Annotated in this window: 48 protein-coding genes, 3 pseudogenes, 1 riboswitch and 1 other annotated feature; of the genes and pseudogenes, 9 read left to right on the top strand and 42 right to left on the bottom strand. The window is 34.2% G+C overall.

All coding sequences use genetic code 11. The features are described from left to right. Both ACX5JI_RS25445 and ACX5JI_RS25440 read right to left on the bottom strand, forming a co-directional pair. A partial coding sequence (locus ACX5JI_RS25445; RefSeq protein ID WP_459503758.1) for an IS4 family transposase occupies positions 1 to 1,347 on the bottom strand: 1,347 nt, incomplete at its 3' end. A gap of 122 nt (positions 1,348 to 1,469) precedes the next feature. Next, positions 1,470 to 1,943, bottom strand: coding sequence for a MarR family winged helix-turn-helix transcriptional regulator (locus ACX5JI_RS25440; protein ID WP_207996754.1), 474 nt, complete (start codon positions 1,941 to 1,943; stop codon positions 1,470 to 1,472). Between the two features lie 152 nt (positions 1,944 to 2,095). On the opposite strand from ACX5JI_RS25440, the gene ACX5JI_RS25435 reads away from it, so the two are divergent. The 3 genes from ACX5JI_RS25435 to ACX5JI_RS25425 all read left to right on the top strand — a co-directional run bounded on the left by ACX5JI_RS25435 (position 2,096) and on the right by ACX5JI_RS25425 (position 4,108). Beyond that, positions 2,096 to 2,680 (top strand): DUF3238 domain-containing protein, encoded by a 585-nt coding sequence (locus ACX5JI_RS25435; RefSeq protein ID WP_459503757.1) that lies wholly within the window; start codon positions 2,096 to 2,098, stop codon positions 2,678 to 2,680. 149 nt (positions 2,681 to 2,829) lie between these two features. Continuing rightward, positions 2,830 to 3,414: a DUF3238 domain-containing protein gene (locus ACX5JI_RS25430; protein WP_459503756.1), complete on the top strand. Its 585-nt coding sequence runs from the start codon at positions 2,830 to 2,832 to the stop codon at positions 3,412 to 3,414. 67 nt (positions 3,415 to 3,481) lie between these two features. Beyond that, complete coding sequence (locus ACX5JI_RS25425) at positions 3,482 to 4,108, top strand: FMN-dependent NADH-azoreductase (protein ID WP_459503755.1); 627 nt, start codon at positions 3,482 to 3,484, stop codon at positions 4,106 to 4,108. 205 nt (positions 4,109 to 4,313) lie between these two features. Here the strand turns inward: ACX5JI_RS25425 and ACX5JI_RS25420 are convergent, their stop codons facing one another. Beyond that, entirely contained in the window at positions 4,314 to 4,517 is a 204-nt protein-coding gene (locus tag ACX5JI_RS25420) for a hypothetical protein (protein ID WP_459503754.1), read from the bottom strand. A gap of 448 nt (positions 4,518 to 4,965) precedes the next feature. After that, a complete protein-coding gene (locus ACX5JI_RS25415) occupies positions 4,966 to 6,171 on the bottom strand; it encodes an MFS transporter (RefSeq protein WP_459503753.1) in 1,206 nt (401 codons plus the stop codon). A 572-nt stretch (positions 6,172 to 6,743) separates the two neighbouring features. Between ACX5JI_RS25415 and ACX5JI_RS25410 the strand changes: the two genes are divergently transcribed. After that, on the top strand, positions 6,744 to 7,454 hold the full coding sequence (locus ACX5JI_RS25410) for a hypothetical protein (RefSeq protein ID WP_459503752.1): 711 nt from the start codon (positions 6,744 to 6,746) through the stop codon (positions 7,452 to 7,454). A 34-nt stretch (positions 7,455 to 7,488) separates the two neighbouring features. On the opposite strand, the gene ACX5JI_RS25405 is transcribed toward ACX5JI_RS25410, so the two are convergent. The 11 genes and pseudogenes from ACX5JI_RS25405 to ACX5JI_RS25355 form a co-directional block, all read right to left on the bottom strand. Then, positions 7,489 to 7,995 carry a DUF3189 family protein gene (locus ACX5JI_RS25405; RefSeq protein ID WP_459503751.1) on the bottom strand — a complete coding sequence of 169 codons (507 nt, stop codon included), beginning with the start codon at positions 7,993 to 7,995 and terminating at the stop codon, positions 7,489 to 7,491. Between the two features lie 155 nt (positions 7,996 to 8,150). After that, positions 8,151 to 8,792, bottom strand: a complete 642-nt coding sequence (locus ACX5JI_RS25400) for a type 1 glutamine amidotransferase family protein (RefSeq protein ID WP_459503750.1) — start codon at positions 8,790 to 8,792, stop codon at positions 8,151 to 8,153. 323 nt (positions 8,793 to 9,115) lie between these two features. Further along, positions 9,116 to 9,298 (bottom strand): annotated as a pseudogene (locus tag ACX5JI_RS25395) (polysaccharide deacetylase family protein); the annotation flags it as partial. After that, positions 9,293 to 9,607 (bottom strand): annotated as a pseudogene (locus ACX5JI_RS25390) (IS3 family transposase); the annotation flags it as partial. The pseudogenes ACX5JI_RS25390 and ACX5JI_RS25395, both read right to left, overlap by 6 nt. A gap of 203 nt (positions 9,608 to 9,810) precedes the next feature. Beyond that, positions 9,811 to 10,887, bottom strand: coding sequence for a YkvI family membrane protein (locus ACX5JI_RS25385; protein ID WP_459503749.1), 1,077 nt, complete (start codon positions 10,885 to 10,887; stop codon positions 9,811 to 9,813). A gap of 84 nt (positions 10,888 to 10,971) precedes the next feature. Then, positions 10,972 to 12,078 carry an o-succinylbenzoate synthase gene (gene menC / locus ACX5JI_RS25380; RefSeq protein ID WP_459503748.1) on the bottom strand — a complete coding sequence of 369 codons (1,107 nt, stop codon included), beginning with the start codon at positions 12,076 to 12,078 and terminating at the stop codon, positions 10,972 to 10,974. A gap of 53 nt (positions 12,079 to 12,131) precedes the next feature. Further along, positions 12,132 to 12,938: a GNAT family N-acetyltransferase gene (locus tag ACX5JI_RS25375; protein WP_459503759.1), complete on the bottom strand. Its 807-nt coding sequence runs from the start codon at positions 12,936 to 12,938 to the stop codon at positions 12,132 to 12,134. Between the two features lie 41 nt (positions 12,939 to 12,979). Beyond that, positions 12,980 to 14,119, bottom strand: a complete 1,140-nt coding sequence (locus ACX5JI_RS25370) for a M20 peptidase aminoacylase family protein (protein ID WP_459503747.1) — start codon at positions 14,117 to 14,119, stop codon at positions 12,980 to 12,982. 17 nt (positions 14,120 to 14,136) lie between these two features. Continuing rightward, positions 14,137 to 14,979 carry a MurR/RpiR family transcriptional regulator gene (locus ACX5JI_RS25365; protein WP_459503746.1) on the bottom strand — a complete coding sequence of 281 codons (843 nt, stop codon included), beginning with the start codon at positions 14,977 to 14,979 and terminating at the stop codon, positions 14,137 to 14,139. A gap of 328 nt (positions 14,980 to 15,307) precedes the next feature. Continuing rightward, positions 15,308 to 15,679: pseudogene (locus ACX5JI_RS25360) on the bottom strand (N-acetylmuramoyl-L-alanine amidase family protein); the annotation flags it as partial. Between the two features lie 421 nt (positions 15,680 to 16,100). Beyond that, positions 16,101 to 16,754, bottom strand: a complete 654-nt coding sequence (locus tag ACX5JI_RS25355) for a YdeI/OmpD-associated family protein (protein WP_459503745.1) — start codon at positions 16,752 to 16,754, stop codon at positions 16,101 to 16,103. A gap of 433 nt (positions 16,755 to 17,187) precedes the next feature. Between ACX5JI_RS25355 and ACX5JI_RS25350 the strand changes: the two genes are divergently transcribed. Then, positions 17,188 to 17,721, top strand: a complete 534-nt coding sequence (locus tag ACX5JI_RS25350; protein ID WP_459503744.1) for a GNAT family N-acetyltransferase — start codon at positions 17,188 to 17,190, stop codon at positions 17,719 to 17,721. A gap of 83 nt (positions 17,722 to 17,804) precedes the next feature. Here the strand turns inward: ACX5JI_RS25350 and ACX5JI_RS25345 are convergent, their stop codons facing one another. The 10 genes from ACX5JI_RS25345 to ACX5JI_RS25300 all read right to left on the bottom strand — a co-directional run bounded on the left by ACX5JI_RS25345 (position 17,805) and on the right by ACX5JI_RS25300 (position 30,019). Next, on the bottom strand, positions 17,805 to 18,506 hold the full coding sequence (locus tag ACX5JI_RS25345) for a YrrS family protein (protein ID WP_459503743.1): 702 nt from the start codon (positions 18,504 to 18,506) through the stop codon (positions 17,805 to 17,807). Between the two features lie 355 nt (positions 18,507 to 18,861). Next, complete coding sequence (locus ACX5JI_RS25340; protein ID WP_459503742.1) at positions 18,862 to 19,335, bottom strand: 8-oxo-dGTP diphosphatase; 474 nt, start codon at positions 19,333 to 19,335, stop codon at positions 18,862 to 18,864. Between the two features lie 431 nt (positions 19,336 to 19,766). Continuing rightward, entirely contained in the window at positions 19,767 to 21,197 is a 1,431-nt protein-coding gene (locus ACX5JI_RS25335) for an IS4 family transposase (RefSeq protein WP_459503741.1), read from the bottom strand. A gap of 140 nt (positions 21,198 to 21,337) precedes the next feature. Beyond that, positions 21,338 to 22,993: a multicopper oxidase family protein gene (locus ACX5JI_RS25330; protein WP_088060675.1), complete on the bottom strand. Its 1,656-nt coding sequence runs from the start codon at positions 22,991 to 22,993 to the stop codon at positions 21,338 to 21,340. A gap of 338 nt (positions 22,994 to 23,331) precedes the next feature. Continuing rightward, complete coding sequence (locus ACX5JI_RS25325) at positions 23,332 to 23,781, bottom strand: NUDIX hydrolase (RefSeq protein WP_459503740.1); 450 nt, start codon at positions 23,779 to 23,781, stop codon at positions 23,332 to 23,334. A 679-nt stretch (positions 23,782 to 24,460) separates the two neighbouring features. Continuing rightward, a complete protein-coding gene (locus ACX5JI_RS25320) occupies positions 24,461 to 25,717 on the bottom strand; it encodes an MFS transporter (protein WP_459503739.1) in 1,257 nt (418 codons plus the stop codon). Positions 25,718 to 25,797: 80 nt separating this feature from the next. After that, positions 25,798 to 26,054: a binding site (T-box leader), on the bottom strand. 65 nt (positions 26,055 to 26,119) lie between these two features. Beyond that, on the bottom strand, positions 26,120 to 26,941 hold the full coding sequence (locus ACX5JI_RS25315) for an SDR family NAD(P)-dependent oxidoreductase (RefSeq protein ID WP_459503738.1): 822 nt from the start codon (positions 26,939 to 26,941) through the stop codon (positions 26,120 to 26,122). An 80-nt stretch (positions 26,942 to 27,021) separates the two neighbouring features. After that, positions 27,022 to 27,708 (bottom strand): SGNH/GDSL hydrolase family protein, encoded by a 687-nt coding sequence (locus tag ACX5JI_RS25310; protein WP_459503737.1) that lies wholly within the window; start codon positions 27,706 to 27,708, stop codon positions 27,022 to 27,024. 55 nt (positions 27,709 to 27,763) lie between these two features. Further along, complete coding sequence (locus ACX5JI_RS25305) at positions 27,764 to 28,360, bottom strand: TetR/AcrR family transcriptional regulator (RefSeq protein ID WP_459503736.1); 597 nt, start codon at positions 28,358 to 28,360, stop codon at positions 27,764 to 27,766. Between the two features lie 303 nt (positions 28,361 to 28,663). Then, positions 28,664 to 30,019, bottom strand: coding sequence for a TrkH family potassium uptake protein (locus ACX5JI_RS25300; protein WP_459503735.1), 1,356 nt, complete (start codon positions 30,017 to 30,019; stop codon positions 28,664 to 28,666). 378 nt (positions 30,020 to 30,397) lie between these two features. On the opposite strand from ACX5JI_RS25300, the gene ACX5JI_RS25295 reads away from it, so the two are divergent. Beyond that, positions 30,398 to 30,835, top strand: a complete 438-nt coding sequence (locus ACX5JI_RS25295; RefSeq protein WP_459503734.1) for a cell wall hydrolase — start codon at positions 30,398 to 30,400, stop codon at positions 30,833 to 30,835. Positions 30,836 to 31,037: 202 nt separating this feature from the next. Here ACX5JI_RS25295 and speD read toward each other — a convergent pair whose 3' ends face one another. Together speD and ACX5JI_RS25285 are read right to left on the bottom strand one after the other, a co-directional pair. Further along, a complete protein-coding gene (speD, locus tag ACX5JI_RS25290; RefSeq protein ID WP_459503733.1) occupies positions 31,038 to 31,883 on the bottom strand; it encodes an adenosylmethionine decarboxylase in 846 nt (281 codons plus the stop codon). 322 nt (positions 31,884 to 32,205) lie between these two features. Beyond that, positions 32,206 to 32,331 (bottom strand): hypothetical protein, encoded by a 126-nt coding sequence (locus tag ACX5JI_RS25285; protein WP_459503732.1) that lies wholly within the window; start codon positions 32,329 to 32,331, stop codon positions 32,206 to 32,208. 137 nt (positions 32,332 to 32,468) lie between these two features. On the opposite strand from ACX5JI_RS25285, the gene ACX5JI_RS25280 reads away from it, so the two are divergent. Next, a complete protein-coding gene (locus ACX5JI_RS25280; RefSeq protein ID WP_459503731.1) occupies positions 32,469 to 32,792 on the top strand; it encodes a hypothetical protein in 324 nt (107 codons plus the stop codon). Between the two features lie 200 nt (positions 32,793 to 32,992). On the opposite strand, the gene ACX5JI_RS25275 is transcribed toward ACX5JI_RS25280, so the two are convergent. The 3 genes from ACX5JI_RS25275 to ACX5JI_RS25265 all read right to left on the bottom strand — a co-directional run bounded on the left by ACX5JI_RS25275 (position 32,993) and on the right by ACX5JI_RS25265 (position 35,648). Then, a complete protein-coding gene (locus ACX5JI_RS25275; RefSeq protein WP_459503730.1) occupies positions 32,993 to 34,264 on the bottom strand; it encodes an MFS transporter in 1,272 nt (423 codons plus the stop codon). A gap of 3 nt (positions 34,265 to 34,267) precedes the next feature. Beyond that, on the bottom strand, positions 34,268 to 34,876 hold the full coding sequence (locus tag ACX5JI_RS25270) for a PadR family transcriptional regulator (RefSeq protein WP_459503729.1): 609 nt from the start codon (positions 34,874 to 34,876) through the stop codon (positions 34,268 to 34,270). A 253-nt stretch (positions 34,877 to 35,129) separates the two neighbouring features. Then, the gene (locus ACX5JI_RS25265; protein ID WP_459503728.1) at positions 35,130 to 35,648 is read right to left on the bottom strand and encodes a GrpB family protein; all 519 of its coding nucleotides are present in this window, start codon (positions 35,646 to 35,648) and stop codon (positions 35,130 to 35,132) included. A gap of 187 nt (positions 35,649 to 35,835) precedes the next feature. On the opposite strand from ACX5JI_RS25265, the gene ACX5JI_RS25260 reads away from it, so the two are divergent. Further along, positions 35,836 to 37,092, top strand: a complete 1,257-nt coding sequence (locus ACX5JI_RS25260) for a sensor histidine kinase (protein WP_459503727.1) — start codon at positions 35,836 to 35,838, stop codon at positions 37,090 to 37,092. Between the two features lie 156 nt (positions 37,093 to 37,248). Here ACX5JI_RS25260 and ACX5JI_RS25255 read toward each other — a convergent pair whose 3' ends face one another. The 4 genes from ACX5JI_RS25255 to ACX5JI_RS25240 form a co-directional block, all read right to left on the bottom strand. Continuing rightward, the gene (locus ACX5JI_RS25255; RefSeq protein WP_000120182.1) at positions 37,249 to 37,356 is read right to left on the bottom strand and encodes a YjcZ family sporulation protein; all 108 of its coding nucleotides are present in this window, start codon (positions 37,354 to 37,356) and stop codon (positions 37,249 to 37,251) included. A 164-nt stretch (positions 37,357 to 37,520) separates the two neighbouring features. Then, positions 37,521 to 38,348 carry an energy-coupling factor transporter transmembrane component T family protein gene (locus ACX5JI_RS25250; protein WP_459503726.1) on the bottom strand — a complete coding sequence of 276 codons (828 nt, stop codon included), beginning with the start codon at positions 38,346 to 38,348 and terminating at the stop codon, positions 37,521 to 37,523. Beyond that, complete coding sequence (locus tag ACX5JI_RS25245; RefSeq protein WP_459503724.1) at positions 38,341 to 40,041, bottom strand: ABC transporter ATP-binding protein; 1,701 nt, start codon at positions 40,039 to 40,041, stop codon at positions 38,341 to 38,343. The genes ACX5JI_RS25250 and ACX5JI_RS25245 overlap by 8 nt, the downstream gene beginning before the upstream one ends. 10 nt (positions 40,042 to 40,051) lie before the next feature. Beyond that, entirely contained in the window at positions 40,052 to 40,600 is a 549-nt protein-coding gene (locus ACX5JI_RS25240) for an ECF-type riboflavin transporter substrate-binding protein (protein ID WP_459503722.1), read from the bottom strand. A gap of 138 nt (positions 40,601 to 40,738) precedes the next feature. Continuing rightward, positions 40,739 to 40,854, bottom strand: a riboswitch (SAM riboswitch). Between the two features lie 158 nt (positions 40,855 to 41,012). On the opposite strand from ACX5JI_RS25240, the gene ACX5JI_RS25235 reads away from it, so the two are divergent. Further along, on the top strand, positions 41,013 to 41,693 hold the full coding sequence (locus tag ACX5JI_RS25235; protein ID WP_459503721.1) for an aspartate/glutamate racemase family protein: 681 nt from the start codon (positions 41,013 to 41,015) through the stop codon (positions 41,691 to 41,693). 105 nt (positions 41,694 to 41,798) lie between these two features. Here the strand turns inward: ACX5JI_RS25235 and ACX5JI_RS25230 are convergent, their stop codons facing one another. The 8 genes from ACX5JI_RS25230 to ACX5JI_RS25195 all read right to left on the bottom strand — a co-directional run bounded on the left by ACX5JI_RS25230 (position 41,799) and on the right by ACX5JI_RS25195 (position 50,605). Further along, the gene (locus ACX5JI_RS25230) at positions 41,799 to 43,580 is read right to left on the bottom strand and encodes a PAS domain-containing sensor histidine kinase (RefSeq protein WP_459503720.1); all 1,782 of its coding nucleotides are present in this window, start codon (positions 43,578 to 43,580) and stop codon (positions 41,799 to 41,801) included. 329 nt (positions 43,581 to 43,909) lie between these two features. After that, positions 43,910 to 44,770, bottom strand: coding sequence for a Cof-type HAD-IIB family hydrolase (locus ACX5JI_RS25225; RefSeq protein ID WP_459503718.1), 861 nt, complete (start codon positions 44,768 to 44,770; stop codon positions 43,910 to 43,912). Positions 44,771 to 45,146: 376 nt separating this feature from the next. Further along, positions 45,147 to 45,302 carry a DUF1540 domain-containing protein gene (locus tag ACX5JI_RS25220; protein WP_459503716.1) on the bottom strand — a complete coding sequence of 52 codons (156 nt, stop codon included), beginning with the start codon at positions 45,300 to 45,302 and terminating at the stop codon, positions 45,147 to 45,149. Positions 45,303 to 45,467: 165 nt separating this feature from the next. Beyond that, positions 45,468 to 46,739, bottom strand: coding sequence for an MFS transporter (locus tag ACX5JI_RS25215; RefSeq protein WP_459503715.1), 1,272 nt, complete (start codon positions 46,737 to 46,739; stop codon positions 45,468 to 45,470). Between the two features lie 276 nt (positions 46,740 to 47,015). Further along, on the bottom strand, positions 47,016 to 48,251 hold the full coding sequence (locus ACX5JI_RS25210) for a cytochrome P450 family protein (RefSeq protein ID WP_459503713.1): 1,236 nt from the start codon (positions 48,249 to 48,251) through the stop codon (positions 47,016 to 47,018). Between the two features lie 172 nt (positions 48,252 to 48,423). Then, the gene (locus tag ACX5JI_RS25205) at positions 48,424 to 48,840 is read right to left on the bottom strand and encodes a hypothetical protein (RefSeq protein WP_459503712.1); all 417 of its coding nucleotides are present in this window, start codon (positions 48,838 to 48,840) and stop codon (positions 48,424 to 48,426) included. Positions 48,841 to 49,102: 262 nt separating this feature from the next. Continuing rightward, a complete protein-coding gene (locus ACX5JI_RS25200) occupies positions 49,103 to 50,116 on the bottom strand; it encodes a DUF1835 domain-containing protein (protein ID WP_459503711.1) in 1,014 nt (337 codons plus the stop codon). A gap of 72 nt (positions 50,117 to 50,188) precedes the next feature. Beyond that, positions 50,189 to 50,605 carry a DUF3995 domain-containing protein gene (locus ACX5JI_RS25195; protein WP_459503710.1) on the bottom strand — a complete coding sequence of 139 codons (417 nt, stop codon included), beginning with the start codon at positions 50,603 to 50,605 and terminating at the stop codon, positions 50,189 to 50,191. Positions 50,606 to 51,062: the final 457 nt, after the last annotated feature.

Here is a 51,062-nt window from a genome sequence, read left to right as displayed (position 1 = left end):
CACTTCTACTATATAAAAAATAGTAGTGCGAACCAATGCCTTGGTCTGCACTACTAATCTTAGTATGTTTTGTATAGCTTGGAAAAGAAGAAGAAAATAATCTTTAATCATATATATGGCCTTATATTCACTCAGTTCTCGTTTCTTTTTCATAAGAAGTAATTGCCGCATTTGAAACATGGTAGAAGAACAGAGTAGAATGGCAATCAGTTGCCCATACAGATGGCATTCCAATCGTTCTCGTTTTATCTTTTTACAATGATGAATATGAAAGAATGATTTCCACGTTTTAAATAAAATCTCGATTTGCCAACGTAAAGAATACCAATCATGTACTTGTCCCATCGGGACAATATCCGTAGGGGTGTTTGTCATATATACATTGATACCGCTAAGTCGTTTACTACGAGCAGAATACTTCATTCCTTTCTTTTTTTCTCTTACAGTTTGATCTTGTAATCGTTTTTGTTGTTGTTCTTTTGTTAGTCGATGAACAATCACACGAGTTGGGACTTTATCAGTCATTCCTATATAAGCGTTGGATATTTCACATGTTTGTCCTGCTTGAAGAGAGTTCATTACAACATCCATATCTATCTGGATATACTCTGTACCTTTCTTGATTCTGCCATCTTGAAAATAATCAGGGTTAGGATTTTTTTGATAAATACGTGTATTCGATTTGATACGTGAGATATAATAAGCCTTTTTATCTTGTATATGTTGAAGATCTTTCAAATGAAAATAACCTAAATCTCGGATACATAAATCATTCGCTGTTACAGTTGGGACACACAGGGAACCGTAGGTTCGATCATGTTGTTTACCTGGACCTGTATGGATATGAAGGAACTGTCCACTTAATAAATCATACTCAAGCTGAATCTTTACTCCCGCTGTATGGCTGCATCCTCCTGCACCTGGATAAACGAATGAAAAGGGATCTGGAAGTTGAAATGCAGTTGAATCTAAAATACGAATACGCTTGAAAACAGAAGTATATGGAGAAGAAATCGGCATAGATGAGGTCAATTTTTGGTTTAGTAGTTCAGCTAATAGGTGTTGTAAAAATTGAACGGCCGCTTTATTAAATCGTTGATTCAGTCCCTCAGGGCTGATGAGCACTTCTGTTGATGCTTCTAAGCAGCTAGATAATTGAGTTAAAGAAGTCGTAGCGACATTTTGGCTCATCCATACACATAAAGCGATTAAATCTTTTGCTTGGTACTTACTAGTTCGTTGTACAAAACCAACATCTCTAGCAAGATCTCGTAAGATATTTGGAGATAAAAAGCTTTGAATCTCTTGAGCAAATAGTTGTAATTCATCAGATACAGAAATAGACATACAAAAACGCCATCCTTTCCTATGATTCTACAGAAAGAATAGCGTATTTTTTCATTTTATGGGGGATTATATACTTTTTAAGTTAACGGGCGTACGGTTAGTTCACCTTTTAAAATTAATATTTACCAAACAGGTCTTAACCTGGATGATAAATTACCTTCATTTGCTTCATAAACTAATTTTGTTAAATCCTCTTTGAGCATTTGCATTCGTTCAGTACCTATGTTTGTAATCCAACGCTGTTCAATCTCAGCTAGTATCTTCTCTTTTGCTTTTACAACTAACCAACCTCGTTCAGTCAAAATAATAATTTTCCCTCTCTTATCAGTAGGATGAGCTTTGCGCATTACATAACCACTTTTCTCAAGATAATCCACCATTTTACTCACAGCTTGCTTCGTAATTCCTAAATATTCGGCTAGTTCTATACCTGTTGCTCCATTAGGAGTGATACATTTAAACATAAAACCATGTACAGGTCTAATATCTCCAAATCCCAATTCATTTAATTTTTCATGTAATTCATTAATGGATGTACTAAAAGATAATGATAAAAGCGATGTAAGATCTAATTCACTAAATACTTGATGCTTCATACATAAAACCTCCTCAAATGAAGTCAACTTGGTTGACTACAATTAAATCCTATTGTACTATACGGTATATAGTCAATCAAATTGACTATATTTTGATTTTAAAAGGAATAGAACTTACCGAAACAAAAATTAATAAATTATGGAGGTTTCTCATGGCTAATATCGTTAAAATTAGAGGAAGTGTATTTGCACCTTATGCTTGGTTGGAACCTATTGAAGATCCTGCAACAGGAAAGATATTAGAATACACTGGTGATGCACGTGAATTTACACCTTATGCTGTAAACACTATGCGGTCAAGGTTAGAGCAAGAAGTGATTATTGATTTTTATAAAAAAGAAATTTTTTCACATGCAAATGCTTGTATCGTAACTGTGAAAATTACAAATCCAGATGGTTCTATCGAGTATAAAAAAGGGAGAACAAGCACAGAAAATATTGTATGCACTAATGTTGTGTGGGGTACTGATGAAGTTTCTTTTGTGATGAGAGCAAGTGCCAGCAATCCTTTAAATACAGCAGCACCTGCGGCTGATTATATATTAACAATACGTGTTAATAAAAGTGGTGTTGCGTATATTGAAGGTTCCCATGATGGGTTCCCTTGCTATGAATTTTATAAGCAAACAGATTTTGGTCCATTTGAATTAATATATACACATGATTTCAGAAAAACTGGAGACACTCCAGCAGCACTAGCTGGAGAAATGGAATACAGTTTTAAAATAATAATCTAGATATAAATATGAATCAGAAGAATGTCACTATTTAAACCAAAAGCAGAAAATATTAAAGAAAAAACAATTGAATATGCGAAAGAAATTGCGATTTGTTTTGCTCAAGGTTTTTCTGTATTACCCAAAATAAAATTACAGAGGTGTGTCTCATGACTAGTATCGTTAAAATTAGAGCAAGCGTATTTATTCCAATGTCTTGGACTGAACCTAAGAAGGACATTCAAACGGGTAATGTGATCCAATTTGAAGGTGACTCACGTGAATTTACACCTTATGCTGTAAACGCTATGCGTTCCAGAATTGAACAAGAAGTAGTTGTAGATTTTTACAAAAAAGAAATTTTCACATATGCGAATACTGGCATAACAACAGAAAGAGTCACAACTCCAGATGGTTCTGTTAATAAAAGAACAGGAAAAGCAAGTACAGAAAATATTTTGTGCACGAAGATTGTATGGAGTTCTGATGACGTCAAGTTTCAAATGAGTGCTAGTGCTAGCAACCCATTAAATGTATATGCACCTCCCGTTGACTACCTATTAACTGTACATGTTAAAAAAGATGGTACTGTTGATATTGAAGGTGAACATGATGGATTCCCTTGCTATGAATTTTATAAACAAACAGATTTTGGTCCGTTTGAACAAATTCATACACATGATTTTAGAGAAACTGGTGATACAGCTGAAGCTCTAGGTGGAGAAATGGAGTATAGTTTTAAAAAAATATTGTAAAGGCAATATAACGCCGTTTTGAGTGAATATATAACAACGCAAGAGTGAGTAACAGGAGGAAAAGAGAATGACAACAGTTTTATTTGTAAAAGCAAACAATCGTCCAGCAGATCAGGCAGTTAGTGTGAAATTATATGAGGCTTTTTTAGCAAGCTATAAAGAATCACATCCAAATGATACAGTGGTAGAGCTTGATTTATACAATGAAGAATTGCCATATGTAGGAGTAGATATGATTAATGGTACATTTAAGGCTAGTAGAGGACTTGATTTAACAGCAGAAGAAGCAAAAGCAGTAGCTGTTGCTGATAAATATTTAGATCAATTCCTTGCAGCTGATAAAGTTGTTTTTGGTTTCCCATTATGGAATTTAACAATCCCAGCTGTATTACACACATATATTGATTACTTAAACCGCGCGGGAAAAACATTTAAATATACGTCAGAAGGTCCAGTAGGTCTTATTGGAAATAAGAAAATTGCATTATTAAACGCAAGTGGCGGTGTATATTCTGAAGGACCAAAAGCCCCAATGGAAATGGCTGTTAAATATGTAGCAAGTATGATGGGCTTCTTCGGTGTAAAAGATATAGAAAAAATAGTAATTGAAGGTCACTACCAATTCCCAGATAAAGCAGAAGAAATTATTGCTACTGGGCTTGAAAAGGCTGTTAAAGTAGCAAGTACGTTCTAATTAATATAAAATTTGTTACTCTATACAACAGTACCAACACTTTTATAGTGGTGGTACTGCTTTTTTAGTCGCTTATCTCGCTACTCTTTTACATTTTATCCATATAGGGGTATTGCCCATCGCCATCAACTTAAAAAAACAGATCAACCCCAAAACGAAAAAATGCGCTGGATGGTTATAAATAATTGTAGTGAGATAAAAATTTTCATTTAGGGGGGCACTTCATAACTTTAGCTTGATGGCGATGTGGCTGTACCCCATTCATAAGTAATGGTGTATCTATGTTTTTTTCACCATAACCGTTACTATATAAAATATCTCCACTTGTGTTTTCTATAAGTAGAACACATTCATGTATTTGTTTTGATCTTGTTGTTTTTCTGAAAAATTCATCGATTTTCCTTTCCATACGTATCCTTCCACCATCGTATTTTTCACGTTGCTTTTATTTTTTTAATATCTTTTGTTATTTCTCATCGTTAACAAGTTTTATTCCAAGAAATGAATTAATATTCCTTATTTAATAAAGTGTAATTATAATTAGCGTAGGATCTTAAGATAAATCTTCGTTTCAAAATTAAGTATGGCTCAATGTAACTCTATTCTTCTATCAGTGTCAAAAAAAAGACAACTTAAGGAGAAAACTGTTTAGGTTGTCTTTTTTGAGCATGTAGTTTCCTACACTTAGGTTAATCTTTTTTATAAACTGATGAAATTGCATACTGTAAACGATCTGGATAATTTGTAAACATCTCATTTAATATCGTATTCAATCAATTTTTGCATATGTTTATACAATAAATGACCATGCTGTTAAGGATGTTCAATCCTTAACAGCATGGTCTATTCGTTATAATTTACGATTCAATATTTTTAGGTTCTTCTTTTACACCTTTAATAGGTAAGCAAGAACCTATTAGTGCAATGATAGCACATCCAATAAACATAAATGGTAAGCCATATACAGCAAGTAAAGATAACGTACCAAAAATAATTAAATCCAGTGCAGAATCAAGTACTGATAACAATGAAATTGTTGTTGCGCGTACATGTGATGGAATGATGTCATTACTCAGCTGTGAATAAATTGGATATCTGATCGCTCTTACAAATCGTAATATAATAAATGCTCCTAACACAATCCATAATGTATTTCCAAAGCATGCTGCTAGTAGTAATCCAATGACAGCTAATGCGCCTAAAAAATTCAATAAAAATATACGAGAGAATTTTCCGGTTAACCATCCTATAGAAATGGATGCAAAATAGCCACCTATTGCAGCAATTGCATATAATATACCAATTGCAAATACGGGAACACCTGCATTTTTCAAAAGTAGTTGATCATAGTTGTCAAAAACGGCACTCGCCGGAATAAATACAAGTGATATATTTAAGAACATGATGAGTAATTGTGGTTCTTTTCGAATAACTTGTATTCCTTCAATCACTTGTGAATACGATGATTCATTATATTCAAATCCTGCCGCCGGATTTTTTACGAATAGAAGTAAAATTAATTCTACGAAATGGAACAGCAAACCAAGTGTAATTAAAATGAGAAATTGCTCTTCTTTTAAATCTTTTACAAAATAAGATCCGAAAATCACAGCAATTAACATTGAAATAAAACTAGCGGATTGTATTTTTCCCATCGCTTTATCCATCAAATGTTGTTCATTTGTTTCTTTTAAAGATTCATATATTAAAGCTTCATCAGCACCAGAGAAGAACGTGACTGATAAACCATTCAATAAGCTATATAAACAAAAGAGCCATATGTTATCAGCGAAGAACAATATAGAAATACTTGTTATCTTTATGCAAGCGCCTGTTATAAAAGAGAATTTTAAGCCGAAGCGATCTGCAAACACGCCTGCCGGTACTTCTCCAATTAAAACCGCTCCACTCCAGCACATTAATACGATGAGAATATTGGAAGGAGTGAGGCCTCTTTCTACATAAAACAACGTCATAACTGCTTGTAAAAAACTAATTGTTCCAAAAAAATGAACCCAAAATAAAATAGAAATATTGTGATGGGCAATTGTATGCTTTTTCAAATTTTCTCCTACTTTCCGTAATTGGTGATTTGTTTTGTAACCGGAAGCAGGAGTGTTACGTTAGCCTAAACGCTATTCACTCCTCTTCCTTTATTTGAGAATGTTTTTAAAGTTTTTAACATATGAATTCCTCCTTACATGTAATTAAATATATCGTAACAAAAATTCTCACTATTCACAAAAGTATTTCATAAACTAGATAAGATTGTCGAAATGGAAAAAGTGGTATATAATAAGCAGTAACATTACTAGTAATTATTTTAGGTATTCCTAGAATAAAGGAGCGATACATATGAAAATTACTATTTATTTCGGAAGTCATGAAGATCAAGATGTACGTACAATGGATTGTCATTTAGATGTAGACGATGCAGAAGAACTTGTCTCTGTTTCATAATATAAATTTGCAAATAAGTTGGGGTGAAACCTCTTCCCTATCGCATGTAAGACACCTTTTAAAAGGTGTCTTTTTTATTGTTTTTTGGTGAAAATACCTTTACTTTATAGCGATTAAATAGTAAAATATAAATATACGAACAAACGTTCTTTTTATTTCAATCGTACTTGAAGGGATGATTTTTACAATGGCTCAAAACAAGCGCAGAGGAAGAAAAAAGCATACACCGACTATCTCAAATACAGGCTTTATCGGTTCTGTGTTTATTGATACATTGGAACTACAAAAAAAATCCTACTATTTCGCCCGTAAGAAATTACAAATTGTCCATCATGTTTTAGATGGTTTAGGAGGTGCAACAAGTGCATTATTTAAGGAGCATAATATTTCTGCACACATGTCTTGTGTATATTTACATAAACAACAGAAAATCGGTTTTGTTCTTTCAACAAAGCCTTTTGAACAAGCTGATGGTATCGCTTATTTTAAAAATTACTTAATTGAAAAGAATTTTTATGATGCTCAAGAGGAAGAATTCCAAGAAGTATTTAATACTGGGTTTATCGGGGTTGTATTTGCTGATTTATCTAGTATTGATCGTTTTAATTTTGAGTTCGAAATGAGCATGCTATCAAAATTAATGAAAGATATGATCATTCCTGTTAAGGAGCTATTTTTACGACATAATATTCCTGCTTATATCTCCACTTCTCATTTAGAGGAACAAAATAAATTAGGATTTGTCTTATCTGTAAAACCTTATGATGAACGTGCAGAAGCAGATTTATATTTTGAAACATATTTAAAGGAACGCGGCTTATATATTGGAGACGAAGAAGAAGAAATCGATAAAATTGTGATTCGCAAAAAAGTCGAATTTATATAGAAAAAATGCAGGATTGTAATATATCCTGCATTTTTTATTTAAAAGTCTCATTTTCTAAAATAATAACGTAATCATTTGTCATTCGCCCAGCCTCTTTTGTATAGCTAACAAGTCGTTGTATATTATCACAGCAAAGCTTTGCTCCCCATACAAGTAATGGAACACCAATAAAATCAATATGTAACCTTCTTGAAAACAATCCTCCTAACGTCATAGGAAGCGGAACTGTTGGCGATGTATTTGAAAAAATGATTTTTTCATTGTTTTGATAATGCTGCTGAAGAATTTCCCCTAAATTTTTCATCGCAGGAACAGCTATCTTGCATGTCCCATGCCCTACTGTATAAACTGGGTTTCCTCCCTCGTCTCGCCCATGAAAAATGATTTTTCCCATATCAGAAGTTTTAAGTTTATTGAAATAGTCCACATTTAAAATTTCTTCCTTTGTTAGTCTACGATCGGTAGGTAATTTATTTAAATGATACGCTGCTGCAAGTGAAGTTGTATGTGTTCCACCAAAATCTGTGTAAATGAAAATCATACTATCATCCTTATCATAAACATTTCATAGTTACTAGTATTACCAGCGCATCATTTACTAAACGAACTAAGAGGCAGATTGTTAAAAATGGCTAACTTACTTTACGGGACCAGTCTGTCCAAAATGAAGTGAAATGTATTCATCAACTTTTGGAATTAAGTGTCAGATCTTTTTATCGAATTCATTAACTCGAAAAAGTATTCCGGTTGATGAGTCTTATTTAGGCTATACCATGCATGTAATGTATCTGGTGCAAATACATCTAATTTTTTCAATACTTCCATCGCAAATTCTAGAGGTGCTACTCCTGATGCAGTGACCAAATTTTCACCAGATACTACAGGTCTCATCTCATAAAATTGTTCTCCTTTATAATTAGGACAAACCATTTTCATATACTCTAAGCTATTGCTTGTATGCTTTCTAGAATCTAAGTATCCCATATTCGCGAGACCCTCAGTTGCACCACAAATCGCCGCAACAATCGTGCCAATCTTTAAAGCTTGTCCAACTTTTTTTAAGAGAGGTTGATGAATATCTTCGCTCCAAGTATTCCCTCCAGGTAAAATTACAAGATCTTTACTTTCAAGTGTACATTCATCAAGGGAGATATCTGGTTGTATACTCAGTCCTCCCATCGTAGTAATCCTTCCTTTAGTAGCCCCTACTGTAACTACTTTTAAAGGTGCTATATCTTTTTTAAAATATCTTCCTGAGTTTAGTTCTGCGATTAAATATCCATATTCCCAGTCTGACATTGTATGAAATACATAAAGGTAAACTTTTTTTGTTTGCATCTAATAACACTCCGATCACAATTGATATAGTCTATACAGTTCTTCAATAGGTCCTATCGAACTAAACACCCGTTAGTTCAATAAGAGTGCACTTATGTAACGGGTATCCAAATTTCTATTTCATATTCATTTTTACAATTTCGGGCATTCCTTTTTTATTCTATATTCTTCCCTACCAATAAGAACTTGTGTTCCTTTTTGATTTTACACCAAAATTAACCAAATAAACAAGGTAATTATTAAACTAAAAGATGTTTCACCTAAATGGGATCAGTGCATCTTTTGGTGAAACGGGCGGTGATCGATCGTTGAATTCACACCAATGTTGCTTTTATATCTTGCTCCATTAATACTTCTAAAAATTGACCTGTTAATGTGCTGGGTCCATCATCAAATGTTAAATAAGCCACTTTCTCTACCGGTTTTCCATCAGGTCTTTTTTGCCTTATCTCTGATGTTTCATTTTTCTTTTCTTGTTGTTGTGTGTTAACTTGTTCGACGATAATTGCGCTTAAATAGGCTTTTTTTCCGTTCCCATATTTAAACTCTGTTACATTTGTACACCATTTTTCATTTGGCTTTTCCGATGTAAATGCCCGATTTAATACGTTCTCTGTCACATGATGCGATGGTGATTTACGATAAGGCTTTCGCTTTCGCCGGATAACGGACTTCAACCCACTCACCTGCATCAAACGATAAATACGCTTCTCGTTAACTACCGCTTGATTACTTTCTTTTCGCTGACGATTGATTGCCAATGCTATACGACGATAGCCGTAAATACCGTCTACTGGAATGTAAAAAAAGCGGATACCATATCTTAATTAGACATAGTATCCGCTTTTTTTTATAGTCCGTTTAAAATACTTGTTGCTTGATTTGGTTCCATTGCTACACAGACCCCGTTATTAAGACGAATAAAGGAAAGCATAATAATTCATTTTTTTGACATGCGATATTTATAGCTTATTACGCATGAAACATTGCATATTCCTCATTTTGTAAAAACTAACATTTAAGCGTCTATTTTAGTAATAGCATTCTTCACCTGCTGTTTTCGTCTAAGCCAAGTAAATATGATAGAAGCTATGAGAATAAATCCAAGATAGCCCGTTATAGGATATACAGTTCCTACTAATTTAGTAAATCCGATAAAACTAGCACTAAATGCTGCAATTCCAAATAGAACAACAAACATTTTGAATTTTGGCAATTCTGATTTTACAATCCTTGCTGTGAAAGCATACAACATTCCTACGGCAGTATTGTAGATCATACCTAATAATACAATAGACATTAGTATGCCGAATATTGGAGAAATCTCATTAGCCAAAAAGAGTATAGGCATATCTATGTCTGTAATTTTATTAAGTTTAGTAAGCATACCAAGATTAATAAGTAAAATAAGGATACCTAATCCTATACCACCAAATATGCCTCCAAGTCCCGCCGTTTTTTCGTCTTTTATTGTTCCTCCCATCACGATAAGCATAGCAGCTCCTGCGGCAATGTTATATGAAACGTATAATAACGCTCCTAATCCCCAATTAGATGCAGCCGCGTTTTGTTTATCTGCAATTAGTTGCAATTCATTAAAACTTACATCCATTGTGACAAAAGAGTGAACAGCAATGATGATGACAAGTACAAGTAAAAACGGTGTAACAAGCCCAATTATCGAAATAACTCTCTGAATATTAAAACAAACTGTTACAATAGTTAATAAAGTCATAATGATATTTCCAGTAACACTAGGAATACCAAACTGTTGTTCAAAAATCGAACCAGCCCCAGCCATCATGACAGCTGTTACACCAAATAAGAAAAATGTTATGATTACATCAACAACTATACCGAGGTATGAGCCACAAATATAGTAAATCACATTTTTATGGGAACTTGTCTGTAAACGACTTCCAAGTTGAGTTAGATTCATTCCTAAAAATGCAAAAAGAATAGTTGAAACACATGCTCCCAGAACACTCAACCATCCAAAGCTTGTGAAAAATTGTAAAACCTCCTGTCCTGAAGCAAATCCCGCTCCGACAATTAAACCAATAAATGCTCCTGCAATTCGAATACTTTCCTTCATACTTACCTCCCTGTTAATCTGAATTTTCTGATAAATTTAAATAAAGAAAGATCAGGAGGAACATGTCCTCCCCTTTCATCCCTATTAAAAATAATTTTTTTCATAAACTGTAAATCGTTGAATCATTTCTCGATTTGGTTCATAACCAATCCCTGGTCGCTCTGGAACGGTAATCATTCCATCTTCGACCACTACCTCAGGTTCTATAATATCTTGCTCCCAATAGCGAGAAGACCCTGCAGTATCGCCAGGCATAATAAAGTTTGATAATGTTGTTAAAGCAATATTATGCGCTCTCCCTATACCCGATTCCAGCATACCACCGCACCAAACTGGAATACCTTGTTCCTGGCACAGATCATGTATTTGTTTTGACTCTGTTAGCCCTCCAACGCGTCCAATTTTTATATTGATAATCTTACAGCTTCCTAGTTCAATTGCTTTTCTTGCATCCTCGTATGAATGAATACTCTCATCCAGGCAAATTGGAGTTAAAATCTCCCTTTGTAACTGTGCGTGATCAACAATATCATCTGGAGCTAAAGGTTGCTCAATCATCATTAAATCAAATTCATCAAGCGCTTTTAATCGCTCTATATCTTTTAGTCGATAGGCAGAATTGGCATCAGCCATCAATGGAACATGAGGAAACTGTTTCCGGACTTCCCTGATGACCTCAACATCCCAACCTGGTTTTATTTTTATTTTCATTCTTTTATATCCTTCATTAACATACTCATCAACCAATTGAAGTAAATCGTCAACCTTTTCTTGGATGCCAATACTAATCCCAACTTCTATTGCTTTCTTCTCTCCACCAAGGGCGGTTGCGAGCGGAATTCCTTTTTGCTTTGCATATAAATCCCACATAGCACCTTCAATAGCGGACTTTGCCATATTGTTCTTGCGAATATATGATAAGCGTTCAAATACCTCCTGCGGATGTTCAATTTCTTTATTAAGTATGCTAGGGATAATAAAATCTTCTAACATATGCCAATTTGTCTTTAAAGTTTCCTCATTATACCAGGGCGAATGAAATGCAACGGATTCTCCCCATCCGCTAATACCGTTTTCATCCTTAGCTTCAAGCAAGAGAAACTCCTTGTCTTGAAATGTTCCAAAACTTGTCGTGAACGGCGCTTTCAATTGCATTTTTATACGTCGTAAAATAATCTCTTTTACTATCATTTTTCTTTTCCCCCTTGATATTTAGATAAGTATAAGTGTATGTTTATCTTCTGCTATTGAAATTTTCTCGTGACCCCGTTTATCTCTAAATCTTTCTGCTTGACTAAAACATAATAGTGAACAAGCTCATCAGCATCTTTTATTAACGAAACAGCAACATACTGATGTGAAAATAAAGTTTGGAAGATTTCTCTCGTTTTAAAACGCCAATCAATTGCAAGATCATAATCTTTATTTTTTACCTGTTGAAAGCTGGATGGTACCGGTACTAATATGGGTTGATCCATGGCAGCAATACAATGTAAACCTTGTTCAATATTTATAAGTTTCGGCAAATGATCCTTTGATTGTATCCATTGAAAAACATGTTGTGCTTGATTCATATAATCCTCTTGCTGCTTAGAAATATGTGGGCTATCAATCCACCATTCAACTTTAAAACGATCCGAAGGAAGTCCACGATTCAAGTTATCTTCCATTTCTCCATAGCAATTTTCCATATATGTAGAGCAAAAAGCACGTAACTTCGATAAATTTAAATAAGCGTTTCGTGTCTCAAGTGGATCATACGTCCATGTGATTAAGTTATATCCCTTTTCATAAGCAAGTTCTTTTTGAACTTGTTTTAGTCTAGCTCCAACTCCTTTTCCTTGATGACTTGGATGGATACCAAGCATGTGGGAACATAGATAGTTTTGTCCTTCAAAAAATCCAGGGAAACTGTAGCAAAATCCAATCATTTCTCCATTTACAAAGGCTCCTAGTAAAAGACCTCCATTTTGGGAAGCTGTAATCGTTTGGTGAAGAGGAATTGGTTCCATATTCCATACATCTTTTTCAAGATTTTGCACAAACTTCATCTCGCCATAACCGTTTAATTCACGTATTTCAATTGTTGAATTCACGTTAACTCCCCCGTTTTATGTGCTTCTATTGTATTCAATACTGTCTTTGCAAGAATTTCGATACCAGCATATATAGCATTTTGATTAAAGGTCATTTTTGGATGATGAAGTCCAGGCTGTAAATCGCACCCCAATCCCAACATCGTTGCTTTAACGTCTGGATTTTTTAACGTATAAAAATGAAAATCTTCTCCCCCTGAAGTAATTATGGGTTCTCGCAGCAGATGCTCACCCAAAGACTCCACAATCGCTTTTCTCATAAAATGCTGGGCCTCTTTACTTACCTCAGCGGCAGCTACACTCGCTTTTGTTTCCAACACGATTTCAACCCCGTAAATCTTCTCCATACTTTTAACAATATTCTCGATTTTTTCGGTAAGTTCATTCATGACCCCATTTGTTTGCGCACGTAAATCTATACTAAATAAGGCTTTACCCGGAATAATATTTCCTGCCTCACTCCCGGCATGAAACTTTGTCATTTTCGCGGTGTAAGGCACCATCGGATCTAAATGAATGCTTTTCATTTCATTAATTATAGATGCCCCAATTTCAATCGAATTTTGTCCCAGATGTGGTCGTGCCCCGTGTGCATCCTCACCATGGATTTCACCTGTTAAAAATTTGGCTGCCCCGTGATAAATTGCAGGTGCAGCTTGATCATCTTGTAATTCTTGAATCGGTCTAAGATGGACACCGTATAAAAAATGCACACCATCCAACACGTGCTTCTCGATCATTTTTAAAGCCCCTGTTCCCTTTTCTTCCGCAGGCTGAAAAATGAATTTAAGTTTAGCAGTAGAAACATTTAACCTTTGAAATAAAAGCATTGTACCAAGAACTATTGCCATATGTGCATCGTGCCCGCAAGAATGTTTCGCTTGAAATTGACCATCAACCTCTTGCCAAAGCGCGTCCATATCTGTGCGTAAAGCAATACAAAACTCTCCTGTTCCTACTTCACTGACAAGACCTGGACAATCGTCAAAAGTTTGCACCATAAAGCCCCGTCCCTGTAAAAAACGCTGAATATATTCCGTTGTTTTATACTCCTTCCAACTAATTTCTGGATGATTATGTAAGTATTCATAGACTGAATCAATCGTCGGCTTAAGCTGTTGTATATACTCCTTCAACTTTTCTTCTCCTCACTTTATACAAAAAAGTAATCTCCATTCAGCTTTTCGTATCGTTCCTTACGCTTTTCAAATCGATCTTTATCCTTGATAGAAACACCGGCAACAATAGCATTCAAAAACGAAAACAGTACCGGAGTAGCATCAATCGTTGATTTCTCAGATGAATACATTGGAAAAATCGCATCTGCAGATTCCCTAATTGGAGCCAGTGAAGAATCTGTAATTCCAATCACAAAAGCTCCTTGCTCCTTAGCCATTTCAGCCACTTTAATTGTTTCTTTCAAATAACGATGAAACGAAATAGCAATTAAGGTTGATCGATGATCTATCTCGCTTAAAGTACATAACAAATCGTTTGTTTCCGGGTGAAGAATTTGAACGTTTCCCCTCACTAGACCAAGAGTCATTGTGAGCCAATTAGCTGCAGAAAATGAAGATTTCAACCCTAAAACATAGATTTTATCCGTTTTTACTAATTGATCAACAACCCGCTCAAACTCATTTTCATCAATATTATTGATTGTTTCTTGTATATATTGACAATCTCGTTCCATGACTTTTGCATAAAAATGAGGTTGTTCAGCTAATTCAAGTTTGTTGGAAAAGTACTGCCCTAGACTGCTCTTCATAAAAAGAAGTTGCTCACGAACCATTTTTTGAAGTTCAGAAAATCCTGATAGTTTTATAGAGTAACAAAAACGAATCACAGTTGTTTCACTTACTCCAACTTGCTCACCAATCTCACTCGCTGATTTAACAGCAAAGTCGCCTGGCTTTTCTAATAAATATTTAGCAACTCTTTGTTGACCTTTAGAAAGTTGATTGTATTCCTCTTGAATAATTTTTTTTAAATCCAAACGTGTCATCCTTCCTAAATGAATTTAAAGCTTCTATCAATCGCAATTATGAAGTTTTAACTTCATAATTGCGATTGATAGAAGAGTAGCACATACCACGACATAATTCAATAAAATTCTAAAAATTCTAATAAAATACCTATTTAATAGGTTTATTTGTTATGCACATCTTTAGTGTAGTCGTAGAAATTTCAAAAAAACACATTCACATATACCCTCTTGGCACCCTTAGCTTGATGGGTATGAGCCCTATACCTCTAAAATAAAAAATACTATTCTTCCTGATTAACATATTGAAAAAATAGTATTTTTCTATTTACCTATTTTGTTAGATAGTAAAATAATTAATAATGCCATCCACAATACCTTTTTTCGATTTTATCTGGAATTCTTCTGAATTCATTCTTTATTCATCACTTTCATTAGACGTAAACCCTAACTCAATTAAGATAGCTGGTGAAGGATTTTCTCTTAAGACAAGGAAATCACTTCCATGAATGCCTCTATCTCGAGTATCTATATTTTGATTAAAAATAGCTTTTTGAACGATCTTAGCTAACTTTTTATCTTTTCTTTTATTAGCCCCATAATGAGTTGTTATTCCATGTACATTTGTATCCTCAAAAGCATCATGATGAATGCTGATATAAAGATCTGCCGGATGGTCTTTAGCCACTTTAACACGTGCTTGTAATGTAATATCGCTCTTTTTTTCATTTCAACAATCTCCTTATCAGCTTTTAATTCGGTTTCTAATGAAAATATTAATGAACGCTGATAAAGATAAAATGCAGAAATGGCCTTGAAATTGAAAATCTATTGTAATTTTGTATTTGTAGTTAATGGAGTTACATAAAATGAAGCATAATTTTGTAATCAAACGGTGTACCAAAAACAATCGTTTTTGGTACACCGTTTGATGAAGGAGATGATAAACATGAAGTTTGGTTATATGCGTATTTCTATACTAGATCGAAATTTAGATCGCAAAAAGAAACAACTTTAAGAATTTGGATGCGATCGTATTCATTTTTTGTCCATTTCAAACAATTTGATTGTTACCTGTAATTTAAAAAGGAGTTCGAACGAAAAGTAAGATAATATCTTATTTATTTCATTTCTTAGCGAATGGACTTATGTGAGCCATCACAGTTAGGCTGCTTTTGAGATAACCCGCAAGTACAATCATTTAATCCCTTTCCATCGAGAATTTTTTGCGTATATTTTTCAATCCTCGACTCTCGAGTTTTCGATTGTTTGGCCTGAGAAAAATAAAGAATGTATGCTCTTTGTCTTCCAGGTGTCAATGATTCAAAAGCAGTTTTAAAAGTAGGCATTTCATCAAATTTATTTTGAAGTTCTTCAGGAACTATGAATTCTTTATGCTCTTTCTTTTTCACTTCCAAACCAGCTTTTTCAACTTCTATAGCTTCATAAATATAGGCTTTCAAGATCGTTTCCATCTCAATTATTTCTTGCACATTGGTGAACCGAATTTGGCGCGCCGCCTGTACATTTTCTGTTTGTTGGACTAGGATTCCATGGGTATCCTGTAACAAGGCACCTTTTTGAAACAGAAGCGCACAATATTCTTTAAACCCGTGTATTAAAACTATGTTCTTTTTCTCAAATGTGTAACAAGGATGCATCCACTTAAATTCTTCGGCCAGCTCACAGTCAAGAACGATATTTCTCAACTTCTCATATTCTTTCTTCCACTTTGTGGTTTTACTTAAAAATTCATCAACCTTAGGATTCGATATACCATTTGTCATTAAGAAACACTCCTCTTTAATTTTCCGCTCAATTTACAGCCAAGAATGATCGTTCTCAATTTCTTTAGTTCTTGCTGTCACTTTTTAGTTTTACTTAAAAATTTATCAACCTTAAAGCATTTCCCATACCCAACTTGATGAACTTGCTTAATCTTCGGGCAAGAAGGTATCTAAAAAGCTAATATAATGAAATCAACATAAATATGCAATGAAAAAATCATCTTATCTCTAAGAAACTATTGAGCAGTGATGATTTAAAGCGATACTTACATGTTTTTATTCATGATTTCTTGTACGGAACTACCCCCACCGTCACTTCGTTTAGAGGAAGGGGGATTCTCAGTTTAAATGATAAAACAATGATGATATCCGTATTTCCCTCCCAATCTAGATGAGATATAATAATATATTACTGAAAGGGTGTGTATTTCCTTTGAATATAATGGAAACAGAACGTCTCGCTCTCCGTCTACAAACAACTGATGATGCAGCGTTCATTTTAGAGCTTATGAATGATCCTTCTTGGTTGCAATTTATAGGAGATCGTGCTGTAAGAACAATAGAAGACGCAAAGGCTTATATTTTAAATGGCCCGATTCGTATGTATAAACAATTTGGTTTTTGTCTTTTTTTAGTGGAACGAAAGGAAGATCATGTTCCAATTGGAATTTGTGGTCTAGTAAAAAGAGATTCCTTAGAAGATGTGGATATTGGCTTTGCCTTTCTTCCAAAATATTGGGCTAAAGGGTATGCTTATGAAGCAGCATCTGCGGTGATGACATATGGAGCAAATAAATTGGGGCTAAATCGTATTGTAGGGATTACTACTTCAGATAATCATGCTTCAGCTAAACTTCTTAAAAAAGTAGGATTGCAGTTTGAACGATCGATTCAATCACCTAATGACACTGAAGAACTTAATCTATTTGTATTTGATAAACGAAAAGAAAGAAAAGCAGAAAAATAATTACTCATATAAAATAAAGACTCTCCAATTGAGAGAGTCTTTATTTTATATATTGAATTTTCGTAGATTATTTGTCGGTATAACTATTTTACACTCTGAACAGATGCTGGTTTCCAACCTTTATTCTCTACCCAATCAATGTATACTTTATATTTTTTATTACTTTGCTTATCTCGTACATTACCATATGCTTTATTCGTTCCATTATTTCCGATAAAGTCGTAAATAAGTTGCGATTCAGGCACATTAACAGCGTAAGAAATTGCCTGTTTCATTTCATTCCAATCTGTCGTTCCCTCTTTAAATTGCATAGCAGGTTTTGTCCCTTGTTCTGTACCAATTGGCTTCCATTGCTTATTTTGGTCTGCTGGATCTGCATTTTTCTCTGATTGGTTTTTATTTGTTACTGCTTCATTTGCCTTTTGTTCTTCTTGTTTTTTCACTTGGTTTTCATTATTTTTCTTTTCTGTTTCCTGTATTTTTGCATTTTCTTTTTCTTGATTTTGTTGTTCTATTAATTTTTGTTTTTCAACTTCTTCATTCATTTGTTCTTTTGAAGCGTCTTCTTCTGCTTGTTTTGTTTTCTGTTCGTTTTTCGTCTCTTTAGAAGATGCTTGTTGCGCTACTTTCTTTGTTTCTGGCTGTTCTTTTCCTTTTGTATGTGTAGTAAAAAATAATTGATACGATATTACACTAACTGTTAATAATACCAAACTTAACCCGATATTCACAACGCCGTGTCTATGGCTTTGTTGTTTTTTTTGGATCCTACTCTCATTTTCCATTCCTAAAACCTCCATGTTGCTTTACTTTAGACTCTAGTAAGTTTATTTTTATATTTTCTATGCTAATAAACTTAAAAATTCCCTATGTATAGTGTGCTCACGTTCCCCCTTATCATTTACACAAACCAAACATCTATGATAAATACGTTTTTCCCATCAGTATATGATTACACACGCTTCCTTATAATACATCTTAATATTCGGAATTTCAATAACAAAATGTTTGATTGAAGGGATCCCACCAATAAAACGCGAATTTCGTATATGATCAAGACCTAAATTTATAAATACTTAAAATTAAAAGGCCTACACATATTAGATATGACTAATATGTGTAGGCTAAGCATTGTTTTGTCTATGTTCTTTTTATAGTAACTAGTCCCTCTTGATTTTTTTCATGATCCCATTCTACTTGAATTTCGAATGTTCCTTCTTCAAAGAACAAAGGGAATCTTCTACGAATGGATTTTTGCATAGGAAGATTGTAAGCTTCATTAATATTCACCCAAACAGCTTTTCCTTCTGGCGAATCTTTAAGTAAATCCCCCTGAAAGTCCTTTGTAAAATAGTTAAATATCATATATCGGTCTTTGGCGACTGGATTAACATATTCATACAGTCCTTTATAAACAAGATTGCTAACTTCAAGACCAGTTTCCTCTTTAACTTCTCTAATGGCACTGTCAACAATACTTTCCGGAAATTCTACTTTTCCTCCAGGAGGAATGAATCCTTTGAAATCGTCATGCTGTCTATCGAGGAATAAAACCTTATCCTCATTTTGAATCATACATACCGTCCAAATTTTATAATTCACACCATTATTCATTCTGTTTCTCCCTCGTTTTTTATCTGAATTCTACCATCCTATTATATACATCCGTATATGCTACTTTCAATTACTCTCGAAGCTACTTATTTTCCGTCTCTACTTTTTTGATTCTTCACTTCCAAAACTTTAATTCCCCAGTAAGAAGCAATCTCTATTAGGGATAGCACCACATGCCCATCAAGCTAAAATTTTATAGTACCCCCAGAACGAAATTTTATACTAACTTGTAACAAAAAAGCTCATTTTTTCGTTTGGGGGATATTTGCTTTTCTTAGCTTGATGGCGATGGGGTATCACCACATCGCTATCAAGCTAAGCTTATGCAAAGTCAATTTTAAGCGAGATTGTTTCTTTTTTCTAAAGGGCAAGTGTAGATGATTGAAAGATTTGCATACGAAATAAACCCTAACGGGTTTCACTTTTTTGAATTAAGCGGCTTGATTATCAGACATGGTACAATTGTAAACGACACCTAATATATCAAAGACCGTTTTTTTCTCGTATCGATGAGATTTCCGCCCGTTTTGCTGTAGGAGATTGAATAGGCGAAGTAACACCTTTGATAGCTCTTGGGTGTTTTTTTGTATAGTTTGGAATAGAAGAAGAAAATAGTCTTTAATCATATATATGGCTTTATACTCACTAAGCTCTCGTTTTTTCTTCATGAGGAGCAATTGGCGCATTTGAAACATGATAGAAGAACAGAGTAGAATGGCAATCAATTGACCATATAAATGGCACTCCAATCGTTCTGGTTTTATCTTTTTACAATGATGAATTTGAAAGAATGACTTCCACGTTTTAAATAAAATTTCGATTTGCCAACGCAAAGAATACCAGTCATGTACCTGTCCCATCGGGACAATATCTGTAGGGGTGTTTGTCATATATACATTGATACCACTGAGTCGTTTACTACGAGGAGAATACTTCATTCCTTTCTTTTTTTCTCTTACAGTTTGATCTTGTAATCGTTTTTGTTGTTGTACTTTTGTTAGTCGATGAACAATCACACGAGTTGGTACTTTATCCATCATTCCTACATAAGCATCGGATATTTCACATGTTTGTCCTGGCTGAAGAGAGTTCATTAAGAACTCCATATCTATCTGTATATACTCTGTACCTTTCTTGATTCTTCCATCTTGAAAATAATCAGGGGTGGGATTTTTTTGATAAATACGTGTATTTGATTTAATACGAGAGATATAGTAAGCCTTTTTATCTTGTATATGTTGAAGATCTTTCAAGTGAAAATAACCTAAATCTCGGATACATAAATCATTCGCTGTCAAAGTTGGGGTACACAGAGAACCATAGGTTCGATCATGTTGTTTACCTGGACCCGTATGAATATGTAGGAACTGTCCACTTAATAGATCATACTCAAGCTGAATCTTCACCCCCGCTGTATGGCTGTATCCTCCTGCACCTGGATAAACAGATGAAAATACATCGGGAAGTTGAAATGCAGTTGAATCCAAAATACGAATACGCTTGAAAACAGAAGTGTATGGAGAAGAAATCGGCATAGATGCGGCCAATTTTTTGCTTAGTAGTTCGGCTAGTAGGTGTTGTAAAAGTTGGACGGCCGCCTTATTAAACCGTTGATTCAGTCCCTCAGGACTGATGAGTACTTCTGTTGATGCTTCTAAACAGCTAGATAACTGAGTTAAAGAAGTCGTAGCGACATTTTGGCTCATCCATACACATAAAGCGATTAAATCTTTTGCTTGGTACTTACTAGTTCGTTGTACAAAACCAACATCTCTAGCAAGATCTCGTAAGATATTTGGAGATAAAAAGCTTTGAATCTCTTGAGCAAATAGTTGTAATTCATCAGATACAGAAATAGACATACAAAAACGCCATCCTTTCTTATAATTCTACAGAAAGGATAACGTCTTTTTTGCTTTACGGGTAGTGTAAGACCTTAGCTTGATAGCGATGTATTGGTACTCCTTATAGACAAAATAAAAAAGAAAAGCTTGTGTTGTAATCAATCATCGTCATCATTATCACGATCGAAACACTGAGTGAACGAATCATCTGGACATTCCCCAGGGATCGGTTCACACGGGTTAAAGTTTTGATTATCGAGAACTTCGTATGGTCTCATCATATCATGGTCTTCGTGTTCAAGGATGTGGCAGTGCCACGGGTAGATTCCTATAAATGGCCCAAAACGCGCAATGATACGGGTGACCTCCCCAGGATTGGCACGAACGGTATCTTTCCAACCCATCTCGCTTGGATCGGGTGGTTGTGGCGGTCCAACTATAAGGTCAGGACCATTTGGATCACCAGTAAACGTAGCACGATTCAAAATTTGAAAAGTAACAAGGTGCAAATGAATAGGGTGAGTGTCCGGTGTAGTATTGTAAAGCTCCCAAATCTCTATCGTCCCATTATATGGGGTTTCTGTAAGGGGCATTTGATCCCAATCTAGGTTATTTAATAAAAGTTTTAAACGCCCGAATTCATCGGTAGTTTCAACTAAGAGGTTTTTTCGTACGATTACAGCATCATTAGGATCCAAGTGTTCTAAGCAACTTAACTTTTTTGGAATTTTACTGTTGTCAGGTTTGTGCAATTTTTGTTTGACACAAAATTCCATAATTTGTGTCAGGTCTGAAGAAGGTGGGGCACCGTTAGGGAATGGAGCTGGTGCGTCATTTGTTAAGATAATACTTTGACCTTTATGGTTTGAAAAATCGATAATAACATCGACACGTTCAGCTGGTGCAAGGATGATTTCGGATACGATGATTGGTTTTTCCAAAAGTCCTCCTTCTGTGCCAATTTGGACAAAATTTTGTCCAGAACTCAACTTTATACGATAAAAACGAGCGTTAGAGCCATTAAGGATGCGGAACCGGTATTTCCGTGGCTCGACTACAAGATAAGGCCATACTTTTCCATTGACTAGGATGGTGTTTCCAAAAAATTCTGGTACAACTGATGGATTTGGTAATGTTGGATCTATTGGTGGAGGTGGTTGTGGCGCTGGAGGTGGCTCATGTCCTGGTTGAGTTGGATAGAACAGTTCACCATTAGGATAAAATGAACGATCTTGTATGACTAGTGGAATTTCAAACTTTCCATTTGGTAAGTTCAATTCTTCCTCTTTCTTATCTCGAAGGAGATAGAACCCTGCAAGTCCTGCATAAACGTTCAAACGAGTGATTCCAAGGGCATGGTCATGATACCATAGAGTCGCAGGTCGTTGACAGTTTGGATAATAGTAAACTTCATGCACGAATTTCGGGCCAACATTTTCAAAGTTTCGCGTAAACCATGCCTCTGGATATCCGTCATTTTCGGGTCTAACCCGACCTTCATGTAAATGTACAACCGTCCTAACAGAAGGTTTGTCTGGTTCTGCTCCATGAATAGTTCGATCTACGGGTAGCAGATGTTCAAAAGGTAATTCATTTTTCCATTTGACTAAAATAGGGTGATTTCTTCGTACTTCAAATGTAGGACCAGGGTACATACCGTTGTAACCCCAAACGGTAGTTGGTGGCAAATCGCGATGTAACTTCTGTTCGACTTGCTTCATAGTTACCTCATAGAACGGAATGTTATCACGCTTATCTTTTGCTTTTAAGACAGGTGGAATAGGTAATGCATCTACAAACTTTTCTAAAGACATTTATCTGCCTCCTTTTTAAATAATCAGAATATCGCTTCACCTTATATTTTTATACCTAATCATCTTATGTGAAAAGAAACTTGAACAGAACTTACACTAAGAAAATGTAATGCATCGTTCTTTATATAATGAAAAAATGAATTTAATTCTCAGAAATAAATGTAGAGAGAAAAAAATTCGTTTTGGGTGCAACCTGTTCTGTTAGGTTGATGGGCATGTGGTATCACCAGCATTTCGGAAAAAAACCAAGCTAAGAAAAATAAAAGCCTTGCTGCATATGAAGTGTAGCAAGACTTTTTTAAGTTGTTTCATTCTTATACTACTAATGTCTTTGTTAGCTAACACTTTAATTGTTTTAACAGCCTTTTGTTTAATTCCCACAATGCTGTTTTGTTGCTATCCCATTTCAAAAGTGTTACTGCTTCCTCAAAGCACAACCATTTATAATTGAAATGTTCTTTGGATAATTCAATATTTTTTGTCGGAACTTTAACTCCAAAAGAAAACTCTTTTATTACATAAATATCTTCTCCCCAAAGAAATCCTCCAACTACATCCTCTACTGGTAGTGAAGACACGGAATCTAGTTTTATATATGGGCATTCTCTTATAATACCAGCCTCTTCAAATGCTTCCCGTTTTGCTGATTCAATAGGGGTCTCACCATCTTCTCCACCACCAGCTATTCCTTGCCAATAACCATAATCACTTCGGTTAAAAATAGCATATTGAATAGAATCATCAATTTTTATATAAGGAAATATCAATACTTGATATGGTGCTCTCATTGCTTAACCTCCTCCCTGTGTAATGATAATAAAGTTGTTTAATTTCAGCTCAAAAAAACACAGTAGCCTTCTGTATATTTGAATGACAGAAAGCTTTCAAAGTTATTTGGAAATCTAATTGTATCATAGAAAATAGATTTTTAAATTAATAATAAAGCTGTTTCATTCGAGAGCCGAAAAACACGAATTAGCCCCGAAATTTTATTAATACCCTTCTACTGATTTAACTCCATCACAAGAACCTCAATCTAAAAACAAAGAAAATAAAAAACAAGAATATGCTCCACCTACTCCACCGATTGAACCTAATATATCAACTAAGGCTATAGTTCCAAAAACAACAGGAAAATTATTTTTTAGAAAAATCTCATCTTCTAGTCCTTATATATGTTCTGCATCTGTTATAAATAGTGATGCTGATAATGCTGTATTGACAGTAGGACATTGTGTTCATGGAGATGGTTCATGGTACAAAAATTTTGTTTTTGTTCCGGCATATTATGATGGTGAACGTCCTTCTAGTGCATGGATTTGGGGAACGTAGACTTTCGAAAAAAGGAAACAATCTCGCTTATAATTGACGTTACATGAGCTTAGGTTGATAGCGATGTGATGAGATCCCTTGAAATACAAAAAGACGCACGTTTTCGTACGCACATCTTTTTGTACTTTTATACTCTTACATTTCTTTAGAATCTAATGAATGGGATGAATATAATTTTGCTTTTGATGGTTGAACACTGAAAATAAATAGTGTAATAGATACCAAAAACATTATAAATGCTCCTGAAACTACAACAAATCGTATAGATATAAGCTCAGAAAAAATACCAAAGATTACAGTAAAAATAATAATTAAAAAAGCCTCAATAAACCCGTAAATACTTATAACTCTCCCCATCACATCAACAGGTATATTGTTTTGATAAAATGTGTAAAAACCAGTATTAGAAAAGGCAGTAGCAAATGACAAAACAAAAACGCCTATAGATGCTATAAAAAAGGTATTAGAGGATGTAAAAACCATATAACCTACTGCAGTTATTAAGGAACCCATACCAATAAGCCATGAGGTAAGTATTTTTTCAACGATTATTGTATTAGATACAGAACCTGCTAATACTCCTGCTCCAGCAATGCTGACTAAGACTCCATACTCACCTTCAGATAAGGAAAGTATCCTAGTTGCAAAAGCAGCTTCCAGCGAATCTGTGGCTGTCATCATGACGATCATCGCACTAAACAAAAGATAAATCGTCATGGTATATAGATACTTACGACTAAATCCAATGACAAGCTTCCAATCATCTATTAATAGCTTAACAGATAATTTTGTTGTATGTGATGTTTTTTCTAATTGGGTAGAGGATTCTACATTAGGCATTCCTACTGTAATTAATGCAGATAAAAATAAAGCTCCAGCATTGATATAAATAGCCATATTAGGTGTACCAATTGTAAACATCATTCCCGCTATTGCTGGTCCAGTCAAAAAAGCTCCGGAATCAAGTAGGCTACGCAAAGAATTGAAACGTTTTCTTTGTTCGGTTGGTATTAACTTCGTGATATAAGTTACCGATGTCGAATGATACATAGAGCTCGCTATTGTAATAAGAAAGACCATAGCATATATAAGCCCTAAAGAAGAGAAGAAAGGTAATAATGCAATTAGCACAGTCTGAAAGACATCTAATGCTATCATGAGATATTTTTTATTTAAACGATCTACAAGACTTCCTGACCAAATATTAGTAAACAGTGTTGATAAAGCTCTAATAATATATAAACCAGAGACGGCAATGGCCGACTCTGTTATGTTAAGAACGATAAGGTTTAGAGCGATAAAGTAAATCCAACTTCCAACACTTGAAACACCAATGCTAAACAATAAGATAGATGGATACCGCCAAGTTTCCAATGTTTTGTTAAAACTCAATTGAATTCCTCCTAAAATATAATCAGATAGAATGCAACACTTAAAACAAAATAAAAAAATCCCACCCCCAAGACTTAAGTCTTGGGGGCGAGATTTATCATCGCGGTGCCACCCCAGTTTATTAATATGTCACCATATTAATCTTATCAGGTACGACATTTCAAAAATGTTTATACCTTAGCTCTATAACGGGAGCTCCCGTCACACTATCCCCTTTTTAAAGGTTCCGGTATGATGCTCAGAGGCTTGCTTCAATAAGAAATGCTGGCTCCTTTTCAGCTACTGGAGCTCTCTGTGAAGAATTTACCTTATTTACTCTTCTCTTCATCGCATGTGATTTTTTAACATATTATCACAAGTACTTATTATTGTAAATAATAAAAGTGAGAATAATCAAATTATTTACTGCGTATTTATTTTCGCTTTACGAGCCATCCGACAAACGAAACGCATTAGTTTTTTATGGAGAAACGGAAAGAGTGTAAAGCATATATCCATTGTTTTTCTTAACGGCATTGGACAAATCATTAATTGATTTTTCTCGATACCTGTAAGAGCAATTTGTGCAAATTTATCTGCGGAAATCGGTTTATTCATTTTTAACTGATCTATAATAATAGCCTTATTTATATGAATCGCTTCTGCCTTCTGAAATATTGGTGTGTCTACAAAAGTTGGACATAATACACTCACCTTAACACCGTAAGCTTCCGCTTCATAATGTAATGATGTTGTTAATCCTACAATTGCATGTTTCGTTGTTGCATATGCAGCACAGAGCGGAGCAGGCCCTAATTCCGTTGCTGAAGCTGTGTTTATGATATAGCCAAATCCTTGCTTTTTCATAAGTGAATATGCAGCCTGAGTGCCATAAATAACACCGTGAAGATTAATATCTATAATTTTTTTCCAATCCTCTCGTGACATATCGAATACCTCTCCGTACATAGCAATTCCAGCATTGTTAAACATATAATCAATTCTTCCAAATTCATGATTGATTTCTGATACAAGGGTTTCGATATCATTCGCCTCAGTCACATTTAGGAAAGCGAATTTAGCTTTTTTTCCGTTATTAACAATATCACTTGCTACTGCTTCACCATCTATTTTATTAATATCAGCTACAATAACAAAGATACCTTTATTCGATAACGCTATACATAAAGCTCGACCAATCCCAGAAGCTCCACCGGTTACAATTGCCACCTTCTGTTCATCCAACATAGAGCCCTCCTGACATCATAATAATACACGCCCTAAAAATTGAACGATTGTTCTAATTTAGCGAAAAATAAAAGCATTTAATTCTCTTTATCCCTTAGTTTTTGGATTATATGTGCATATTGATTCGCAACGATTGTAGCACCATTACTGTTTAGATGCACCCCGTCTAATGTTAATTGAAGCCCACGTTTTTCCGATATATAATCGATTCGCTTTTCTTTTCTTAAAAACAATGCTTCAAAAACTATTTTCATTGGTTTTGTCGTAATATATTCAGAACTATTCTTTTTTGCAAGAGTTTTTGTAAACTCTTTGTGCAAATCAAGATAATATACATTTTGGTATTGTTGAGACAATGAACAAATAATCGTTCCTAGTTCATATGTTTTTTTATTCCATTCATTGTCTACTATTTCTCCTATGATGGTAGGTGATACTGCAATCACTTTTTTTGACCTAGTGAGTAGTTTTTCAAGAACTTTTTGATATTGTTCAGTAAATTCTTCATGGTTTGATACGACTGGTTGCGCTTTTACACCTAATATTTTGGCGTAAATATCATTTACTCCTATCCAAAGAAATGACATGTCGAATGTTTCATCATCTTTAGCCCGCTTGATTCGATTATATAAACCCGTTACTGTTTCACCTGGTTTTCCTAAGTTATATAAAGTGTCATTTGGAAATTGATCTCTCAATATTTTGTAAAAAGAAATACCTGGTCTTCCCTCAGTTAAACTGTCTCCAAATAATGCTATTTTCATTTCTCACGCCCCCATAATTCGTATTTCTTTACATGAAATAAAAGACGAGTATGAATTAGGTACTTTTTTGGGAAATGGATAACAAAAATATGGTGATCGCTTCTTCAAATAGATGTTGTAATTTTTCAGATTCAACTGTGTGGATAAATTGACATAAACCACCTAGCCATGAACCTAATAGAATACTTGTTTTCTCAACATCTTCTATTTTAAATTCGCTATTTCTCACGCCTTCTTCTAAAATATGTTGATATGCTTGTAAAGGAATAATTGCTAATCCATATAGTTTCTGTACTGTAGAAGGATTGGTTGTAGGATCTGATGCAAGTTCTTGCCCAGCTCTTAATAAAGGGGTTTTGTAATTATAAAGTACGTGCTTAGCCATTCCATATAACTTTTCTGTTGCTGTGCGATACTTCTTGGTTGTTGTTTGCCATTTCTCATCCCATTGCTTTATACCTTTTTGGGCCAAATATACAAATAAGTTTTCCTTATTTTGATAATGATAATAAATATGTCCTTTACTATAACCAGAGGCCTTTGCAATATCTTCAACAGAAGTTTTTGCATAACCTTTTCGAGAAAATAATTCCATTGCTTTTTCAGCTATTACTTGTCTTGCTTGTTCACTATCATAGCGCCTTTTATTCAATTGTTTGCTCCTCCCCCTTTTATTTTGAAAATTTGAACAGTCGTTCTAATTTTAGTTTATGTAAAATTTCGATATTGAGCAACTGTTTTTGTTATTTGGTTTAATTTTTTGTTTTTTAAATACGGTGAATGAAATTACTTATTATGATGTCCCAAATATTTAGAGGATTTTGTACACTAAGCATACAGGCTAAATCTATATTTTACTAAAATGTTCTATCTTTATTTTTAATTTACAACTACAAAAAGTCGGTTTTTCCTCTGTTAAAGGGAATTACCGACTTTTGCACTCTTTCCCATCAATCTATCCTATTAAGATCTTCTCTTCTGCATAGCGTATCTTACTGTCTTTATTTCCAGCCATTGCAAGCGCAAATGCCATTGTTAAAGGACCTAATCTACCTATAAACATCATCACTGTAATCAAAATACGTCCTATAGGGGTGAGATCGCCTGTAAATCCTGCACTCAGTCCTACTGTACCAAATGCAGAAACAGTTTCAAACAGAATTTTTGAGAGTTCAGCCCCTTTTTCCGTAATCGTAAGTAAAAAGAATATGATGAAGATAAAAAGAATGGCTGTAGTAGCGATTGACAATGCCCTATTAACTTGTCCTTGTGGAATTCTTTTCTTAAATACGTTAATGTCGTCCTTATTTTTTATTACTGCCCAAAGTGAAAGTAGAAGAAGTATAGCTGTAGTAACTTTAATCCCTCCACCAGTTGAGCCTGAAGATGCTCCTATGAACATTAAACCTATGATATAGACTTGAGAACTTATTGTCATTTGACCAATGTCAATTGTATTAAATCCAGCGGTTCTAGGTACGGTTCCTTGAAAATACGCTGCCCATAGCTTATCCCCCAATGGTAAAGAACCTAGTGTAGAAGGATTATGATATTCTAAACCTAAAATCACGAATGGACTAATTGTATTAAGAAGAAGTGTACCACCTAAAACGAGCTTGGTATGTAGTGAAAGCTTCCTCAAGTTTTTTTTCTCAAGTATATCCAGAATAACTGTAAACCCTATACCACCTGTCATGAATAAAACCGTAATCATGATGTTAACGATAGGATCACCTACCCACTTACTGAGGTTATCAAGTTCTAATCCAAACCCGGCATTATTAAATGCGGAAATGGAGTGAAAGATACCATAATATATCGCTTTTTGCCAGGGCATCTCATATGACCAACGAATGGCTAAAACTAGAGCTCCGAGCAACTCAGTAGCAAGTGTAATAATAATGATTCTCTGAACTAATTTTATAATCCCTTGCAAAGACAAGGAATTAATGGACTCTTGAAGCAGAAGTCTCTTCCTCAATCCGATTTTTTTCCCTAATATAAGAAACATCAAAATTCCACTGGTCATAAATCCCCAACCACCAAGTTGAATAAGAATAAGTAAAACAACTTGTCCAAATAAAGTAAATGTGGTCCCAGTGTCAACTACTGCAAGCCCTGTGACACATACAGCAGATGTAGATTCAAAAAGAGCATCAATAAATGATAAATGATGACGATCTTGGGTTGATATAGGTAACATGAGTAAAAAGGTTCCAACTAAAATTAAGCTTAAAAAACCTAATACTAAAATATGTGCTGGATTTAATTTGAAGAATAGGTTTTGTTTTTTAAAAATTTTATGAACCAAAATAAGAACTCCCCTCAAATGGTAAATGTATATGGATGATAAGTTTTCCCATAAAAACAATACCTTATAAAGAACAACAGTGTGATATAAATAAAAAAAGCCCTCTTTTCGTAGATAAGACTTAATAAAATAAATTGCAGAAAGGTTGGATTTAGGCTGAGACACGTGTATATCTCGGCTGACCCTCTTCCCCTAACATTTTTTGATGAATTTCCATTCTTTTCACCTATCAGATCATGTGTAAATTAGGACAGCACTTTATACTCATCAAAATAAGGAAATATACTTGTCGACAATTAGCCACAGAAATACTCTTCATTTTTTAAATCGTACTTTATTGTCTTTACATATATTTGTAAAGAGAATGGAGGGAAAGAAATGAGAATTGCATATACAGAAAATGATGTGAGCTTGTTAGCTCGTCTAATGAGAGCAGAAGCTGAAGGAGAAGGACAACAAGGGATGCTAGATGTTGGAAATGTCGGTGTGAACAGAGTAATGTGTGATTGTCTAGACTTTAAAGGTATTACAAATATTGGGCAAATGGTATACCAACAGCAAGGTGGAAATTATTCATTCGAAGCTGTGACGAAAGGATATTTTTATCAACGCGCAAGAGAAGTTGACAAGGAACTGGCAAGGAAATGCCTGGAATATTGGCGAGGACGTCCCGCAACCAATTCTCTTTGGTTTTTTAATCCTGTAGGAGATTGTCCGCCCGTTTGGTGGAATCAAACATTAGCGGGACAATATAAAGAACATTGTTTCTACCAACCAAATAGCGCTGAGTGTCCAAAAGTATATTCTGGAAGATAAAGTTTATTTAATAAATATTTAAAATTGCTCTCCCCTATTTTAAAAATGCTATATGGATTATTTGATGTAGCTGAAAAATCCTTTTAAAATTCATTTTCCCTTTCAAAAGTTAATGAAAAAGCCTTGGCTATGTTAACTATAATAGCCAGGCTTTTTCTATTGGTATTCCCCTAATGGATTACTACACGCGCTTACTAGTCCTTTAAAAAGAATTATCATCCAGATTTTCTTCCATTAATCCATGATTCATGTTTTTTCCGTAAAATATTTCATCCATTTCTGTTTTTAACTTTTGAGTAATTTCCTCTTGTTCTTTTATCGATAATTTTTCTTGTGTATATCCAAATAGGTAGTTATTCAAATCAAATTCTTTTCGTTTACATTTTGTATGAAAAATATGTTCTTGATAAACATTGACATCAATCATATCGTAGAGGTTTTTCACGTTATTGGGAATGTAATTTTGTATAGAACTTATTTCATGATCAATAAATAATTTGTTCCCTGTTATATCTCTTGTAAAACCCCGAACGCGGTAATCAATTGTCATAATATCTGTATCAAATGAGTGAATTAAATAGTTTAACGCTTTAAGGGGTGAGATTTCTCCGCATGTTGCTACATCAATATCTGCTCGAAAAGTACTGATGCCTTCATCTGGATGATATTCAGGATACGTATGTACCGTAATATGACTTTTATCTAACTGCATGACAACTGAATCAGGAAGTGGTCCAGGCGATTCAGTGAATGATTCTGTCGGAACTTCTACTACCGGACCTTCTGACACTAATATCGTTACACTTGCTCCTTGTGGTACATAGTCTTGCTTAGCGATATTTAATACATGCGCACCTATAATATCCGAGACATGTTTCAAAATTTTAGTTAGTCGGTCTGCATTATATTGTTCATCTATGTATTCTATATAAGCTTCTCGTTCTTCTTTTGTTTTTGTATAGCAAATATCATACATATTAAAACTTAATGATTTTGTGAGGTTATTAAATCCGTGTAATTGAATCCGTTGTTCTGGTGTTAGTTTCATGTTAAAATTCCCCATTCTTATTTCTTCGGATTAATAAAATTTTATAAATCCGTTATGAAATATAGTTCCATTCTGGGATTTTTTCATGCATTTTCTTTTGAAATCGAATTACTTGTATGAACAACGCCACGCTATTTGGCGACGGTTTAAGTATTGTCTATATAATTTATTGTAAAAATACGGTAAATGAAATTTAGAATTTCATGCATCAAAAAAAAGAAAAGACATGTAGGCTCCACAAGAACTCATACATCTTTTCTTTTTTATGTTTTAAACTAATTACATACGATGTCAGCTTCAATCATTTCGATTAATCAAAACATTATTTGTTCAAATCTTTTTTCGTTATTTCACTTCGAATATTCACTTCTTTTGAGAATTCAGTGTCATTTTTTAAGTTATTTAACTGTTTTTCTTTCTGCTTTCGATTATCATTTCGGTTCGTCATCATCTATCCCTCCTCTTACGGACATTCGTATCTATTTTGTACAAAGGGAGGGATTTCATACTGATAATTTCATGAGTATAATTCTGCCCGATATCTTTCTAACATATTGGGACATGATAAGGAATGAGGTGACTGTAATGAAAAATGAAATATTAAAATTAGTGCCCGAAACGGTAAAAAAGTTAATTCAAAAAGAAGTTAAAGATAAAGAACGATGTATCATTGATTTAATTATTGAAGATGCAACTGCATATGGATTTGAACCAGAGCAAATCATACCTTGTATCATGGCTGCTTTTTATGCTTCTGAATCGGCGTCTTATCCAAATGAAACAGACGATGAATCGATACAAACCTTAGTTTTTCACACAGCTATTCGTTCGGCAATGAAACTTTTATCTTACGGTAAATTTAATGCAAAGCAATCAGAGAGTGGCTGGATGAGATATACAGATCATTGAATGGATTTTATTTTGAAGTGAAAGATTTCGATTATCAAATCACGAGAGCCTCTTACTTAATGACAAAATGTTTAACAACCTCGCTTTATTTTAAATACAAAATTATGTATCAGTTTCATCTAATAGTCCTTTTGCTAACAATTACCGAGAACTATAAACGTTTTTCTAAAAGGTTGGTAAAATTGTATCAAAATTAGATTTTATGCTTGGAAGTGTTTTTCTTGCATGCTATTTCGAACATTTATTCTTCTCACAATAAAGATGAGTACAACTGTACCCAATAAGCAGGTTGCTCCCCCTGCTCCTATTAAGACGATTGAAACTCCAAGCCACTTGGCAAGGAGAGAGCCTGTAGCAGGTGCAATAAGCATAGAGAATGTTTGTAATGATGTGGCCGCAGCGGATACTCTGCCCATCATTTGCTTAGGTGTCTCGGACTGTAAAATAAATCCATAAGGTGCCGCTTGACCAGAACCTATGAAGCCAAGGAAAAATGCACCAATTACCCAACCTAATTGTGGAAGATTAACAATTCCTATACTACCTAGCCCCATTATAATGATTAAAGAGCCGCTAAAAAGAAATGCGCTTGCCATTACATGTATAGGTTTTCTCTTCCAATGTGTCCAGTTCCCCATTAAAAGGGAACCTACCACGCTCCCTAGACCTACAGCACTAATTAATAGTCCAAAATCCCCTTCAGTAAAGCCAAGATTTTGAGCAATAAATATTAATAGTCCATCGTATAGGAAAATGATAAAAAACGCTACGGAAGATAGAATTACTGAACTTTTTAATAATGGATTATAAGAAATATGCTTAATACCATCCAATAGTTCTTTCCAAAAATGATCATTATCTCTATTTTTAAGTGTATTTTTAACTTTCATATCTTTTTCATCTATGTTAGGAAGGTTTAATAAGAAGAATATAGCAATGAAAAAAATAACCGCTTCAAATAAAAATGGACTTTTGGCTCCAAATAAAGCTATGATGCCCCCACCAAGTGCAGGACCTATAATTTTCATCGTGTTAGTAGAAAGTTGGCTAAGTGTTACCGCCTCTGGAAGGTGATTATCAGGAATCGTATACCTAATCATACTTTGTCTGGCCGGATCGTAAATTGCCGCTACTGTTCCTTTCAAAAATACAAATATTAAAAGGATATAAAGGTTCGAAGCAAAGAATAATCCTCCTACAAAAATAATCCTTAAAAGTAAACAAATAACCATCGTTTGCTTTTTGGGAAGGCGATCCACAAATACACTTGCAAAAGGACCTATAATCACCCAAGGTAGACCTAATACAATGATGACTGCGGCAATGGCTGTTTCATCTAGCCTCCAGTAGTAAGCAACAATCACCTGTAACGCAATAAAATCAAGCCAATTACCAAGATCTGAAAATAGCTGCGCACCAAATAACGAACGAAATGGACGGAATTTTAAAGGCTTACATATACCAGCTTTCATGTATTATTTCCCCTTTTCTTCTTGGATTGCTTCTTTCCGCCTTGCTAGTAGTTTTTCTGTATTTCCATTTGGATCCTGTCCTATTGGAAGTTGATCTTTTTCCAATGCGTGTATCGATTCTTCAATCCATTTCAACTCAGCTTCTAGTCGTATTTCGGCATAACGAATTCCTAACATACCAAAATTACTGATGTAAGAACTTCCATTTGTTGCCCATCCTTTCACAAATTCAAGTACATCCTCAGTAGCCTCTTTTCTTTTCAGAAGATGACTGATTAATATGGAACTTTCCATGTCCTCGTGCCAACTGGATATCTTCATTAATAATTCGTCTCGAATTTTCGGATAAGCTGGAGGTAACCGAAGCCAGTTTTCAAATTCCTCCCACCCTTTTGGAGTAAGTTCATACAGTTTCTTTTTACGTCCCTCTTCTTCTTGTTCGACAGGATAAATAAATCCTTCTTCTTCAAGCTTCTTTAATTTCGGATAAATGCTTCCGTAACTCATTCCCCAATATAAACCGGCAGCTTTATGTTCAAACTCCGAATTAATATTGTATCCTGTACTGGGCCAAAAACTTAAAACAGCAAGAATAGAATGTTCAATTGACAATATTACTATCTCCTTCCACCTATCATAATGATATATCAAATCGATATATCATTATGATAGGTCTTATCGTCACAAAAATCAATCGCATAATAAGAATTTTCTGAAATTTAGTTATATTTTCATTGCGCCATATGTCACTTTTAGGTTGGGAACCAATGAATTTAGCTGAAACTTTCTTCTCATTGTTAAAAGACAAGGGAACCGTCAGGAACGTGGGTTTGCTGTTGTAAATCCATGTTCCTGACGGTTCTCCTCAGTGAGGTAATTTTCCGCCTGCTAATGAAATAATTTTTTTAATATATGGAGATTTTTCATTTGTATACGACACTCGATCAAACGGATACTTCATAGCAAGCTCTTCTTTCAATTGCTTGTATTCCGCGCGTGCCCATTCATGTTGTCTCATAAAATCACGAAATAATACATTGTTTTTCCACTCTTGTTCGCCGTATGTATAGACATGTAAATGATGCGTACCTGCTCTCCACTTTCCTTTTCTAAAAAAACGTCTCTGTGGAAAATGTTTATGAAATATATATTCATACCCTATCGTTTGCAGTGGATCTATCCAGTGATCAACTACTTTTAAATCTTTAACACCTATCATCATATCAATGAGTGGTTTAGCAGCTAAACCTTCTATTGAAGTACTTCCGATATGTTCAATCGCTAAAATGTCCTTTTTTAATAATGATATGAATTTTTCTTTCTCCTTTAAAAACTCCTTATGCCAATTTACATTATACGGTTCAATGATTATTTCTTTATCCATCTCTTTCTCCTTTCGTACTTATAATCAAATATATATCACTGTTTAATTTGATTATATAAAACAAAAGGTGCAAAATGAATGTTAAAGTCCCCCTCCTTATCGTAGTAAAATAATTAATACATGAAGAAGTTCCATTTTTTCTGTATAATACTTAAGTACGGAAAACTACAATAATGAGGCATGTTAGATGAACTTTGAATACATTAATCAAAACGTATTAAATAATTTACTTTACATTTTAAGTAGTGTTTTTGTTTTTTATTTTATATACGATAACGTAACCTTTTTTAAAAAACACAAAAAAATACTTATTGTTATTTGCACAAGTGTACCATTAATCTTATGCATGAAATTCCCTATATATATTGATGAATATTGTGTTCATGATTTGAGACAAATTCCAATTCTTATAGGTACACTTTATGGCGGTCTACCCGTCGGAGTCGCTTTATTATGTATCATGCTGTTAATTCGATTTGTTTTTTATGGTGTTAACTTTTTAACAGTGATTGTTTATATTACTATTCTTATTTTCACTGCCTATTCTTCTTCTAAATTTAAACAATTAAACAGAAGAAAAAAACTTATTATGTCAATGGTTTTACCTTTTTTTCTTGCGATATTAACAACCTTTATTGCTGTGCTTGTATCAAATTTCCCAATTACAAAACCATATATCACTTATTTTATCCTACTGCCTCCTATTATCATGTTATTTGTTGTCTATATAAATGAGATTTTAAGAGATGCTGTTATTATGAGATCAAAATTAGTGAAAATGGAGAAGATGGAGATTGTGAGTCAACTTGCTGCGAGTATTTCACATGAAGTTAGAAATCCGCTTACTGTAGTACAAGGTTTTACGCAACTCCTTAAAGCTCCAGATTTATCACAGGAGTCACGTGAACAATATATTGCTCATATTCTGGGAGAGTTAAAACGCGCTCAAGTTATCATTGATGATTATTTAACATTCGCCAAGCCAGCATCACAAAATGTTGATACGATTGAAATAGATCAAGAATTAAAAAGAATAATAAGCATGATGATGCCCTTATGTAATATGAGTTCGATACATGTTTCTGAAAATTTAGGGACAGGTTCTATCACTGGAAATACACAACTTTTTCAGCAATGTTTTTTAAATTTAATAAAAAATAGTATTGAAGCGATGCCTACTGGTGGAAAACTAAGTGTCAAATCTGCTACTTATGCAAATAAAATTACTATTGTTATTACAGATAGTGGGATCGGTATGACGCGAGAGCAAATAAACAGATTTGGCGAACCTTATTTTAGTACGAAAACAAAAGGAACAGGTTTAGGTACTATGGTGGCAGTAAAAATCATTGAAACGATGAATGGTACTTTGCATATAAATAGCATTGTGAACAAAGGAACCACTTTAACGATTACTTTCCCACAAAATAATGATATCACTTAATATACTTATATAATTTGAGTCATTATGATTCTAAAAAATTTCAATATAAAAAAGGAGCTATCATGCTCCTTTTTTATATTGATACTTAAAAAGTATCTTTAATAGTTTTTTTGTTTACATGATTCTGTGACGGATCACTCAAAACCTATATCGCTTTTAATACCCTCCGCCCCAGCAGCTGCACCCAACGATAATTAATAAAATAAACAGTACAACTAATAAAGCAAATCCTCCACCAAAACCGCAAGAACCACCGTAACTCATATTTTCTTCCTCCTTTTAATATAAAACTGATGGGTAATTGATCGTTTATTAACGGGTTCGTATTATACATTATGTTTGGATGCAATTTTGGAGCATGTCTTGAGTAAAATAAAAAAAGAAACTCCTTCGAGTTCCTAATCTTCCTAAAATAACATGGTGAAGACTTACCATGGGTACCAAAACCCTTCGAAAACATAAAATTTTAAGTAAATAGCCAATAATAAAATGATAATGCCAATAACGAGACCTATATAATCTTCTTGTTTTGCTTTTGTTGTAAAATACCATGTTCGCTTCTCTTTTTTTCCGAATCCTCGTAAATCCATTGCATTTGAAACAGTATCAATCCGCTCTAAAGAATGAATAACAAGTGGCCAAAAAATAAGTAACCGATTTTTAATCCGTTCTAAAACATGTGCCTCTCCTCTTTCAAATGGTAATCCTCTCGCTTCTTGGGCGTGTTTAATCAATTTGTACTCAGCTTGTATATTTGGTATGTAACGGAGCGCGATGTTTATCGCATAGGCAATCTTATAAGGTAAACCAATTTTATATAAGCTGCTAGCAAACTCACTTGGATGTGTTGTATAAATAAAAATAAGTGTAAATGGTAATAACGTAAAATACTTTAATGAGAGCGTAAGAGCATAAAAAAGTGTTTCAAGTGTAATCGTAGCATATCCAATATACAAGAATGCTGTACTTGTGCCGGTTAACTCAGATCCATGGGCTGGTGTAATCATTAAAATCATCACGGAATTTAACATACTAAATACGAAAATAACACTAAATATAACTGCAACTTTTTTTACAGGAACTTTAGCAATCACTAACCCTAAACAACCAATAAAAAATAAGCATAATAAAATACGAAAATCAAAAAACAGAAACGTAAGAGTCATCCAAATGATAAATAACAACAATTTAATTGCACCATCCATACGATGAAAATATGTATGATGATCTATATAAAATAAATCTGATTCACTCATAATCCCCCCTCCTTTTTGCCTCTATATACATTTGTACAAAAACTGTTGGAAACGGGATTTGACTCAATTTTGCTAATGTTGTAAGTGAGCTTTCCTGTAAATTAGCTTGTTGTAATACTTCGCTATTTGCTAATACGATTGGAACAACATCATCAGCAAGAATTCCCCCTTTATTTAAGATAACTGCACGGTCTGCATATTCTAAAGCTAAGTTCATATCATGTGTAATAAAGATGAATGCCATTCCTTGTTTCGCTAATCGATTTATACAAGACATAAATTGTTTATAATGAAAAACATCTTGTCCCGCTGTTGGCTCGTCTAAGATGATAAGCTTCGGATTTCTTGTTAAAACTGATGCAATGGTAAGCCTCTTTTTTTGACCGTAACTTAATGCCTGAATCGGCCAATTTCGAAATGGATATAATCCACAAATTCGCAATGCATCTTCCACTCGTTTATTTATTTCAGGACTAGAAGCTTTCTTCAATTTTAATGAAAAAGCAACTTCATCCCAAACAGTAGATTGTGTAATCATATGATTAGGATTTTGCATGACATAGGAGATTACTTCTCCTCGTTTCCGAATCGACCATGAACTTATATTTTCATGATCAAGTACAATCTTCCCGTCCGTCACTTTGTTCATTCCCGTTAATATATGTGCAAATGTAGATTTACCTGCACCATTATGGCCTAATAATGCTACAATTTCCCCTTTTGGTATAGAGAGCGTTATATCCTTTAATGAAAAATCTTCGTGAGAATATGAAAATGATATATTTTCTATTTCACATAAAATTTCTTTTTTCTGTTGTTTTTTAGACATAGTAGCGTTTAGCATCCATTGTTTAACCGCTCTATGCAACTTCTCGCGATTTAAAGTTTCAATCGGATATATTTCTTCATCTAAGCTATTCATTTTTATATTTTTTAATACTTCAATATATACAGGTTCTCTTAAACCTATTTTTTGTAGTATATTTGTTTGTAAAATTCTCTTCGGTGAATCAACCGCTACAATTTTACCTTCTTCTATTAATATAATTTTATCGAGGTCTAATTTTAGTATTTCTTCTATTCTATGTTCTATAATAACAACCGTTTTGTTACATTGTTGATGTATTTTCTGTATAACTTCTATTGTTTTTAAACTACTTATAGGATCTAAGTTTGCTAATGGTTCATCAAATAGTAATATGTCAGCTTCCGTCGTTAATAGCCCAGCAAGAGAAACAGTTTGTTTTTGCCCACCCGATAATTCATGTGGACTTCGTGAATGAAATGTATGCATCTGTACTTTTTGTAGCGCTTCTTCCACAATGATCTTCATTTTTTTCTGTTCTACACAATCATTTTCTAATGAAAAAGCAACATCTTCTCCTACAGTTAAACCAATAAACTGAGAATCTTGATCTTGCAAAATAGTTCCGACATGCTTACTTTGTTCAAAAATACTCCCTTTTCGTGGATCCTTACCGCATATCGAAATTTTCCCAGTACTTGTTCCCTCATACGAAAAAGGGATAAGCCCATTTATACAATGGGCCAATGTTGATTTTCCTGAGCCGCTTCGGCCAGCAATCAATACTTTTTCTCCTGGATAAATGTGAAATGTAACATCCTTTAAAGTAGGTTCTGTCACTTGTTTATATTGAAATGTAAATTGTTCAAAAGAAATAATCGGCTTCATTGTAATCTCCCTACTTTTCAATTTTCAAATGTGTATGTTTTTTATTTGCTTTGGCCAATCCAATTGTGATTGGTAAACCGAGAATTAAAAATACAAGAACATCTGCAAGTGTTGCACCAAGTACTTGAATCATAATTTTATCTACAGGTTCTCCCATAATGATAATATCAAAAGCACCAGCAAATATAATTGCAATGACAATCCCAATGAAACCTGTTACAGCAAAATATGAAATATCTCGATTACGAAATGTTCCATTTTTCACACTGAAACTTGCTCGTTTTTGTACAAGCCCCATCGTAAATCCAATAATACCGGAACTAAGCACCCATCCCCACCATATTCCCCATCCAGCGATTGTATCTGTCACTGTATGACCGATAAGTCCAATTAAAAGTCCTGCAATTGGCCCGAAAATCGCCCCAAAAATTGTTAATATAGCTAAAGCAGGCTTTATAAATGTATTTGGCGCAATTGAAAATCCCCATAGACCTAATACCCCATATATTGCAGCACCGATTCCAATTGCTACGACTAATTTTGTAGATAATTTGTTCATATGAACTCCCCTTTCATTCTAGTTAGTCTATATTAGTCCTATATGTAAAAAAAAATTGAATTATGCGTCTTCACTTCCTTTCTTCCCAATAAAAAATGACCTCTTATAGAAGAGGTCATTTTTTATTTCGATATGATCCTCTTATCTTTCAAAAGACAATATGTCTTCTGCGGAATTAGCACCTTCCTATTCGTATGAATATAGGGGTTGCTGAGGTTTCATAGGGCCGTTCCCTTCACCTCTCTGGATAAGTATTCGTTTGTAAGTTGTATTATTGCATTAACGCAAATTAATTTCAATATTTTTCTTACTATTTCTATTTTTTTGTGAACCAAACGAATAATTCATTGTATTCTTATCGGAATTATGGAATAATTGACGTAACAAAATATATTAAGAGGAGGAATTAGACGTGAAAGTAATCGGATTAATTGGTGGGTTAAGTTGGGAATCAACGTCTCTTTATTATAAACATATTAATACGCTAACGCTATCTCAGTATAATCATCACGCAAAGCTTGTCCTATATAGCATGGACTTTGGTGAAGTAACAAATTTATTACAAAATCAACAATATGAAGAAGTGCAAAGTCAACTCGTTCAAGCGGCGAAAAAAATAGAACATTCTGGTGCAGATTGTATACTTATGTGTTCAAATACAGTACATCAATTTGCGAACGGAGTAGAACAAGCAGTGTCTATTCCCCTTCTTCATATTGGCGATGTAAGTGCTGAAGAAATTGTCGCACATGATGTGAAACGGATTGGTTTACTTGGAACAAAACAAACAATGGAGCAGGATTTTTACAAAGGAAGACTAGCTAACTATGGTATTGAAACGATCATTCCGAAAGAAGATGAACGAAATTTCATTCATCATGTTATCCTTCAAGAATTAAGTAACGGTATTATTTCACAGCAATCCAAAGCTCGTTTCTTAGAAATCATTCAAAACCTTATGGAATATGGTGCAGAAGGAATTTTGTTAGGTTGTACAGAAATACCGTTACTGATTTCGCAAAAAGATCTTTCTGTTCCTGTATTTGACACCGCTTTTTTACATGCTAAAAATGCCGTACAATTCGCTGGATAATAGATAAATTATAAGAATTTTGTAGTTCTCAAACTTGAATATATAGCAGAAGCTATCTTACAAATTATAAGATAGCTTCTTGTTTCTATTATTTTATATAACTCTTCATAAAGCTTCTGTTATAAGTGCCGCTGGTGCATGAGAAATCATTTGCTCACTTGGAAACACTGGTAAATAGATTGTAACCGATGTCCCGATTCCTACTTCACTCATAATACTAATTTTCCCTTGATGACTTTCAATAATCTTATAACTAAGCATAAGTCCAAGGCCAGTTCCTTTCTCTTTCGTACTATAAAAAGGTTCTCCAAGTTTTTTAATTCTTTCTTTAGGAATTCCTACGCCCTCGTCAACGATATGAATCATAACTTCTTCACGCTCTGACCTTTTCACATAAATAGAGATCTCCCCTCCATTTGGCATTGCTTCAATCGAGTTTTGTAGAACATTAATAAAGACTTGTTTTAATTGATTTTCACAACAATCCATCATTAACTCTTTTGATTCGAGATGAAGATTAATTTGAATATTTGTCATAATTGCCTTCGTATTAATTAATGAAACGACATTTTTTAATATGGAGCACAGGTTTTTCTTTTCAGTTGGAATGACATCTGTTTTTGCAATCGATAAAAATTCATGAAGTATAACTTCAATTCGTTCAATTTCTGATAGCATCAGATCAAAATATTTATCTTGATCTTCTTGATTAATTTGAAATAATTGAATAAACCCTTTAATTACTGTCAGTGGATTTCTGACTTCATGAGCTACCCCAGCAGCTAACTGTCCAATTGCCGCAAGTGTATCTGATTTATTCAATAATTCTTCTGTCTTTTTGCGTTCTGTAATATCACGGACAATGATCATAATTTTATCTTCTAATAATGGTAAACATCTAGCTTCAAAGAAACTAATACTCCCCTTAAGTAAGAGCTGATATTCAACAATAACAGTTGATCCTTTTTGCTGCACTTCGTAAATTGCTCCACGAAATTGCTGGGCTACAGAGGAAGGTAAGACTTCATAAAACTTTTTCCCCATAAAAGATGCCGCAGGTACGTAAAACTGAGCTGGTGAACCAGCTTTATAATCTATAATTGTTCCATCAGCTTCTGTTAAAAAACATAAATCAGGTAATGCTTTGAAAATAAGTTCTAGTTCAGATGTTTGTTGCTTTAATTGCTCTTCCATTTCTTTGCGATGAGTAATATCAACACCAACTGCCCAATAACTATAGCTGGGTACGGGGAACTGCTCTGAAATATTTGACCACGTAATTGTTTTTATTTCCCCATTTTTACATGTTAAATTCATTTCCCAATCTCGAAAACTTTTTCCGCGAGTTGAAAATTTCTTTTGAATTTGCTTACGGTAATGTTCGTCAGGATATAGCAGCTCAAGTGCTTTTGGATTTCCAACGATTTCGTCTGCCGCATAGCCTGTTACAAGCTCACATTCCCTATTCCATAATATAAAATTCCCCTCTTTATCAAGAGCATCAACCATGATGGGCATATTTTGTAAAATTGTATGTAGCTGTTCTTCTTTTTGAGAAAGTAAATGTATATTTTTTGTTTGATTTTGAAGTTTATTCATTGCATTATCTACAATGAGATTTGAAAACATTTCGAAGTATTTTTGACACGTACGAATATCCGTTTTTATTGAATAGGCAACAAATGACCCTAGATGTTGCTCGTGTAAAAAAAACGGAATTTCTATTTTTGTAAGTTGTATATGTTCTTCTTGGTTCACACCAAATGAAAAAACACATTCCCTATTTTGATCAAGAAGTTGATGCGAAACGTTTGTTAAATTATAAAATTGTTCTGCCATGGTTTCTATTGTTTTCACATCAATGAGTTCCAATAGCCGCGCATTCATTCTTTTTCCACCTCTATATGTAAAATTAATACCATTTTTTATTCACGCTTCTCCATTATACGAATAATGTTCTCATAGGTATATAGAAATAGCATAATTGTTCAAATAAATTTTATTTTTCAATAAAAAAGTGGTCAAAATGGTGTAAACTATAGTCCCTTACGCATAATAGAGTCGGAATATTCACAAATTATTCATAAATGATTTTAAAAATACATACAAAAACTCCAATATATTCTATATAATAGGGCGTAATAAGGCTTCTATGGATCTCATAGAATACCTTACCCCTAATAAAAAGTAAAAAAGAATCCTTTTTGGATTCTTTTTTACTTTTTTACTATGACATATTCATAAAGAGCGTGTGCAACTCCGTGCTCTTCATTCGATAGCGTTTCATAATGACACAGTTGCTTGATTTCTTCCACTGCACTTCCCATCGCGATAGACACATGTGCCTTTTCCATCATAGAAACATCATTTAGCCCATCCCCTATCGCAACAGTGTTTTCTAATGGAATATCTAGATGTTCTGCTAAAGTGTATAAGCCATTTCCTTTTTGAGCATTACAATGATTAATCTCTAAATTATGCCAATACGAAGCTGTAATTGCTAACTCTGTATTATGTTGAAAATGTTTTTTTAACTGTTGCAATTTCTCTACATTATAGGAAAACGGTAACAGTTTATGCACATGAATGTCTGCTTCTAATATTGATTTGCAGCTTTCTGTTATATGGAAGGCTGTATGTTCAAGATACAGTGCTGCGATAAGTTCAAGCTCCTTCTGATCAATAGCCGTATTTTCCTTTTTCATCCATTCCATATCATGCTTTACACTTTCTTCACCATATGCCGGGACGTATACACCTCGGTCTGTATATAGTTGATAATATATACGATTTTGTTCCAGGTACTCGACAATTTCAAGTGCCTGCAATTTTTGAATCGGATATCGTTTCATCATTTTTTGATCTACATAAATAAGAGCCCCGTTTTCTGCGATAATTGGACATTGTAAATCAGCTTCCAGTAGTAAACGCTCAATATCTACAATAGAACGTCCTGTACAAATCGCCACTACATGCCCATCTTCCTGACATTTCCGAATCGCTGCTGCATTTTCTTTACTAATTATTTTATTTTCTGAAAGAAGAGTCCCATCTAAATCAATTGTAATAAGTTTCATTGTTCCGTCACCGCTTTCTATAAATAAACATGCTTATATAAATATCCAAAACGAGATATCGTTTTCATATTTACTTCGTCAAACACAATTTAGTTATAATTTATGAAAAGCGTTTCAGGTCAAGATATATTTTTCAGCTCGTTTGAAAAATTTGTAGATATTGTGTTTGAAACGTATTATTAAAAACAAAGTGGCTTACAATTTCTACAAGTAATTTATAGTACATCGTAACGTTCACTTAAAGATTTACATGTTGTTAGTGAGCCGCTTTTTATAAAAAATACCATAAAAAGAAAATATAATGAATGAAAATGAGATTTATTATCAATACTATAATTAATAAAAGGGCAACCGTCAGATGGTTACCCTTTATCGTTTAAGCTTCAGGAATGAATGTTTTGCAATCCGTTTCTTCCGTTGTAGATGCTTGGTTACCTCTATGACTTACTACGTAAATTGCCTCTGCATTGCATTTGTTTCCGTTACCCCAATATTTACAGTTGTTTACTTCACATAAAACATCTTGTGCCATAAGTATCACACCTCCTTATTCTTTTATCATTAACAAATTTAAGAGGTATGATACCATTTGATGATCTATTTTTTACTTTTGACGTATTTCTTTATTAAAAACTTTTTTTCGAGTCGAAACTATCGTATTTAGCTTTGTATATATGCATCTGGTTTCCTTTAGGAATTAAGATTCCTGCGAGGCAGCACTTCCTGTATTAGAAGTTCCTACTACTGGTTTTAAATGATATATGGGCAAAATAAATAATGCACCAATAACGAATAGTAATGCTGTTCCTTCATACATTGTGCTAAGTGAAAACACTTCTTTTAATGAACCAGCAATACTCATTGTTAATACCATCGAACCTGTAAATAAAGGACTCAAAATTCCATTTACCCGTCCAATAAAGTCTGTGTCTGAATTTTGAATAATTAATGTATTTATCCCGATTTGGATACAAGGAAGAGCGAGACCACTGAAAAACTGAGCGATAAGTGTGATCCATAGATTTGTAGAAAATCCAATGATACCAATACCGATTGCCTGTGCAAACATCCCTAAAATTAACATCTTTTGCGGAGCGATATTTTTCGCAAATACCATTGCTAAAGCTCCACCAATAATCATCCCAGCTCCATTTACAGTAAGTAACCATTGCAAGCTTTCTTTTGATAAACCTAATTGTTCTGTCACGATAAAAATGCCGAGTGGTTGAATGAGTCCAATTCCTAACCCTGCTGCCATAAAACAAACACCGAGTAATGTTAGTGCTTTCTTTGCTTTTACATATTTAACTCCGTCTACCATTTCTTGTCGTAAACTCATTTTTTTCTTTTCTTCTTGTTTTTCAATATCTTTTGGCAAAAATAATAACACGAAAGCTGCAAGTAAAAAAGCAAGCCCTGTCACAACAATGGAAATATAGATCCCGAAAGCTTGAAAGATAAACGTACCAAGTATGGGACCTAAGATCATAAAGATCGCAAAAATGGTTTGGTATAAAGACATAGCTAGTTGTACTTCTTCCGTAGAAAGATGCTGCTTAAATAATTTCATACCTGACGGCTGTGAAAACTGTGAAAGAATCGCTGAAATGAGTGTGACAAAAAATACAATTTTCCACGTACCAAACATCAGTGTGAAAAGGACTGCAAATACAGATAAAGAACTTAAAATTTCACACCAAATCATCGTCCTTTTTGGTTTCCACCTATCCGCAAACGTCCCCCCTATAAATGAAAAAATAAAAATCGGTGCGAACTCCGCAACTGAAATCATCGAAATCGCAAAAGCATCACCATTCGTCATTTCCATAACATAAAGCAGTACTGCAAAATTCCGAATCCAAATCCCTACTTGTAAGCATAATGCTGAAGCAAGAATCGCTTGCACAAATCGATTTTTTAATACTACAGATGCACTTGCCTTTTGATTTACTTCTACATTCATTGACATAAAAAGCCCCCTATTCCGCATTCTGAATAGGAGGCAGCACAATATCATATTATAAAAGACAGGTCCATTCGCAGCGCGAAAATACATCCCTTTTACATATAAAAATGCACATACTAATCCTATTCAGAAGAATATTTCGTTTTATAACGAAGATTTCTTAAAAAAATAGAATTAGTTGATCATTGGGATGTCTTCACCCTTCCATTTCGGTTTAAAATCACACATACATACTCTATGTGAACGGTTTAAAATGTATGCACGTCTCAATAACCTATTCTAGAAAGATAATGGTAATTCCTCTAAAGATCGCATTAAATAATTCCCCTGCCACTTAATTTTTTCTTGATTGCCTTTTATTTGTATGTCAGGCATACGTTTTAACAATGTAGCAATCGCAATTTTTGCTTCCAAACGAGCAAGTGACGCTCCTAAACAAAAATGACTGCCATGACCAAAGGCAATATGTCTGTTATGTTCCCTTGTAATATCAAAAACTTCCGGATTCACAAAGACACTTTCATCACGATTTGCAGAAGCTAATGAAATAGTCACCATATCCCCTTTTTGAATTTCTTGCTCATGGATCATAATAGGTTCAGCGGCCCAGCGCTCTGTCGTAACTTCAACAGGAGAATAGTAACGTAATCCTTCCTCAACTGCTGAATCAATGAGCTCTGGATTTTCTTTTAATAATTGTAGTTGATCTGGATTCTCCAATAACGCTAATACTGTATTTGTAATGAGATTCACAGTCGTTTCATGCCCAGCTACAATAAGCAGCATAATCATTGAATAAAGCTCTAGTACACTTAATTTGTTTCCTTCGTTTTCAGCTTGAATCAATGCGCTAACTAAGTCTTCTTGTGGATCTTTCCTTTTTTCATCAACTAAATATTGAAGATATGTAATAAACCCGGATAGTTGTTCTTCTGTTTCCTTTATTTCCTCTGGCGTTTCAGGTGAAGCGATTACCGCATGAGACCATATTCTAAATTTCTCTTGATCTTCTTTTGGAATACCTAACATTTCACTAATTACATTAATCGGTAAAGGAAATGCATAGTCATTAACAAGATTCAGTGACTGCTTAAACTCTACATGATCTAATAAAGTATCCGCGATATTCTGAATACGTTCATCTAATTGTGAAATCATTTTAGGAGTAAAGGCTTTTTGAACAAGTGTCCGTAAACGATTGTGGTCAGGTGCATCTGAATTTAACATATGTTTCGTTAAATGGTCACTATTTTCAACAGTGAGAAATGGATTCGGTATCTCTTGAGAAAATACATTATCTGGATTTTTCTTTAAACGTGAATCTTTCAAAAGTGGTAATGCATCTTCATACCTTGTAATAAGCCATTCTGTGCCTAGCTCACTTTTATCTACAAACAAAATCGGTTGTGATATTCTTGATTCTTTATAAATTTCATAAGCATTCTCTTTAAACTCTGCAGAAGCTAACTGAATACCATCTTCTATTTGATAACCAACCTTGTTTTTAAAAGACATTACATTCCCTCACTCCCATTTATTTATAAAAAACACTTCAACATATGAATTATAACGCATTGGAGAATAGAAAAATGTAAATTTTCAGTTGAAATATCACTTTAAAACTTGAAAAAAATACACACGATTACAAAAAAACGAAGAGAAGAACACTCTTCCCTCCGATTTTTCTCTAAGAAATACACATAAAATTACTAATTTGCTGGTATCGGTAACTTACTTTTCGGCGCCGCCCGGCTTGCCAAGTGTATCCGGATACTCCGCTTCTTCTCACTTCTGTTGGGAAAAACCATAAATCTCTTCCAAACGAACCTGGTCGGTGCAGGCGTAAAAATCCCCATCTTCCCAAGCAATTGCACATTCCAGCTTTTATATTACCGCTTTGCGTAGGATGTGCAAATGTTGACGGTGCAGAAGGTGCATGTAATGGAGGTGGCGATGTAGGAGCATCTTCCGCATCATCAGGTCGATACTCTTCCAGTTCGGCATCTCTCATTTCATCGGTCGTTTCATAACTAGGGATTTGTTGGTTATAATATGCTGGTTGATTATAGTCTACATAAGGAAAATAAGCCTGTTGATTGTACATAAAAAAATCACCTCATATAATTTGATTACTTTATCCAATCATATGTTGTATCGCTTTTATAGGTAGCTTATTTATATAGCCCAAAATGAAATGAAGCTTTTTATGAATCCAAATAGTTATTTTTCTATTTATCCTCTTCACTTCTCTTTAAACCTTGAAATAGATGTCTTACTCTCCATTTATGCAAGCTAAAATAAAAGAGTGCTATTTGATCTTTTTCAAATAGCACTCTTTAGCGATTTATAATATAGTTTTTCTTACTTCACTTCTTTAACTTAACACTATAGTAGCGCATTGCTTTTAACGTACCTTCCATTTCAAATACACCTTGCTGGATTAATGTACGCAAGCGATATTCCAAAAAAATATCTCCAACTGACTGTTCTATTTGACCGAGAGCTTCTCCAATAAGCCGCGCTGATTTATAAAATTGTTCTTCTGTTGCATCTTTCTCCAGATTCTTTGCACATTCAATGATAAAAGAATCGAAATAACTTTCTTGTACGGACAAAACTTTACTGTCTTGCCAAATTCGTAATGAATCTGTAGTTTTAGAGAATAGCTCCCATTCTTGTTTAAAACCTTTTCGTTCTTCCTCGGTTAGTAATGCAAAGTTCTCATATTTTTCATAAATAATTGCTAGTTGCCCTGGAGATAACTCCCCTGTTCCGCGTATATCATATCCTTCTGAGAGCAGTTCTTTATATGCTTTTGATGTATTAATTACACGAATATTATCCCGATTTTGCAAATGCGCAAGTACAAAACAAAGACCAACATGTTCGTGTGCATTATCGGCTTTCCAAATTGTAATTGGTATATTTTGAGGAATAGACTGCAATTCTTCCATTGATTGTCTAAATGTTGATAAGTACTCTTCTTCAAAATAAAGATCATGGGAGTTTAAACTTCTAGATAGCCATTGCTGACGAGCTACTTGCCCAGCTTCCAACTCCAATTGATGAATGGGGCCAATAGAGAATGCATCCGAGAAAAGAATAACATAGTCTTCTGTTACATTAGCTTGTTTCAACATGTACTTAATACAACCGGCTGGCGATTCACCAAATGCAATATGCACATGCTTACTCTCTTTAATATGTAGCTTAGGCTTTTGTGATTCAATAAGTTGTTTTGGGATTTCTGTTAATATTGCCATCCTATCTTCGCTTTGCTCTGTGTCCATTAAATCAAGTTGAAGTAAAATGAGACGGAGTAATGACTTTGCTTCATCTTCTGGCATATTATCGATTATTTCACTTAACGTATCTATCATGTATTCCCCTCTATTCATTTCTAAAATAATGTAATTTATAGTGTAACATATAATGAGCGCATGCTATTGATTTCATTTGATAATCACTAAGAAAAATGAAAAAGCTAAAAAAGCACATAGTGGAATGAATAGCATCGTATCCATCTTCGCAAAATATGTATCTTTTTTTCGCTTGAAAACACCAAAATACTTGAACTCTCCAACAACCCTAAGTCCAAATACAACCATACAAATCCAAGAACAGATTTGAACAATGACACGTGGAATAAAAAAGGAGATAAGGTTTACCTGTAATAACAGAAGTAACGCCGCTACACATAGTAATAGCGCTACTAATAATGTCATACTCGTTCTAGGAGAAAAAACTTTTTCTCCTGACTCAGTTGGAATTGCCGCCTTTATTCCCCATTTCCCTCCAAATGCCCAATAAACATGTACTAAGCTGATACAAAACAGAAGACTTGCTGCTAAGATGATGATAACTAGCATTGTTAACACCTCCGTAATTTTATATATAAATCCAAATTAAAAAACGAACATCAAACCATTCTTTTTAGATTGATGAGAGCATCCGGCCAGGCATAGGAGCGGTCAGTGCCTTTTTTAGCCCCATTCCATGTGAAAACAGAAGGAGAAAATGAGCGAAGGTCTCTGTTTGTTCTTCATAACCATGGTGTATCTGTTAGAAAATCAAAATGGATTTATATATAGCGCTACACTTCACATATTAAGGGTGTTACGTCACTGAAAATTGCTGCATAAGTGCTTCTCGCATCATTTCAGCTGGATATTTTGGGAGTTTCAACATAATCATACGGTTTAAGTCATGATTTAACGAATTCCCCGAAAGAATTCTCCTTCCTCAAGCGTGTGAAGGGCTTAGCCCAACGGTAGGTGGGAGATGAATTTCGGTTTGGCATAGCCAAAAGGCTTTGCCTTTTATTTT

This window comes from Bacillus sp. C1 (assembly GCF_054570475.1).
This window is presented reverse-complemented; position numbering and strand designations above follow the sequence as displayed.

Coding starts and splice junctions, on each gene's coding strand:
- ACX5JI_RS25325 (WP_459503740.1), bottom strand. CDS start 23,781: ATGAGAGCACCATATCAAGTATTGATATTTCCTTATATAAAAATTGAT.
- ACX5JI_RS25330 (WP_088060675.1), bottom strand. CDS start 22,993: ATGTCTTTAGAAAAGTTTGTAGATGCATTACCTATTCCACCTGTCTTA.
- ACX5JI_RS25425 (WP_459503755.1), top strand. CDS start 3,482: ATGACAACAGTTTTATTTGTAAAAGCAAACAATCGTCCAGCAGATCAG.
- ACX5JI_RS25335 (WP_459503741.1), bottom strand. CDS start 21,197: ATGTCTATTTCTGTATCTGATGAATTACAACTATTTGCTCAAGAGATT.
- ACX5JI_RS25195 (WP_459503710.1), bottom strand. CDS start 50,605: ATGCTAGTTATCATCATCTTAGCAGCAAGTCTTCTGTTTTGTATCAGC.
- ACX5JI_RS25220 (WP_459503716.1), bottom strand. CDS start 45,302: ATGGCACAAGATGTTTTATGTGAAGTAAACAACTGTAAATATTGGGGT.
- ACX5JI_RS25285 (WP_459503732.1), bottom strand. CDS start 32,331: ATGACGAACCGAAATGATAATCGAAAGCAGAAAGAAAAACAGTTAAAT.
- ACX5JI_RS25400 (WP_459503750.1), bottom strand. CDS start 8,792: ATGCAAACAAAAAAAGTTTACCTTTATGTATTTCATACAATGTCAGAC.
- ACX5JI_RS25340 (WP_459503742.1), bottom strand. CDS start 19,335: ATGAATAATGGTGTGAATTATAAAATTTGGACGGTATGTATGATTCAA.
- ACX5JI_RS25385 (WP_459503749.1), bottom strand. CDS start 10,887: ATGAAGGAAAGTATTCGAATTGCAGGAGCATTTATTGGTTTAATTGTC.
- ACX5JI_RS25230 (WP_459503720.1), bottom strand. CDS start 43,580: ATGAATGCGCGGCTATTGGAACTCATTGATGTGAAAACAATAGAAACC.
- ACX5JI_RS25200 (WP_459503711.1), bottom strand. CDS start 50,116: ATGATAGATACGTTAAGTGAAATAATCGATAATATGCCAGAAGATGAA.
- ACX5JI_RS25215 (WP_459503715.1), bottom strand. CDS start 46,739: ATGTCAATGAATGTAGAAGTAAATCAAAAGGCAAGTGCATCTGTAGTA.
- ACX5JI_RS25250 (WP_459503726.1), bottom strand. CDS start 38,348: ATGAGTGAATCAGATTTATTTTATATAGATCATCATACATATTTTCAT.
- ACX5JI_RS25310 (WP_459503737.1), bottom strand. CDS start 27,708: ATGAAAATAGCATTATTTGGAGACAGTTTAACTGAGGGAAGACCAGGT.
- ACX5JI_RS25405 (WP_459503751.1), bottom strand. CDS start 7,995: ATGATTTTCATTTACACAGATTTTGGTGGAACACATACAACTTCACTT.
- ACX5JI_RS25430 (WP_459503756.1), top strand. CDS start 2,830: ATGACTAGTATCGTTAAAATTAGAGCAAGCGTATTTATTCCAATGTCT.
- ACX5JI_RS25435 (WP_459503757.1), top strand. CDS start 2,096: ATGGCTAATATCGTTAAAATTAGAGGAAGTGTATTTGCACCTTATGCT.
- ACX5JI_RS25410 (WP_459503752.1), top strand. CDS start 6,744: ATGATTTTTACAATGGCTCAAAACAAGCGCAGAGGAAGAAAAAAGCAT.
- ACX5JI_RS25225 (WP_459503718.1), bottom strand. CDS start 44,770: ATGAAACTTATTACAATTGATTTAGATGGGACTCTTCTTTCAGAAAAT.
- ACX5JI_RS25375 (WP_459503759.1), bottom strand. CDS start 12,938: ATGAAGTTTGTGCAAAATCTTGAAAAAGATGTATGGAATATGGAACCA.
- ACX5JI_RS25210 (WP_459503713.1), bottom strand. CDS start 48,251: ATGTCTTTTAAAAACAAGGTTGGTTATCAAATAGAAGATGGTATTCAG.
- ACX5JI_RS25245 (WP_459503724.1), bottom strand. CDS start 40,041: ATGAAGCCGATTATTTCTTTTGAACAATTTACATTTCAATATAAACAA.
- ACX5JI_RS25345 (WP_459503743.1), bottom strand. CDS start 18,506: ATGGAAAATGAGAGTAGGATCCAAAAAAAACAACAAAGCCATAGACAC.
- ACX5JI_RS25440 (WP_207996754.1), bottom strand. CDS start 1,943: ATGAAGCATCAAGTATTTAGTGAATTAGATCTTACATCGCTTTTATCA.
- speD (WP_459503733.1), bottom strand. CDS start 31,883: ATGAAACTAACACCAGAACAACGGATTCAATTACACGGATTTAATAAC.
- ACX5JI_RS25275 (WP_459503730.1), bottom strand. CDS start 34,264: ATGAAAGCTGGTATATGTAAGCCTTTAAAATTCCGTCCATTTCGTTCG.
- ACX5JI_RS25280 (WP_459503731.1), top strand. CDS start 32,469: ATGAAAAATGAAATATTAAAATTAGTGCCCGAAACGGTAAAAAAGTTA.
- menC (WP_459503748.1), bottom strand. CDS start 12,078: ATGATAGTAAAAGAGATTATTTTACGACGTATAAAAATGCAATTGAAA.
- ACX5JI_RS25265 (WP_459503728.1), bottom strand. CDS start 35,648: ATGGATAAAGAAATAATCATTGAACCGTATAATGTAAATTGGCATAAG.
- ACX5JI_RS25295 (WP_459503734.1), top strand. CDS start 30,398: ATGAGAATTGCATATACAGAAAATGATGTGAGCTTGTTAGCTCGTCTA.
- ACX5JI_RS25255 (WP_000120182.1), bottom strand. CDS start 37,356: ATGAGTTACGGTGGTTCTTGCGGTTTTGGTGGAGGATTTGCTTTATTA.
- ACX5JI_RS25355 (WP_459503745.1), bottom strand. CDS start 16,754: ATGACAAATGGTATATCGAATCCTAAGGTTGATGAATTTTTAAGTAAA.
- ACX5JI_RS25240 (WP_459503722.1), bottom strand. CDS start 40,600: ATGAACAAATTATCTACAAAATTAGTCGTAGCAATTGGAATCGGTGCT.
- ACX5JI_RS25420 (WP_459503754.1), bottom strand. CDS start 4,517: ATGGAAAGGAAAATCGATGAATTTTTCAGAAAAACAACAAGATCAAAA.
- ACX5JI_RS25260 (WP_459503727.1), top strand. CDS start 35,836: ATGAACTTTGAATACATTAATCAAAACGTATTAAATAATTTACTTTAC.
- ACX5JI_RS25205 (WP_459503712.1), bottom strand. CDS start 48,840: ATGTACAATCAACAGGCTTATTTTCCTTATGTAGACTATAATCAACCA.